Below are 57,671 nucleotides of genomic sequence, written 5' to 3' on the forward strand. Positions count from 1 at the left end.
TGGGATGAATCAAAACTGCCTTTGCTGTGGCTGGCTCCTTCGCAGTTCAGGTGCAAGGTTGCAGGAAATACAATTGTTGAAGGCGATTGCAAAATTCCGGGTGGAAGATTTGAAAAAACGACGCTTAATAAAGTGCCTTTCGACGGAAGTATTCCTGTTTCTTCGGCTACCAGCAATGCAGAAAGAATCCCGGAATTGCCGGAATATTTATCCAGACTGAAATTTGAGGATGTCATTAGTCATTTGCCTGCAGATTGTATAATGAATAATGCCCAGCCTTTTGATGGATACAGGTCATTTGCGGAACCTTGTCTGGTAACATATTTTTCTGGCAACACTCTTATTGAGGAAGGAAATATTTCCGGAAATCAAATTCTGATTTGCGATGGAACTCTGGCTCTTTCAGAAAATGTTCATCTGAAAGATGTTATTATAATTGCTCAGAGCGTTCTTTTTGAAAATAATTTTAAAGGATCGTTGCAGTCGTTTGCCCGCGACAGCATTATCACCGGCGAAAAATGTAGTTTTAGTTTTCCAAGTTCTTTTGTGATTTTTTCAGAGAACAATGATAATGCTCCAGCTAAAATTTCGCTGGGAGCAGATAGTGATTTTTCGGGTACAATTCTATGCTGGAGCATTCGTCCGACCATTCGTAATCATTTTCTAACTGAACTTTCCTCAAACACTCATATCATAGGAAACATTTTTTGCAACGGATATACTGAAATTAGTGGGGTTGTCGAAGGACATGTTGTCACGCGAAGCACGTTGCTCCACCTGGCCGGAGGCACACACGAAAACACACTATACAACTGCAGTATTATCGAAAGCGAGGATCCTAAAAACCTGTCCGGTCTAAATTTATTTATGGATTCGAAAAAAATGAAAACAGTGAAATTGTTGAAATGAAAAAAGTTGCCGGAACTACATTGATTGAATCATTGGTTGCAACTGTCATTATTATGACCGTTGTCGGTATATCGTCAATGATCATTGCAGGTTCGTTCCGATCACACACGAATCTGCCCCGGCTTCAAGCCATCAGTGTCTCCGACAGCCTCTGCGAAAGTATAATCAGTGAAGGCTCTTTCTCTGACAGAGAGTTTAGCAAAAACGGATTGAGGTATTCTGTTACATTCTCAGTGTTTCCTTCAGCAAAAAACATTTTGGTAATGACGGTTGATGCAAAAAACAACCTTGATCAGAATATAGGTTCCTTTCATTACTTAATTCCGGATTACTGATGAAAAACAAAGTTGCCGGATTTACAATTGCTGAGCTGCTCACTGCCATGATCATTTCCGGCATTCTCATCGCCGGTGCCTACAATGCTTTTCTTGCTTTTCGGCGGCAGTTCATTACTATATCTGAATCATCCGTCCAGACAACTTCGTTTTTTACGCTCTATAATTACGCCGATGATCAGTTCTGGGCGTCGGATTCTGTTTTGTACTCGTGTTGTGACACTTTATTGTTTTATTCAAATGACACTGTTTCTTCTACGCTGTGCTGTGACACCGTCGGAATAATTCTACTGCTGCCTTCGGCACGAGATACATTCAGAATGGATGATCCGGAATTTGTTCCACATTCTTACTCGGAAACACAACAATCACGATTTAAAATTCATTCCGCTGCCATTCGCGGAAAAATTGACAAGGATGAAGTGATGATTTGGATCGGATGGTGAGAAAATTGACACACTTTTTTGAATACTCCCAAAGATCGATAAGCAATTCTTCAATTGTGTTTTAGAAAAATCCAACTTTTCTTCTGAAAAAACACTTTGATGAAAAATATTTCTGAATTCGCGAACAATTCGCCATAATTTATATCGAATATTTTTGGAATCATTCAGAATTCGCCACAAAACATTCAATTTCAAAACAATTTTCGCCAGAAATTTTCAGGAATTACCAAAAATCGCCCAAAAATCGCCTCAAAATCGCCCGAATTTACCCAAAATTGCCCGATTTTCGTCCATTTTCGTCCGAAATTGTCTGAAATTGCCCGAATTTTGACCATTTTCTACCGGAATTGCCTGAAAATTGCCCGGGATTGCCTGGGATTGTTAAATCAAATCAAAAATATTCCGAAATTTAAATCGGGATTCTCTAAAAATCCGATTTGGAATCGATTTAGACTGTTTTTGGAAATGAAGAGTTTCGATATTTATGTTTATCTGGCTTTTAGGTGTTTTTTGATGTGATTTTCCAGAACTTATCAATAGGCTAGGGGATACTAGCGTTGATTTCTTACCAGGATGGTCTTCAATCGAAACAAATAATGAAGATTTGGATCCAAGTTTATTTCACCTGAAATTATCGTAGAAGGAAAGTAATTCCGCACATCAAAATGTAATCTTACTTACTGAGAATAGCTTATTAAATGAAAGAATCATATCTCTTATTTATAGGATACTTTTTTAAACATCACTCAGATAGAATAATACCGTTTTCATGCTGATTCTAGATTGGACATGTTCGGTTTTTTACAATTCGAAAATCTGAAGCCATATTGTTGAAATACGAGCTATTACTTATGGTATTCTTAATTGTCGGGATGAAGGAAATGGAGTCATTTTTATTCGAACCCCCGGTCCCAAAATTTCATTATTCCATAAATAGTTGTATATTTGCATTATAATGAAATCGTTCTTTAGACATCGTGAAGTGAAGTTTTTCAGCTGGTTTTTTCGTTGGACTGCATTTTAGAACATCAGAATAATAAGATTCAGAGGGCACTCCGTGCATTATTTCAAGGAGCCTCCCTCTCCGCAACCTTTCATAAAAAGCCCTGCCACGCAGGGCTTTTTCCATTAATGGCGTATGCCGCGCAAACTTGTTTGCAAGCGGCATACGCCATTAATGGAAACCTCTTTTGGAACAAAAGAGGTTTATGAAAGGTTGACGCCCCCCCAAACGGGATCACGGCGGAGCGAAGCGGAGCCGTAATCCTGCATCACTGCAGCCATGATGTATTTGCGTGAGGCTGCAGTGAAGCAGCAATACCGCTTTCGTATGCCGCGCAAACTTGTTTGCAAGCGGCATACGCCATTAATGGAAACCTCTTTTGGAACAAAAGAGGTTTATGAAAGGTTGACCCACCCCCAAACGGGATCACGGCGGAGCGCAGCGGAGCCGTAATCCCGCATCACTGCAGCCATACTGTATTTGCGATGAGGCTGCAGAGGAGCCGTAGTCGAGTTTTCCTATGCCGCGCAAACTTGTTTGCATGCGGCATACGCCATTAATGGAAACCTCTTTTGGAACAAAAGAGGTTTATGAAAGGTTGACGCCCCCCCAAACGGGATCACGGCGGAGCGAAGCGGAGCCGTAATCCTGCATCACTGCAGCCATGATGTATTTGCGTGAGGCTGCAGTGAAGCCGCACATTTTCAAATTTGCACACTATCACATTTTCAAATCAAGGCATCAGCAAATTAGCAAATCAGCACATTAAATCGTACTTTTGCACCCGAAATGGGAAGAATAATGGCCATCGATTACGGTTCGAAACGCTGTGGTATCGCAGTGACGGATGAATTACGCCTGATCGCGTCGCCACTCGAAACGGTTCCAGCAACGGGTTTGCTTGAGTTTCTGAAAAAGTATTGCGCACAAAACAAAGTCGACATTCTTGTTTTCGGAAAGCCAACCGATATGTCGGGAAAGCCGTCGGACAGCGAAAAGCAGATCACTCCATTTATTAATCAGCTCAAAAAGGCTATGCCCGACATGCAGATTGATCGCTGGGATGAACGTTTTACGAGCAAAATGGCGTTGCAGGCTATGATTGATGCCGGCTCGAAAAAATCGGACCGCCGCGAGAAAGGAAATATCGATAAAGTGAGCGCTGCTATTATTCTTCAGGATTATCTGACCTATAAAAAACTGTAGTTATGTTGTTGCCGATTGTTGCATACGGACACCCGACGCTGCGGAAGCGTTCCGAAGATATCACCCCGGATTACCCCGATCTGGAAAAATTCATGGCAGATCTTACTGAGACCATGTATGTTGCCGATGGAGTTGGTCTGGCCGCTCCACAGGTGAATCGAAATATCCGGATGTTTGTTGTCGATTGCAATCCTTTTAAAGAAAAATATCCTGAAGCTTCAGGCGTGAAGGGCATTTTTATCAACCCTGTGATGCTCGATGAAACGGGCGAAAGCTGGTTCTACAATGAGGGTTGTTTGAGTGTCCCTGGCATTCATGAAGATGTCTCAAGAAAAAAAACGATTAAGATCAGGTATCTGGACGAAAAATGGGTGGAACATACAAAGACCTACACAGGCATCGTTGCTCGCGTCATTCAGCACGAATACGACCATTTGGAAGGGAAAGTATTCACCGATCATTTGTCGCCCATGCGTAAGTTATTATTGAAAGGGAAACTCAACGATATCTCTTGTGGAAATGTTGATGTTGATTACAAAATGATTTTTCCGGCTAAAACAAAGAAACGATAATGAAAAACAAAATTCTGATTATTTTCCTGATTGCGCTCTCTGCCTGTTCTGGAGGCCGTCAGAACCGTCTTGACGAAATCAAAGAGAAAGAAGCTATTCTGACAAAGTCGTACGAAGAGGTTTTCGACAGATCGACAGCTGAATCACTCAGGCAGGATTATCTTGATTTTGCTGACCAATATCCCGAAGACAGCCTTGCTCCAAAGTTTTTGCATAAAGCAGCCGAACTTTCTCTTGCTATTGAAATGCCTAAGGATGCTGTAAGTACACTCGATACGCTGATTTCAAGGTATCCGGATTATGCATTTCTGCCCGATGCTTTGTTTTTCAAAGGATTCATACTCGAAAACCACATAAAGGATATTCCTGCGGCAAAAAAGGCCTATGTTGATTTTCTAAAACGCTTCCCAAATCACGAACTGGCCATTCAGGTTTCGCAAACCATTGAGAATCTTGGAAAATCACCCGAGGAACTGGTGAAGGAATTCATGGCTCGTACCGATCAACCCGATTCAACCGCTTCGGATTCAGTCAATTAAAAATATTTGATCATTTATTTGGTCGTTTCAAAAAAAAATCGGACTTTTGCAGTCCCAAAAAAAGTATCGCTATGTCACGTGTATGCCAATTAACAGGAAAATCGAGAATGTCGGGAAACCATGTTTCTCACTCCAATATTAAAACCAAACGTAGATTCTATCCTAATCTGCAGACTAAGAGATTTTTTCTTCCGGAAGAAAATCAGTGGATTACGTTGAAGCTTTCTACCTCAGCATTGCGTACAATCGACAAAAAAGGTATTACCGCTGTGATGAAAGAACTCATTGCAAACGGATATATCAAATAAATGAATTTTACTTTGTACATTTGAAGCTGCTTTCGGCAGCTTTTTTTGTTTCCGGTACTGCTGCATACTAAAGCCTGATGTAATCCGTTATTAACCCTGCATGAGCCGAATTCTGATTTTTCTACTGATTGCCACTTTGTTTTCTGCAGCTTCTCTCAAAGCTCAGGACACTGAAACAAACAATCTTGTGCAGTTTTCCGGGGTGGTTGTTTCGGCAGACAGTCTTAAGCCCCTTCCATTCACTCATATAATTATTAAAAACTCCCATCGCGGCACCATGGCCGATTTTTTCGGTTTTTTCTCCTTTGTTGCTGAAAAGGGTGATATTATTGAATTCACTTCGGTAGGATATAAAAAATCATTCTACAAAATCCCTGACTCCTTGTCTGGTAGCCGATACTCACTCATTCAAATGATGCAAACCGACACGCTTTTGCTCACCGAAACCGTGATTTATCCGTGGCCAACACCCGATCAGTTCAAGCAGGCTTTCCTGCAAACCAGACCTCCGGAGGATGATTATGACCGGGCTTTGAAAAACCTGACACTGGCTGAATTGAAAGAGAGAGCTGCCGAAATGCCCTCTTCAGGCAGCATGAATTTCAAAAATCAAATCGATCTTACTACCAGCCGCTTGTATTATGCGGGCCAGCTGCCACCTAATAATCTGCTTAACCCGCTTGCCTGGTCTCAGTTTATCAAAGCGTGGAAAAATGGAGATTTCAAACGTAAGGACTCTCGCGATAACGATTATTTTTACAATGAGCCGCTTAAGTAAATCACATTTTTCGTTTGTTTTTGTAATAGTCCTGGCTCTTGGACTCATTGCTCCTGTACTCTCAGTGGCTCAAAACACTGCGGTGGTTTATGGCAAAGTATCCGACGAAAAAGGCCGGCCGCTGGAATTGGTCAATATTTCTATTATGGGCGTGCCCGGTGGCACTTCTTCTGATGCCGGTGGTAAATATCAACTAACCATTCCTGCAGGTAAGGATGTGATTGTAGCTTTTTCAATCCTGAGCTATTCGGTCGAGTTCGATACCGTACAACTGGCTCCGGGTCAGCGTTTAGAACTCAATGTCGCTCTCACCGATAAAGCCACGATTCTTAGACCAATTGATGTTACCGCGCATTACGACATGGCGGGGGGCATCATTCGTCTCGATCCCCGTACTTCAGCACTTCTTCCCACCTATGGTGGAATCGAAACCTTGGTTAAACTGATCGGAATGGGCGTTTCCTCCGGAAATGAATTGTCTTCAACTTATTCAGTTCGTGGTGGAAATTTTGATGAAAATATTGTCTACGCCAATGATATTGAGATTTACCGTCCATTCCTTGTCCGAAGCGGGCAGCAGGAAGGACTCAGTTTTCTCAATTCAAGTCTGGTGAATTCCGTTTCATTCTCCTCGGGCGGATTTGAGGCCCGCTATGGCGACAAAATGTCCTCGGTGCTTGATGTTCAATACAAACGTCCTGATTCGCTCCGCGGCGACGCTCACGTGAGTCTACTCGGTGCCAATATTCATATAGAAGGAAAAGGTCCCAAAGGACTCATGACTTTTCTTTCCGGCTTTCGGTACAAAAGCACGCAATATGTTCTGAATGCCATGGAAACCAAAGGCGATTACAAGCCTTCCTTTCTCGACTGGCAGAATTATTTCACCTGGCAATTATCTGAAACTTCGGAACTCAGCATTCTGGGATACATGAGCTCAAACCGATACAATCTGATTCCCGAAACCCGCGAAACCACCTATGGAACGGTTAATCAGGCATATCGTCTCACCATCTATTTTGATGGAATGGAGTCGGATCGTTTTACTACATTTCTGGGTGGCGCGCGTTTTCAGCATTATCCAAACAAAGATCTGCTGCTGAAATACATCGTTTCAGGTTATTCATCGCTCGAAGATGAAACTTACGACATCCAGGGACAGTATTGGATCGGGCTTTTGGAATCGGACATGGGCAGCGACCAGTTTGGCGAAGTGGCAGAGAATATGGGTGTAGGCACATTTCTCGACCATGCCAGAAATTATCTTGATGTAAACGTTTTTTCAGCCGAACACAAAGGAATGCTGGAGAAAGAAAAGTTTTATCTGCAGTGGGGAGCCAAAGCGCAGCATGAGAGAATTTATGATGAGATTTTGCAATGGAATTATATTGATTCATCAGGATATTCACTGCCTCATTTATCAGATTCTGTTGGCTACACCGGCCCGCAGCCCTATCAGAATCTTACCATGAATGATTTGCTGATTTCAAACCTGCAGCTAACGTCCATGCGCTATTCCGGCTACATTCAAAATGGCTGGGAGTGGAATATCGACAGCGTCAGATACAATGTGATTGCTGGTGTCCGCAGTTCATTCTGGGATGTGAATCAGCAACTGATTGTGAGTCCTCGGGCTGCTTTCAGCATGAAGCCAAACTGGGACCGAAGTTATCTATTCCGTTTTGCAACCGGCATGTATCAGCAACCGCCCTTCTACCGAGAGCTGCGCGATATGCGCGGAAATCTTCATACCGATGTGAAGGCACAGCAATCCATCCATTTTGTTGCTGGATTTGAGCACACAGATTCGCTGTGGGATCGCCCCTTCAGGGTTGTAGGCGAGGTCTATTATAAAGCGCTGAGCAACATGATTCCTTATGTAATCGACAATGTACGTATTCGCTACTTGCCTGAATACCGCTCGCATGGCTACGCTACAGGAATCGACCTGAAAATGAACGGTCAATTTGTTGCCGATGCTGAGTCTTGGGTTAGTATCAGCATCATGCAGACCCGCGAAGATATTGAAGGTGACTTCTATCATATATTTCTGAATTCAGAAGGCGATACTATAAACTCCGCTTCCATCAACAATGTTGCTGTTGACAGCATTCGCATTGAGCCTGGGTTTATTCCGCGTCCTGCCGATCAGCGGGTGAATGTCAGTCTTTTCTTTCAGGATTATTTACCCAACAATCCGAGCTACAAAATGCATTTGAGTCTTGTTTTTGGCACCGGACTTCCGTTTGGGCCACCCGACAGCGACAAATACAAACAGACTTTACGCATGCCGCCCTACAGGCGCGTTGACATCGGTTTTTCAAAACAACTGGCTGGGTATCATAATCCCGATAAGCCCGCAAAAGCAGCGCGCAACCTGAAATTTATCCGTAACGCATGGATCAGTCTCGAAGTTTTCAATCTGCTGAATATTAATAATACCGTTTCGTACATCTGGGTCACCGATGTCGAAAACAACCGATACGCTGTTCCAAATTATCTTACAAAAAGGCAATTGAATCTCAAGCTGCTGGTGGAGTTCTGAGCATTCAGCTGAAACGGATGTTAGATGCTTTGCTTTTTGTTCTTTTACGAAATCTCCATTTTCTTCATTAACCACTTTCCTGTCAGGACAGACTCTATCCAACAATCACTTCCCGGGATTGATTCAATCACCATTTCGAAGTCCCCCGAAAAACAATCCGATAACGAATTATATACTCCCGTATATACTATTTCCGGATGTTCTTTCGTCCTGTCTATAACTAATTCACCATTCTCGTCAATATAGTAAGAGAAAGGATATTGTTTAGTAAAACTAATTAACTCTTCATTCCAGAATCCAGAAATGATAATAGGTTCAACAAGTTGTTCGGACATCTCTCTTTCTATGCATTTTCCGACAAATGTTCCGTTTTCAGCTATAAGGTCAAGGATGAATTCGAATGTTTTTCCTTCATCGGATTCATATTCAGGGCCAAGTGTATATTCCCCTTCCCATTTTCCTGTCAGCGATTTCAATTTATTCATGGTAATTCAAGTAATATAGAACGTTATCCGTTAATAAGCTCATTAACAATGTGTATCATAAAAGTAATGAGATTGCTACAACACTTCTTATTTGATAATTTATCCTAAGCTCCCTGTCTTTAATAGATGGTAAAGTTTTTTTTTCAAAGTTTAATTTTGGGTAGAAACACAATTAGTCCGATTATAAACGCTGTCATTGCGCTTATAAGCACGGCGGCAGCAGATAAATCTTTAATTTTTTTAATTTTCTCATTTTTATCGGTTGTCAAATAATCTGCAATATTTTCAATGGCTGTGTTAATTATTTCAGCTGTTATTACCAACCCAATTGAAAGGATTATGGCAATCCATTCATAAGTATTTACATCAAATATTATTGCTGCTGTTAGTACAATGATTGTCGCAAATAAATGTATTCTCGAATTATGTTCTTCTTTGAATAAAATTCTTAGACCATTAAATGCAAATACAAAACTCTTTATCCTTTTTGCTATTGAAAATCTTTTTTCTTCCATTTAGTTATGTTGTCAGGTTGTCAAACATAATACTTTTTGTTGTCATTTAGCCCTTCCCATACAGCCCCAGCATCCGCCCAACAAATATAGCAATAACGCCTCTCCATTTTCAAATTTTCAAATCAGCAAAAAACAACTTCTCTCGTATTCTCACATATGCGAAGCATCACATCGCCGACTGTGTCATCACGTGAAACGTGACAAGCTGTTTTACGTGAAGGCGCACATTTCCACATAATTTCATTTCATCCCTTGTTCGGTGTTCCTTATTCGATTTTCAAATCGCACATCACTTCAAAAATCACATATCTCAAATCTTATATCGAAAATCCTTATTCTTCTTTCTTAAAAATATTCCCAATCTCTTTTCCGATTTTCTGAACAGCTTCGAGACCAATATTCAGCGGCTCATGCGTGATATCACCATAGCTGTCAATAATACTACGGCTGCTGATTTGTTTTGGGTAGAAGAGAATGCGGGTGTTGCGCGAAAAATATTTTTCAAGCTTTGCCGGAATAGATTCCAGCTGTTGATTAAAAGAGAACGATCCCTTCCTGGAACCAATAAATAGAACTATGTCATCTTCGCGGATAAAGCGCGATAAAATGAGAAAATCATCCCAGTTCTCAAATGGTCGTAACTCGTTTGAAACGTGATTTTTCAGCAAGATTAGCGCGTTTGCAATGGCACCTCGCGTAGTTCCGTTTGAAAAGAAGACCATCTCAATTTTTAATTCACTGGCAAGCTGAATTGTTTTCCCCATCCAGAAGCCAAAATCGCTTTCCTTTTCACTGTAGGGTGGAGCAATAATTATTAGTCTTTTATAGGAGGACGCTGGCTTATTTATATGACAGATGAAAACCGTTTTTTCGATTTGCTCCAGAATGTTTTCAAGACGAATGTCTGATTTTCTGTCAGACAGGATCCCGCTGTCAGGCCATGGAAACACGATGGTTTCAGCCATAATTTCTCGCGACTTCCTGACAATTCCACTTAAAAAATGATGATCAATTGTTACAGCTATATTCAGTCTTGTTTCCGTGGCAGCTGCATATTTTACACATACTTCAAGATCTTGCCGGACCTTGATAATGCGACTTTCAGAATCTTCATCGTTGGGCACCACCGCAAGCAAAGAAACTGGATGAACAGATTTTTTATCTTTTATCAGTGCAACAAAATCAATGAGTTTTTCCATTTTTTGAATGGATGTAACAGGAATCAGGATATGCTCTGAATGCCGTCCGTTTTCTGCTTTTAAAGGCTGATCACCGGTTTCGAGAATGATTTTTTTAGAAGCACGTTCAGTCACAAACGATGAAACAACACAGGTTATTAAAATCAAAATAATGATCCCATTCAAAATAGTGTCATCAACGAGCCCTGCCTCTTTTCCTACAAGTGCTACAGCCAGAATGGCCGCTGCATGAGCACTGCTGAGCCCAAAAATCAGTCTGCGCTGTGCCCGGCTGAATTTGAAAATCACCTGTGTCAGAAATGCTGCAACCCATTTGCCTGTAATGGCTACAATTGAAAGCACAACTGCAATTACAATTGCGGTATATCCAGAGAACAGAACGCTTACATTCACCAGCATTCCTACCGATATAAGAAAAAACGGAATAAACAATGAGTTCCCGATGAATTCAATCCTGTTCATCAAACTTGATGATGGCGGTATGAGCTTATTTAGCGACAGTCCGGCTGCAAATGCACCGATGATTGGTTCAAGCCCTGCTGCTTCTGCAAGAAATGCCGCAAAAAAGACAACTGCTAATACAAAAATATAATGCGAGTATTTTTCACTCTCCAGTTTTCTGAAAAACCATTTGGCAATGAGCGGTACAACCAGCATCATGAAAAGGGTAAACAAAGTAATCGAAATCCCCAACTGCATCCAGAAATCACTCCCGGTATTGCCTTCTCCGGCTCCTGTCAACACAGCCAGGGCAATCAGAACTCCTGTATCTGTTAAAATTGTCCCGCCAACAGTAACCGCCACTGCTCTGTTTTTGGCCAAGCCAAGTTTACTTACAATTGGATATGCGACCAGCGTGTGTGTTGCAAACATACTTGAAATCAGCATCGAAGGGAGCAAGTCATAGTCAAACCAAAAGTAGATCACCGGAAACCCTATTGCGATGGGGATTACAAATGTGAAAACTCCAAATAGAATACTCTTGAACCGATTTGACTTGAATTCGTTAAGATCGAGCTCCAGTCCCGCAATAAACATGATATACAAAAGTCCGATGGTAGAAAACAGATCAACAGCCGAGCTTTTTTCTAAAATATTGAGACCATAAGGCCCGATGATTACACCGGATATAATAAGACCGATTATACTGGGGATATTGAGCTTGCGTAGTAATATCGGCGCCAGCAGAATAATGGCCAGAATCAACGAGAAAATCAGCACCGGATTTTGGAGCGGAATATGAAAACCGGATGTTAGTTGGTGGATAATTCTGTCCATGTTTGAATGACTGGGAAAAGGTTTTGCTTTTATACGCAAATTATGCGTAAAAGTATACATTATTCGAAAAATTTTGACTATTAGAATATAATCATTATATTTGCCGAAAATCACATCAATGAATCCGTATTTTGCATCCAACCTGAAATTTCTGCGCAAAAGAAAGAACCTGACTCAGGACGAGTTGGCCATTGCGCTCGACATGAAACGTTCGACGCTCAGTGGATACGAAAATCAAGTGGCAGAGCCAAGTCTCGACGATATTGTGCGCTTCGCTTCCTTTTTTCATATCTCTATCGACAGCTTGCTGACAACAGATTTCAGCATTGTTAGCGAGTTTCAGATACGTCAGATGGAAATGGGCTCTGATCCTTATGTGCGCGGCAGCAACCTCCGGGTGTTGGCCACTACAGTTGATGCAGGAAACAATGAAAACATCGAGCTGGTGGAAGAAAAAGCCAAAGCCGGCTACAAATCAGGGTTTGCCGATCCCGAATACATCAAGGTTTTACCAACTTTCTCACTGCCGTTTCTGAGCGCCAGCAAAAAATACAGAACATTTCAGATCAGTGGCGACAGTATGCTGCCAATCCCGGATAAAGCTTTTGTCACCGGCGAATTTATTCAGAACTGGAATCTGATCCGCGACCGGCAGGCATACATCGTACTAACACTCGATGATGGTATCGTTTTTAAAGTGGTCGAAAACCGCATCAAAGCTGAAGGCAAGCTGGTTATGTACTCCCTCAACCCAATGTATCAGCCCTACGAACTGAATGTGGCTGAGATAAAAGAAGTCTGGAAATTTGTGCATTATATCAGTCCTGAACTTCCTGAACCAGTTCTGCCACGCAATGAATTACAAAGCACAGTTGCAGAGATGAAGCGCGATCTCGACAAGATAAAACGGCAACTTGGATCAGGTCGTCAATAACCGAATATGATTGTAGAAAAATTGTTCGAAACGCTGAACGCGCAGAAGCCATTTCCAGATTATATTATTCATCGGGGCTCTGTCTTTTCTGCCGTCGAAGATGCCGAAGGAGGCATTGGCATTGTTGCTGCGCCGGACATACCGGATGACATTGCCGAAGCGGATGAATATTTCAACCGTGTTACAATGCAGGCACGAATCAATGCCCGAGTAAACCGTATGAAGCCAGGTCTGACAGAAACCAGTTTAGTTGACCTTGTCTCTTCAAAAGCGCCGGGGAAAATTGTTATGGCAGGCTTCATCAGGCCGGTGTATGAGCAGTTATTGGCGGCTGGTTTTAACTGCCATGTATTTGACTTTAAAAAAGAAGCATCTGAATTGTTGCCATTACATTTAATGGACTCTTATCTCAGTGAAGCAGATGTTTTAATTACCACCGGAACTGTTTTCTCCAATGGCAGTATCGATACGATGTCAAAATTGCTGAAGAAAAGTGCAGATTTATATGTGATAGGTCCATCTTCTCCTTTATCACCTGAATTATTTGACTGGCTGCCGTCGCTTCAGGGAATCTTTGGCAGTGTTGTAAAGACAAAAAAAATACTCCCGAAAATCGATTCGGGAGCAGGGACAAGACAGTTGCACGAAGAACTGAAAAAAGTAGCGCTGCTGCGAATTGCTACATCTCAGGATAGGTCCTGATGGGAATAGTCAGCATCACATTCTGACGAACCTTGATTCCGTTCATCACAGCGGCATCAAACTTTAGCGTTTTAATGGCAGCAATAATTTGCTCATCAATGCCGTAACCAACTCCATGAACAATGGTGAATTCCTGCAGCTTACTATCGAAATTAACATCAAAGCTGACCAGGACTTCGTCTTTTATATTGGCTTTTTTTGCTTCTTCGCTGTAGTTAATGCCGGCATAGATGGTTTTGTACATCAAATCTTCGCCAACAGTACATTTAGCTTCAGCGGTGTAAACAACATCCATGTTCTGGGGGTCAGAATACTTGCTGCTGTCGCGGGTGGGATTGATTTGTGCCTGAGAAATCAGACCTGCACTTAAAAAAATAATTGCAAAAATTGTTCTCATGGTTGGGGGATTTATTATATTTGAATACTATTTCTCAACAACTCTGCCAGCTTCTACGAATGAAATCTGAAAATGTTTCTTTTAATAAGGCTTTATTGGCCTCTATTGCACTGATTTGCCTGCTTTTGGGTTCTGCAAAAGCTCAGAATTACAATGATTCACTACTTGATGGTGCATGGTCAGGCAATGCCGAAAAGGTGAAAAGGGCCATGCTCAACAAAGCTGATTTGAATTACACATTGCTGGACGGTGCAACTGCGCTGCATTATGCGTGCGGAAACAATAATTTGCTCATTGTAAAAACATTGGTGTCTGGCGGAGCTGCGGTAAACCTTCAGGACAAAAGCGGGCGCACGCCGTTGCATGTGGCTGCCGAAAACGGTAATGACAGCATCGGTGAGTTTTTAATTGTCAATGGAGGACTACTTAATGAAAAAAACAACGCGGGTTACACGCCTCTGATGATTGCTGTTGCAAGGGGGTTTTTCATTTTTTCAGACCTGTGTTTATATTATGGCAGCGACATTCGGATCAAAGCAAATGATTCGTCAACTGTTTGCCACTTGTCGGTGCATAATGGCAATTCACTTATTCTGCAATTACTCATCGACAATGGCGCTGAAGTAAATTCTTGTGACAAATCGGGCAAAACGCCGCTAGCCCTGGCGGTTTTATACAACGACACAGCCTGTACCGGAATTCTACTGCGGGCAGGAGCAGATATGTCACAGAAATGTTCAGCATTCACAGAAGAAAGTCTGATATCTGAGGCAATCAATAACGGATGTGATGCAACAGCGCAATATCTTTTAAAGCACGCAGCGTTCCGACAGAAATGCAACCTGCCACGAATGCGCGATAATGTGATTCGCCTCGACCACCGCGAAATGGTTCTGGCATTTAGAAATGACAGCATCCCATTGAGCTGGCGGCCTGTTTTTCAGGGAGTTCTTTTTAAGCCCGAATTATTCATTAATTTCCGCGACCATTTTATGGGCTTCAGCATGGGAACCATGGAAATGAAATCGAAGATTGGCTTTGAGTTTGGCCTGGCAACGCGTTTATGGAAGAAAAGAGTTTTGTATGACTATGAACCGGAAGGGGAGTTGCTCCAATTGCAGGAAAAGCGCGGGTTTGTCTATTTCGGACAATATAAAGCAATACGCCTTTTTCAAAAACGATATTCCGGATTGCAGATAGAACCCGGGATTCAGGAAACATTCACCTGGGCTCATTTTGACGGTATGGCAGCGCGTCCGTGGCGCGGCTGGACCATTTCCCCAGCGTTGGATGTTGTCTGGTTTGGTCATCACTGGAATGTTTCGCTTGGCGCAAGATACTTTGATTTCAATAACACACTGCCAGCTTTTTATTTTTCTCTCAGTGGTGGCTGGGTTATCCCTTTTAAAAACTAGAAAAATGAAACTATTCAAATATCTGGCATTGCTTCTTGTCGCTTTGTTTCCAGCATCTTGTGTTGATGACAATTATGATGACTGCGAAACGCAGGATTGTGTTTCTGTCTATCCGACAACTGGTACACTGACCGTGAAAGTAACGCCTAATTCATTGAATTCATCGGTCCCCATTCAAATATTTGCGGGTCATTACGATGACGGGGAATTGATACGCGAAGACACTTTATATTCTGACCGGCAAAACTATGTTTTTGCGCCGGGGATCTATTACTCGGTTGCAGCGAAATATCAGACTGAAAGTGGAGAAATAATAGTTGTTGATGGTGATAAAATAGAAGTGGTCACCAATACTGATTGTGATTCGGTTTGTTATTCAGTCAATGATGCCACCGTAAATTGCAAGTTGCATTATTAACCAGCAGTGGTATTTGACTAAAATGTTGTTTTCTGAACGCCGTACCGGGCTTGTATTTCCTTTGATTTGCAACCCTGCATCATCAGCACTACGCTAATGCATAATGCTGCAATAAGCAAAACAACACGCACTGCAGGTTTGTGCAGTCGATCCGGTTTGTTCATATAAAAATCACCTTTTGGTATTGTGATTTATAATAACTTCGAAATTGTCAGGGTTCCAGAAATTTGAGAATTTCATATGATCCTGCTGTTCATTCATTTTGTCCTTGAAAATATCAACGCCGAATTCATTTTTAAATATCATCCATGGCAATTCGGAGCAATAAAATGTAGATGAATCGGCAATATCAAAAGCGTGGTCAAAGGTGACCCGCTGACTCATATAATCAAGTGCTTTTTCGCTGATTCTGCTTCTTGTGGAGTCGTTGGCGTCTTTAAAACGAACTACCATGATTGAGTTGCGCTGACTGTCGCGGATAAATCGCGGGAAAGTCTGCTCCTGGACTCCATCCCAGGGCGACAATGACTGCGAAACACAGTGAATTATCCGGAAACCATGAGAAGCTGTGTCGCTTTTTACCAGTACTGCGACATGCGACACATGATTTTCTTCGTTCATTGAATTGGCAATTGCATCGCTGACGAGCCCATAGCCATGACGTAAAATCAAATCACCGTCTTTCAGCATCGCGTATTCGTCAGGAGTCAGGTCGTATGATTCATATTGCTGCTTTTGTTCGCTTCGCAGGTCATAGGTAGACAGAAACAAAACAAAAGCAGCAATGAATATCAGGATTGTTAGAAGTCCCTTCTTCATTGCTGCTATATGTAAAAGAGCTAAAACTTATTCAGCAACTTCTTCAGTTACATCATCAGTAGCTGTGCTGTCGCTTTCCATGTCAACTTCTTCGGTATCATCACCACCAGTGGTTTCTTTTGGGAAACTGGCAACTTTCCATGCGCCGTCAACTTTTTTCAGATCGATGTTGCCATCTTTACCATCTTGTTTGTAAGTACAAGAAGCTGCATCTTCTTTAGTGTCGCATTTCATGTTTTCGATTTTTACTTCTTTAGCTTCGGGTTTTTCGCCGCCCATTTCGCTCATTGAAGCAAAGCTTTCGAGAGTTTCGATAGTTTTTACTGCATCGCCAGTAGCAAGTTCTTTAGCATCTTTGAATTCGCTTTTTGCAATGTGGGTAAGGAATTTTTCGGCCACTTTTTCAGGAGTGTCGGCTCCACCACCACAACTTGTGAATGCGAAAGCAATAACTGCTGCTGCGAGAACGCTGAAAATCTTTTTCATTGTTTTTGGTTTTTGGTTAGTAATTGAAATTTGGTTTTCATTGCAAAAATATACAAAAATCCTGATGTGACAAAAAATATTTTACTTTTAGGCATGTTTTACTTGGATTTAATTGCTAAATTACTTCAAAATAAGGAGTTGCCAGGAAGCGAAGCTCATGCTGGCATGATGCCTAAAGGTCGCTCTCTGACTATGTTTGCTAAAGAAGAGCCCGTTGTCCACAGTGCTGTTCTTCTTCTTTTATTTAATGAGGGGGATTCAACTCGGATCATTTTTATCAAACGGGCTGAATATGAGGGTATCCACAGCGGACAAATTGCATTCCCCGGTGGAAGAGCCGAACCTGAAGATGCTAACTTCTGGCAGACTGCGGTAAGAGAAACAATGGAAGAAACGGGTATAAAACAGCCAGTTACGTATTTGGGGCACTTGTCAGATCTGTATGTCCCTCTGTCGGGTTATTTGATTCATCCATTTGTGGGATACATTGCAGAACGACCTGTTTATGAACCAGACATTCATGAGGTTAGTGAGGTATTTGATGAGGATTTGGCCTGGTTTGGCAATACCAACGCAAAAGGCGTATTTCGCTATAAATCAGGTATTTTGCCAGGTGTTGCGCCCTGTTTTTATTCGAATCAGCATATCATTTGGGGTGCTACTGCAATGATTTTCAACGAATTTTTAATACTTTTGCGAAATAACGGGGACTTATAATTATTATTCGGATGAAATTTTTTACTCTTGCTGCTGCTGCTGTAATCAGCACCGGAATTTTTGTATCATGTTTCGACAAAGGTGATCATCCGGCCGATTTCAGCTATGAAGAAATCGAACTGATCAATTCCGGCCAAAGCGGCGAAATGATGCGGGTTCTCAATTTTTTCGTCTATGAGGATTCCACTATTTTGCGCGAAAACAGCGGGAACGTAAATGAATTCGGCTCGTTTTACCTGAGATTATTAATGGACCGAATGTATAAAACCGTTACCAATCCGGCCAATGCTGGCGTAGGCATTGCTGCTCCGCAAGTGGGGGTGAGTAAAAGAGTCATTTGGGTGAAGCGATACGATAAATCAGGTGCTCCATTCGAATGTTACCTGAATTCTTATATCACTGCATATTCCGATACCTTCAAATTGCGTGCTGATGGATGTCTGAGTATCCCCGGGGTTTCGCAATCTTCGTGGAGGGCAATCTGGGTCGATGTTTCGTACGATTTATCAGATGGGACGCATCATTCAGAGCGCATCACGCATCAGTACACATCTCATATATTCCAGCATGAAATTGATCATCTGGATGGGGTTGTTTTTTTGGATCGAACGGAGTTGCCGTAGCAGTTGTTAAAGTAAGAAAAACGAGTTGTTATTTTGAAGATTTATGCATCATTCGAGCAGAGATTTTATTGATTGTTACTATCGGTTAATTAATTTGTTCCCAGGTGAAAAAAAACGATTAACTACTGAGTATTTAAAATATTCATTACTTGAAAAAAAAAGTATTCGCATTTCAATCCTGATTTTCACTGGAATAATTGCACTTGCATTTCTTGCACCATTAGTACCGCCAAGGTCTTCTTTTATTCCAACACCTGGTGAAATTTCGTGGCATCCGGTAGAAAGTGCTGAGGAATATTGGTCATTTGTACGAATTTCAGTTGTGTCTGGAATAATTCTTTTTTCCCTTGTTTTTATTCCTGTATATTTAAGAAATACAATTGACATATCTTCAAAAAGAAAGCTTACTGGCACATTCTTAATAACCGGCTATTATCGTTTGTTTTGTTGCGGATTAATATTTATAAATGGGTGGCGATTGTTTTCCATTAGTAAACATCACCGAAAGTATTTTTCCATCAAGCCAGGACACATTATCACAATCAATAGGACAATTACATTTCGGGTAATTGATTACTACATCAGAGATGAGAATCAATTCAAAAATGAAATTTAATCGTTATTTCAGCTTTTTCAGCGCGTCAACTCTTTTTGTAATTCCATCCAGATGCTGTTCCTCCGTATATGACGGGTCGCGCATATCGGAATAGGTTTTGCATGGCAGCTGATCGCACTGGCCACAATGAGCGTAGTTATGTTCATCGGTGCAGCATTTGTGCAGCGGACATTTATCCATGTTGTAATGAACAGCCCAGAAAATTTTTCCTTTGCTTGCAACGCAACCCTGACATTGTTTTTTATATTCGGGACAAGTGCTGCAATCGATTCCGCAGATGCTGATGGTGGAGGTCATGTGTAATTGTTTTTCAAAAGTAAAGATACACTAATAATTATCCTTGTATTTCCCCTTCTTGTAATTTTTCAACATTTTTCCGAAGTCCTTGTCTTTCTTTTTTCGCTCTGCTTCGGTCGATTCGTAATGTTCTTTTTCTTTTTCGAGTTTTAGGAAATTTTCAAGCGCAGCCGGATCGATGTCCCCGTTTTCAACAGCGGCAACAACAGCACATCCGCTCTCACTGGTGTGGGTGCAATCCTTGAACCGGCATTGCTTAGCCAATTGGACAATTTCATCAAAAGTGGCTTCCAGTCCGGCCGACGCGTTGGCTATGCCTACTTCCTTCATGCCCGGATTATCAATCATCAATGCCCCATTTGGCAGCACAAACATTTCGCGGTGCGTGGTGGTATGGCGGCCTTTATTTGTACTGTCGCTCAGGGTACTTGTTTTCATTGTTTCAACGCCAGTGAGATGATTAAGTAAAGTCGATTTTCCGGCGCCCGACGAGCCCAGCATGCAATAGGTTTTGCCTTTTTGCAAAAACTTTTTTAGCTCATCATAACCTTGTTGAGTATCGCTGCTGACCGCGCAAACTGGAATATCCCCGATGCGTTGAACAATGTTCTTGGTCAGTTCTGAAATATGGTTTTCATCAAAGAGATCAGTTTTAGTAATCACCACAATTGGCTTTATCGCTGAGTTGTAGCAGATGGTAAGATACCGTTCGAGTCTATTAATATTGAAATCACGATCGGCGCCCTGAACCAGCAATGCATAATCAACATTGGCGGCAATAATCTGAATGTCGCCTTCAGAGCCAATAGCCTGACGTTGAATGACTGAAGAGCGTGGAAATATTTTATGAATCAGCGCTGAGCCCGAATCGTAAAGGGTGGCTGCAACCCAGTCTCCAACTGCAGGGAAGTCTTCGCGGCCACAGGCCGAAAAGCGCATATTGCCTGTGATTTCGGCTTCGCATTCACCTTGGTCAGATACAATAATATATCTTTCCTTATGTTCCGCAATCACGCGCGCCACGCTGAATTCCATCAGGTTGTTGTCTTTTCTGAATTGCTCCAGTGTTTCGTTATAACCGTAATCTTCCGGTTTCATTTTGAACATATTTTATTCAGAGCAAAAGTACGGAGAAATTGAAATTTAAAATTATTCAAATGAAATTGACACATGCTGGGCGTAGTCTGAATTGAAAAATCTGTTGATGATTTCTCGAAATTCAAACTTCAGAGCAAAAACAACATTCCACCGTCCGATGCGACGAAGGAGCTGAAGGACATGGAACCGTTGTTTTTGCAATTGTTACGACGGTTCCATGTTCCGGCTCAAAAGCATGGAAGAATTCCATATTACTGGCCGGAACGGTGGAATGTCGTAACAAACCGCTATTTCGAGACTGCCTTGTCAATTAATACTTTAAAGACTACGCCCAGCCTCGATTCAGCCATTTATATAGCATTTTTAATTACGTTTGCATCTTCAATTATAAGCAAATGACCTCCAACGAAACAATCAATGGCAGCACGCAATTCTACGACAACGATTATGTAAACTGTATCTTTCGAGACTGCGGTTTTGCCGGGCACGATTTAAGTAAATTCAATTTTGAGTCCTGTGAATTTGTTGGCTGCGATCTGACCATGTGCAAAATGGAAAACACTGTATATTCCGAAGTGGTCTTTACTGATTGCAAGCTGCAGGGCGTTGAGTTTGGTAAATGCTCGAAGTATGTTTTTTCAGTGACTTTTGAAAAATGTCATTTGAATTACGTGGTATTTATGAAACACAATCTGAAGAAAATTAAATTCAGTCATTGCTCAATACGCGAAGCATTTTTTGCTGAAAGCGATCTGACTCAGGCGGTGTTTGACAATTGCGATCTCGATATGACCAATTTTGAGCGCTGCAATTTGTCTGGATGCGACTTCCGCACCTCCTGGAATTATATTATTTTCCCTTCGCAAAATAAATTGAAGAAAGCGAAATTCGCCTATCCCGGCGTGCTTGGGCTGCTGGCTGATTTGGATATTGTTGTGGAGTAACGAACTCTGAACAAGGAACAAGGACTCGAGAAGGGCGAAATGAAAGAGGTCAAGGTTAAGGTTAAGCGGCGACGCCGTCAGAGAAGCTACGAAGTTCAAATTGCGCCAACGGCGCTGTCGATATTCGCCCGAGGCGTAGTCCCGGGCATACAATAAAAGCGCGAAGCGCCAGAAAAGGAGCATGGTCCAGCGTCGCGCTGACGCAAGATCCTTCATCAGCACAGGTGAGACGCGCGCTTATTTGCAAGGTGGGCTTATTGAGCTCTTGAATATTTATTATATTCTTTCTCCAAAAGCTCTCTGCTGATGGCGCGGCCATGGCCCGGAAGAAAAGTGGCGCAGCCTGTATCCAGTAATTTACGCCAGCTGCGGAGCATTTCGGGAATGTCGTCGGCAAAAGGTGGAAAAATATTTCCGCGGAAAATCCCGAACATCGCATCGCCCACAATGGCTACTTCATCATCGACTATAAGACTGATGGAATCGGCTGAATGGCCTGGCGTTAAAATGATTTTTATTCCGGGAAAATCCGATGAGATAATGCAGTCTTCTGAAATAATTGTGTCAGCGCGAAAAGGGTTGTAACTGAAATTATTTTTGAAAAATGCATGTGCAGTTGCTGTAAGAAAACGGGTTAAATTATTTGTTCCGCGCGGAAGTTTTGTATAGCCTGCAGCAATGGAAGAAACAGCTTTATCAGAAACAATGATATTGCATGAATACCGCTCCAAAAGCTCTTTTGCCGACTGGCAGTGATCGTAGTGCGTATGCGTAAGAAATAAATATTGAAGTGAGTTTCCATTGTTCAAAACCGAACTCAAATTTTCAAGGAGTTGGTTTCTGGATTTCTTTTTTCCTGAATCAACCAACAACGAGAAATCATCTTTCATTACAAGCCAGGCGTTGCTGCGACTTGGTATTGCCTGTAAAATCCGAAAGCCGTTTTTTGTTGTCAGGTTGTACATGATTGTGATAATAAAGAAATTTGTGATTATTTCAAGCGTTGCACAATGACGGATTGAAATTCCGAATTGCCTGTTTCCATGCGGCTTACATTGAATGATTCTTCATCCAGAAATTCTTCAATAAATGGCAGATCGGGTGCATAATGAAAGCATCCACCGATTTTCAACGAGGCGAGAATTTGCATATACGTTTTTGCGTATTCAATAAAATTTCCATCCTGCCTGAAATGATGATGTCGGAAATGATTTGAAAATCCAAGATGGCTTGTTATGGTACCCCATTTATTGACCCCATAATCAAATAAAAGCCAGTCGGATTCTGCTATCGAGACTTCGGTCGAAGGGAATCGGTCAATTCCATAAGCATCAATGCCGTTTTTACGCAGGTGTTTCACAAGCGAATAGTCTTTGCCACATCCGATATCGAGTAGGGGTTGCATTAGCGTAGCAGCATCGATTCGAAGTACATTCAACTGAAAGGCCTCGCTGTATTCGGAACACGCAACCGCCTCGATGGTTTCTTCATTTGGAATATTTATTTTCGCAGCAAATGGATTTGTTTTTGTCAGCCAGTTTCGCAGATTGTTATAATGGGCGTCAGAGATTGCGTTTACTGATTGGCTGGAATTCCGGATTTCGGAAAATAACTTTTTATAAAGCTGGCGCAGCTCTTCAACGGCCTGATTGCTGAATGTGTAATACTGGTTTATTCTGTAAAACTCGTTCAGCACTTTGTTTACGGTATATTCAACGAGAACATCTTCTGCTTCGGCTGAAATTTTATTCGGTTTGCTGCAAAACAAAATCGTTTCCTGAATAAAGCGCAGCGAAGAGTTTTGCCCGTTTGCAAAGAGGTTTTTCCCTTCGTTGAATTGAATTTGCTGATCAATATTTTTGAAGATGTCTTTCATAGATGTTTGCGGGCATTTTGAAACAGATGAAAAACAGTGTTTCTTTATTAGAAAATGTCTGTTTCAGATCAGTAACGGCAAAAGTACAACTTTCAGTTGCGCAGGGCTGATTTCCCAGGTTATTTTATTACTTGTTTCTATTAGAAAAACGCAGATCAAATGATGATATAATTCCTTCTTTGCCAGAACCTACTGTTATTTCACATTTCAAACTCCTTGCGTGTGAATATTTTGACTACCTTTGCACCCCCGAAATTGATGTGTTTTACAGCGGATTATAGAGTGAATGGTCCCAACGAGCGCAAGAGAGAGGGACTTATTTAACAAAATTGTATGGAATTTATCGAAACAAACCTGAGTCAGCCCCTGCTGTTAGCAGTAGAGGAATTGGGTTTTAAAACACTGACTCCAATTCAGGAAAAAACAATTAAACTGATTCTTGAAAACAGCCATGATATGATCGGGCTGGCCGAGACCGGAACCGGAAAAACGGCAGCATTCGGATTACCATTACTCGAAAAAACCGATATTGCTGATAAATCAGTTCAAACCATCATCCTGAGCCCGACTCGTGAGCTTTGTATGCAGATAGCCAAAGACCTTGAGAACTATGCGAAGTTTATGCAAGGTGTTCACATCACTGCGGTGTATGGTGGTGCAAGCATTGACACACAGATTTCTAAACTGAAAAGAGGCTCCCACATTATCGTTGGTACGCCTGGAAGAACTGTCGACCTGATAAAAAGAAGAGCGCTAAAACTCAACAATGTCCGCTATCTCGTTCTCGACGAGGCCGATGAAATGCTGAACATGGGCTTCAAGGAAGATCTCGATTTCATTCTGGAACAAACACCCGCTGAAAAGCAAACCTTATTGTTTTCGGCAACCATGCCACGCGAAATCCGCAATATTGCTGAGACCTACATGAACAGTCCGGAGGAAGTTTCGGTGGGAAAAAGAAATATGGGCGCTGAAAATGTATCGCATCAGTTTTATGTAACACATGCCAAAGACAGATATGTAGCGCTTAAGCGTATAGTTGACATCAATCCAAAAATTTACGGAATCATTTTCTGCCGCACCCGTACCGAAACGAAAGAAGTGGCCGATAAACTGATTCAGGATGGATATAATGCGGATGCTCTGCACGGTGATCTTTCACAGTCGCAGCGCGATTTTGTAATGAACCGTTTCAGAATAAAACATCTTCAGTTGCTCATTGCTACTGACGTTGCTGCACGCGGACTCGATGTGGACAATCTGACACACGTAATCAACTACAATCTTCCGGATGAGCTCGAAGCTTACATTCACCGCAGCGGCCGTACCGGACGTGCAGGTCGTAAAGGGGTTTCCATATCATTGCTTCACACACGCGAAACCCGCAAGGTGAGAGATCTTGAGCGTATGGTTGGAAAGCAGTTTGAACGCAAAATGGTTCCCAGTGGATTTGATGTCTGCGAAAAACAGCTGTTCAATTTTGTTGACCGTGTTGAAAATATTGAAGTAGATGAAAAACAGATTGAGCAATATCTGGCCCCGATTTACAAAAAACTCGACTGGCTCCAAAGAGATGATTTGATCAAGCATTTTGTTTCAGTTGAATTTAACCGCTTTCTTGAATATTACAAAAACGCACCGGATCTCAATGCCAATGTTGACATGTCGAGAGACGGAAAATTCGGACGCGATAGCCGCGATAGCCGCGACGGACGTGACCGCAGAGATAGCCGTGACAGCCGCGATGGCCGCGATCGCAGAGACAGCCGCGATGACAGAGGTCCACGCGACGACAGAGGTCCCCGTGATGACAGAGGTCCGCGTGAAGACAGGCCTAAAAGAGATCGTTCAATGGCGTATAGCCGTTTCTTTATAAATGTCGGCGAGAAAGACGGACTCTCAGTTCCACGCATGATTGGTCTTATCAATGATTATTGCCGTCGTCGTGATATTCCCATCGGGAAAATTGACGTTCTGCGAAAATTCTCATTCTTCGAAGTTGACACACAATTCGAAAGTCATGTGTTGAGTTCATTTGCCAGTTCCGATTTCAATGGAACACCCCTTGAGGTGACCCTTTCGAAACCTGACACACATGGTTCAACTGACAGTGCCAAGCCAGCTTACAGTGGAAAGAAAAAATCTTTCGGCGACGATAAGCCATGGACGAAAGACAAGAAAGCGAGCACCACAAAAAGGCGCCGGGTTTAAATCCTTACAGCTTGTCGAAGATTATACTTCGGCAAGCTGATTATTTTACCCAGAAGCTAGCATCAGTCACATCTGCATAACGGAATACAAAACCATCCTGCTGCAGGTTTGCAGGGATTGCTTTTTGGCCTTCGAGTACCAACGACGATCTTTTGCCGAGCATAAATTTTAATATGAAAGCTGGCACAGCAAGGATTGCAGGCCGGTGTAATGCTTTTGCAAATGCGTTTGTGAATTGCTTATTGCTAATCATTTTTGGTGATACCAGATTGTATATTTTGGATGGCATTTCTTGCGAGAGTATATGAAGAATGGCGCTACAAACATCACAAATATGAATGAATGGAAATGGCTGTTTGCCGCTTCCCATATGACTTCCAAGACATAGCGCAAATAATGGTTTCAGCTTTTTCAGCAAGCCTCCATTCATTCCAAGTACCACCGCTAATCTTATAATAGTACGTTTTGTAGTCGCTGGAACATTGCCTGCAGCAGCTTCCCAGCTTGAGCAGACCTCTGCAAGAAAATCGTTTGCGAAGAAAACACTTTGCTCATTGTGTACATGAACGGTATCGTAAATTCCTATAGCTGAAGTGCTGATAAAGCGCTCAGGTGGCAGTTTGCAGAGTGATATGGCTTTAGCAATTGTTATGGCTGAAAGTACTCGGCTATTCACAATTTCGGCTTTGTATTTTGCGGTCCACCGCTTGTTGATTGTAGCTCCGGCCAGATTGATTACGGCAAAACCCCCTTCAATTATTTTCGAAAGTTCAGTCGGATTATTTTGATATTGCGAGCGCGAAAGCACGGTAACGTGATAGCCAGCCGATTGCAATTCTTTTGAGAGTGCTTGACCAATAAACCCGTTGCCACCGGCAATAAAGATTTTTTTATTGAACGAGGTATCCATCGCGCATATGAATCTGACGGTCGGAAAGCTGCGCCAAATCTGGATTGTGAGTAATTATCACAAAAGTCTGATTCATTTCATTTCGCAGTTTCAGAAACAACTCGTGCAATTCGCGGGCATGGTCTGAATCGAGGTTGCCGCTGGGCTCATCGGCCAGTATTACATCTGGATCATTGATTAGAGCGCGTGCTACGGCTACTCTTTGCTGCTCACCGCCTGACAATGCGGATGGTTTATGTGTCATCCGATCCTGAAGTCCCAGTGTAATTAAAAGTTTTTCAGCTTTTTCAGCCGCCACATTTTTATTCATTCCTCCAATATATGCAGGAATACAAACATTTTCGAGTGCTGTAAATTCAGGTAACAAATGATGAAACTGAAAAACAAAACCAATATGTTTATTGCGAAAGTTATTGAGTTTGCGCTCTCCCAGCGAGAATACATCGATGCCATCGTAAAGAATCTGGCCACTGTCGGGTTTATCGAGTGTTCCCATGATGTGCAGCAATGTCGTTTTTCCGGCTCCGGATGCGCCGAGAATGGAAATGATTTCATTTTTCTGAATGGTCAAGTCAATGCCTTTCAGCACCTGCAAATGTCCAAATGATTTCCGGATATCTTTTATTTCTATCGACATCAGTTTATTTTTTCAAGTCCGTATTTGTCGTGTATCACTTTATTGTCAACCAGATCGCGCATTTCAACAAAAAGTTTTCCGCGTTTAAAACTGTAACAAATATAAACTGAATTCATCTGGTTCATGTTGCCAAAAACTGCTCTTCGAGCAGTGCAACGAGTTAATGGCAATGTCTTCAGTTCTTCAATAATATATTTGCCCATCGTGGATTTATACATCATCTTGCCATCCACTTCGCTGACTTTAATATTTTCCTGAAAAGCGGTATCTCCTTTCAGGATAAGCAAACTTGTTCCACTCATGGCTCCTGGTGCGGAATTCCATTTCTCAATAACATGCACTCCCTGATCTTCGTATTGCCAGTTTCCTTGCAAAAACTCCAGTTTTTTAAGGGCCTTGGATGGATTTTTAGCAACATTGCAAGAGGAGAGAAGGCCGATTAATAGTAAAGGTAGAAGCGCCTTTTTCATTGTAATTTTTTTCAAACTTACGAAAAAGTATTGAATCGGATAAATTCCGTTCAGTAACCCTCACCTGACTTCGCTACCAGGGCACCTGAATTTGTTTTTCAAATTTGTTTTAGACAAAAGCAATAGATTAATTAATTGCATGTAAAAATCCCGACCTGCAGCGCAGGTCAAATAATAATAGCCCGACCGTAGGTCGGGTTATATGCAAACGCCAAAGCCGACCCTGAAGGGGTCGAATCCAGATTAAATGAAGTCAGATTAAATCAAATACCGCTCATCAAAATCAATTTCATTTTCAATCAGGAGATTTTTCAGCTCCTCATAAAAGCTAATTTTCTTATGGTGTTCCTGTTGATTTGAAACATATCTGATTAGATTTTCTTTTGCTGAATATGTATAAGTAAATGCACCATACCCTTCCTGCCATCCATCAAACATGGGGAACAATTTTTTTGTGCGGATAAATGATGATGTTGACAATTTCATATCCTTTATCAAGTCCGATAAAGAGACCGATGGATGCAACGAAAATAAAACGTGCACATGATCTGCTGTACCGTTGATTGCATACACAAAACATTTTTTATTTCGCAATACCGTAGCGAGATATTTATGAAAAACCTCCCGGTTTGGAGCTGTTATGACCGGCACTCTTAGTCTGGGTCCAAATACGACCTGATAGAGAATTTGAGAAAATCTGTCCATATGATTTTAACTTGATATGCAAATATAGATTACAGAAATTGCTTTATTCGGTTATTAAACGTTTATTGTCGAATATAAATGTTTGTAATTATTTGTTGTCGTTTTCGTTGTATTCGGCCCCTGCAGGGCCGTTTATTATTATTTCTATTCACATCCGGCTTACGCCGGACGCTATTACTATTCGACTTCCTCCGGAAGTCAGAGTTGCATAAAAACAATTGCCATGACCTTTTTTACAAAAATAATAATGCAATTTTGAGCTGGGACACCCATTTCGATGTGTTTGAGCACTCATAATTCTATTTCTGTTGTTTGCCAAACAAGAGAATTTCAATTGGCGAAGTTGGAAAAAAGTATTGAATCGGATAAATTCCAATCAGTATCTCTTGCAGTGTTTTAAACCCTGCGAGGTGTTTTTAATCCCTTACAATTTTGATCGTTTTCGAGTGCACATCAGATGAAATATGCAGGAAGTAGAATCCTGCTGCGTACTGCGATAAATCAAATTCTTTCAGTTCAGCACTGCCACTCAGATTTTGCAGAAGTCCCTGATAAATGATCCTGCCGTCCGCGTGTGTGAGTGTGATTTGTACATCATTGTACATGCCGTTTGTACTCAGGTAAACCAGTCCTTCTGTTGGATTCGGATACAACGATAAAAGAATGTTTCCGCTTTCGTCAATTATATCACACAATTGTATATTGATATTGATTGTGTCGCTTGCAGTACAGCCATTGTCAACGGCTACCCATATTGGATATACGCCGGGATTGCATCCTGTGCAAGTGAATTGAATTGATTGAGTAGTGGCTCCATTTTCGCTCCAAATGTAGGTTGCGCCTGTATTTCCAGCATCGAGTGTTATTGTTTCCTCATCTGCGCAAATAGTTGTGTCATTTCCGAGTGAAACCACAGGAAGTTGATTCACACTTAGATTCAGCGTATAAGTACTGTCGCAACCATGTATTGTTGAATATGGTTTTGTGTAGGTGCCTGCTGTTGAATAGGCCGCTCCATGCCACATGTAGGATTCTCCTGCACAAATTGAATGGTTTTCAGCAAATGCGTATTCCTGACCAATGCTGAGATTCAGCGCGTAAACACTATCGCAGCCAAGTGCGGAAGTATAGTTATCGTAATATGTACCTGCGCTGGAATAGGTGTTCCCATGCCAGGTGTAGCTCGATCCCGGACAAATTGTGTGATTTTCAGTATAACTGAACTCAGGATTAATTGTCAGGTACAGCGTGTATGTTGAATCACAGCCATGTATTGAAGGATGATTTACGGTATAAGTGCCCGATGCTGAATATGTGTTTCCATGCCAGGTGTAGCTGTTTCCACTGCAGATGCTGTGAGATTCAGAAAAAGAGTATTCAGGATTCACGGTGATGCTCAAAGTGGCATTGGTAGCGCATTGCCCGGGGTTTGGTGTAAAAGTGTAAATCGTTGTTCCGACCACGGAGGTGTTTATGATTGCTGGATTCCAGCTTCCACTGACGCCATTCAGAGCCGTAGTTGGTAGTGTCCCGGGTGTGCTGCCGAGGCAATATGGCCCAAGGATACTGAAGGGCGGCGTGGTCCCGGATGTGATTGTAACATTCATTGTGAAAGATCCGGCACATTGGCCTGCATCTGGAGTAAAGGTGTACGTTACAGTGCCGACAATGGCAGTATTAATCGAAGACGGGCTCCAGGTGCCGGTTATTCCATTATTTGAAATCGTGGGCAAAGTTGCAGGTGTTTCTCCTGTGCAGTAGGGCCCAAAAGTATTAAACGTTGCATTGATACTGTTGTCCACAACAATGTTTGTCGAATACGATTCCGCGCACTGTCCTGCATTTGGAGTAAAAGTATAACTTGTTGTTCCGGTGCTTGCAGTGCTGATTGTAGATGGACTCCATGTACCTGTGATTCCGGTTGTTGATGTGGGCGAGAGTGATGCAGGCGTGGCTCCGACACAATAGAAATTCGTCATTGTAAATGCAGGAACAATATTTTCATCGACTTCAATGCTGATGTTTGTGTTGGTGGCACATTGTCCTGCGGTTGGTGTGAAATAATAAGTTGTTGTTCCGCCAGAAGCAGTACTTATTGAAGATGGGCTCCAGGAGCCATTTACGCCATTCCCGGATGTTGTTGCTAGCGTGGCTGGTGTTGCGCCAACGCAGTAGGGTCCAGGTGTTGTGAATGTTGGTGTAATATTGTCGTTAACCGAAATGCTCATATTTACAGCAATAGCGCATTGTCCTCCAGTTGGAGTAAACGTGTATATTGTCGTTCCGGCGCTTGCAGTGCTGATTGTAGCGGGACTCCATGTTCCGGTAATTCCATTGGTCGATAACAACGGCAATGTTGCAGGTGATGCATCGACGCAGTATGGGCCGACTGCAGCAAATAATGGTGTAATTTCTGTCGCAACAGTTATATCGGTTGTATAAATTCCGGCACATTGTCCACCATCAGGTGTAAAAGTGTATGTTGTTGTTCCCTCGCTTGCAGTGCTGATCGTAGCGGGGCTCCATACTCCCGTAATTCCGTTTATTGAATTTGTCGGAAGAACAGAAGGCGTGGCTCCAACGCAATAAGGTCCAAATGAATTAAAAGTCGCATTGATGTTGGTGCCTGTTTCAACGCTCATAGTGGCTATTGTTCCACATTGGCCTGCATTGGGTGTGAAAGTGTAAGTGTTCGTTCCGGCACTCACAGTGCTGATTGTAGCAGGACTCCAAGTTCCGGAAATACCATTGACCGATGTTGATGGCATGGATCCGGGCGTGGCGCCAACGCAATAAGGTCCCAGTTGTGTGAAGGTTGGTTCAACTCCTTCTGTAACATCGATATTCATGCTTGTGTTGGAAGCGCACTGTCCGGCTGTTGGTGTGAAATGATACGCAGATGTTCCAACCGTTGCAGTGCTGATAACAGCTGGGCTCCAGGTTCCGGTGATCCCGTTGCCCGATGTGGTGGATAATATACCCGGTGTGTCCCCTTCGCAATAAGGTCCAAGTGCAGTAAAGGATGGTATTGTAAAATCATTGGTGACAATCTCCAAACTGGCAGTTGTGGCACATTGGCCTGCCGAAGGAGTAAAGGTGTAAGTTGTCGTTCCGGCGCTTGCAGTGCTGATTGTAGCGGGACTCCAGGTTCCGGCAATTCCATTGGTCGATGATAACGGCAATGTTGCAGGTGTTGCATCGACGCAGTAGGGGCCGATCGCAGCAAATGTTGGAGTAATATTATCGGTGACAACAATATTTAAATTTGCTGTAGTAGCGCATTGTCCGGCTGTGGGCGTAAATGTGTAAGTATTTGTTCCGGCGCTTGCAGTGCTGATTGTAGCAGGCGACCATGTTCCTGAGATGCTATTCGTCGATGTTGTCGCCAAAGTCGCCGGCGTCCCACCTACGCAATAGGGCCCCAGGGCTGTAAATGTTGGTGTAGATTCAGTCTGCACAGTAGCTGTAACCGGAATTCTTGCACTGCTGCATCCGGCGCCTTTCACGGTCCAGTTAAACCATGAATAAAAGTAATCGGAACCGATGTCGCAACCTGTGATTGCACACAATCCAGCTGCTGTGTATGGATAGGCTGTTCCTGTATAAATCCGGTACAGTGTTGAATTGGCCGGGGTCAGCAGCTGATATCCGGTACCGGGCTGTATAAGCCAGTTGAGTGTAACAGTTGTGGTGGTTGTATTGACGTTTACGTTTGAAGTGTAAACCGTAGCACCGGTATTGTCAAGCAATGTAATGGTTTTCGACCCTGCAGTTGCAGCCATAGCCTGCACCGAAATCAGTGTCATGGGTTCGTACACATCAAAATATTCAATGGCTGCAACATTACGCGAAGCGCCGCCCACTGCGGGTCCTACGTTGGTGGGCGTTGCCGGAATATTGTTTTCAACATAATAGGTTGTCGTACTGCTTATACTGGGAGTTGTATATGTGGTGCCTGTTCCCAGCAAAGTTCCACCGGTAGCCGCAGAAAACCAGTTAAGAGTATTGGTTCCCGAAGCAGTTAACGTGGCAGTTCCGCTTTCACATACTGTAGCTCCGGTAGCCACGGGTGCGGCCGGCATGTTCACGGTGATGTAAGATATTTTTATTTCACTGTCGCTGCCCGCACAAGCAGTAATGGTGAGCTGCACGGTGTAAGTTCCATTTGAAGCGTAGGTGTGATCGGGGTTTTCAAGAGTCGAAGTTTGTCCGTCTCCGAAATTCCATAGAAAAGTACTACCTGATGCGTAGGTTCCTGAGTTTGTAAATTGAACATTGCCATTACAGGTTGATGTGACGTTGGCTGAATAATTAGCCTCAGGAGCGGGCTGCACAAGGGCAACGTTGACAACTGTTGCTGTTCCGTTGGTGACCGAAATATTGTTGATCGTTTTTGAATTGTAGCCCGGAGCGGAAAAGGTGAGACTATAAGTTCCAGTGTTTACATACTTGTGATAATTTCCAACAGGCAGCGCAGAATAAACATGCGAGCTGTCGTTGGCCTGGTCATAACTGTTCGCAAAAACCCTGGCTCTGATGGGTTGTCCGGTGCACGAATCGGTTATAATGCCGCGAATTCCATAAAGAGATTCCGTCATATAATTCATCAGCGCCTGATAATTCGTATTCCACATGCCGTTCAGATTTTCGGTAGCTGTGGTTTTAATATCATCAAGTTCAATAGTTACTTCGCGGCATTGATGAAAATAATTCATGTAATCCTGCCGGCCGCCTGTAATCACATACCAGTCGCCGCCTTCGGTAACGCCATCGCTGTAGGTATCTGTCATGTATCCTGCAGTAACTGTGCGGGCGGTAGTGACATAATTGGTGCAAACGCGTTCCCACCATGCCGCATCGGCATTCGGATTGCCAGCGGTCGTCCAGGTATCCCACGGATAATTCATGACTTCTGCGCCACCGTGAAAATTGCCGGCCATGTTGAAATGATGATTGTCTGCAAAAGTCATGAAGGCCTGTGTTTCGGGCTGCCATGCATTTCCATCTGGATGATCGCCATCCAGAGGATCTTTATAATTTCTATTGAGATCGACATTGGACAGGTTGTTTCTTCTGGAGTTGGCAATTGTAGAGCCAACCGGCGATGAAAGATAATACGTCCCTTCGGGATTGGCGAGGGGACAAATCCATATTTCAGCGCCATTCACCAGGTTGCTTACCTGCGAAATTGAGCCATAATTGCTCAGCAAATAATTAATCATCCGCAACATGAGATAATATCCAGTTGTTTCATCTCCGTGCATCGACGATGAATAGAGGAATTGAGGCTCGTTTTCAGCGGTATTGACATTGTCTGAAATTCGTGCCACCAGAATTTTATAATTGCCCGAAGGGGTTGGAGCCAATATCGTATCTATGTCACAAAGTGTCGGATAAGTGCTGGCAAAATCGGCCATCATTTGTTCGTAAACACTATAGGTCGGATAGCGATCCCACGTAGCCATCTGAGCCACGGTGGTAGCCATCGTCAGTGCTTTGGGTGCGTCTTTTGGAATGATTTCATACGGAATATTTCTCGTCAGAAATGTTTGAAATTCCTGTGCATTGGCGTAGGCAATCACATCAAATCCGCCTGCAGCCGCAGGTTTCACATTGTCGATGGACATAATGCGCGTCAGGTCGTTATTAATCTGATCTTTTGTTGCCACATGAAATCTCAGGACGATTTCCCCTCTGTCCTGTAAAATCTGTGATGATTGTTGAAGCTTGATTACTGAAGAGTTTTGTGCATTTACTCCGGCAGCAAAAACTGAAATAAACAGAAATAGAAAAATATATCTGTACCCCATAATCATGTATTTTATTAACAGACAAATTTAAAAATAATTGGTTGCGAATATTTGTATTATATTAATAAATACACGAATGCTTTTATAATGTGTTTGATTTGGAATTATTTGACGGTGAAATGGATGATTTTGCAGGTTTGTGTAATTGCATCAGTTTACCTGCTGCTTTCAATTGAATAATGCAGGTTGTATTTCCTTGTGCAAATTTTCTCCACTATAAAAGAGTTTTCAGTTGCTTTTCTCAAATAATTTCCACTAAAACAACCTTTTTGGAAAATATTTTCCATTATAAAAGCAATTTTCGATGCTTTTCTTAAATATTTTCCGCTATAAAGTGTAAAACGGGAAAATAATTTCCATTATAAAGCGTGCAGCGGGAAAATATTTTCCAGTAAAATACGGATACAACCAAAGATCACTATCGTCCAGAACCGGCTACCATCATGGCCGTTTTGACGGTATAAAAATGTCGGGAATTTCCATCATTAAGTTAAAAATCAACTGTTAATGTTGGGAAAAGACAACAAATCAAAAATATCTTGCAATTATTTCTGGAATTATGAAAGGAAGTTTATGCGTTTCCGTTTTCCGAAAACCAAATACATTTTTATGTTGTCAGATAAACTTTAATTTTATAAAAGCAGCTGTTATGGGCTGCCCTTTTATTCAAATCGGTTTCTATTGTCATTTAGCCATTGTTTTTCGGTGTCCCACAAAAGTTCCCATTTAACTGTCATGAGAGTATTGTATAATTTTCTTATGCTCTCAATTTCTTTCGAATATTCAGCAAGAAAATTCATAGCTACTGTCAACTCTGTATTGTTTTTAGAAAGGATAAATTGAATTATTCGCTTTTTGGCTACAAGTTCTTTAACTCGTTTTTCAACAAATGGAACTACATTTTTGTCGCCATACTTTACTACTCCTTCAAGTCCAAGATACTTCAACTTTCCTTTTTCGAGATTTTCTATAAACAAAGTTAATAACGTCTTGTCTGATAATTTGAGAACAGCTCCAAGTGCAGTAGCTGCAACATCTTGTTTTTTATTTTCAACCAATTTCAAGAGATGTTGTATACTCTTAGATGTCCCAATAGTTCCGATAGTGGCGTTTGCATAGGTCAATTGATAATGGTCTGTGCTTGTCGTAATGATTTCTATTAATTTATCTTCGGCTTTTGAATTGTCTGCATTCTTCAAACAATTTATTGCACCGTCTCTGACTAAATGCTTTTTATAAGTCGTAAGTGCAAGAATATTATCAATGTTTATATCACTTGGAATTTTATTTTTTAAGCATTCGATGTTCCATAAAATTGTATACAACGTCCATTCTTTTTTCTCAGTTGCTAGTCTGTCTATACAATATGTCAATATTCTTGCTTCACCTGTGTTTGAGTAAATATAGAATAGGACATTGTATGCATTCTTTTTTAAATCTTCATTATTAGTTTTCTCAATAAATGCCTTTAATTGTTCAATGTATTCAAGATTGTTGATTTGTCTTGCTTCATCATTTGCTTTTTTAAAAGTAGCATCAGGGTTTGATTGCCGTCCGCCACTTGGCATATCAACCATATCGTCTGAACGGTCAGCCATTCTTTCTAATAAGTCTTGAAGATATTTATCCATTGTCGTCGTCTCTTTAGGGTTGCCCATAACGTCTTAGCGTTATATTCATCGTACCCTCACAAAAATACAAAAAAATCATAATGAATAAAATTTTGTTGGCTGTTAATCGAAGCGACTCAGGAATGATGAATAATACCGACGAGAATTATATTGTAGTCCAAATAATTCTGTCGGCATTTACCAATTAATGAAATACATAATATTCTTTTGGACTATCATGTATTTCAAATTGGTATAATCAGCCAGCCTTGTGCTGAGCCTGAAGCCTGCCCAGAGCCCGACGAATGGAAGCATGGCGGAGGACTAAGCTGCCTGCTATGGGATGAAAAGCAATATTGCAAACTCAGATTTTTCGCACCCCTCACTCCACTACATTCCGCGTCATGTCAACTTTGAGCATGATGCCGATGCCGCTTTCGCTGACTTCAGGCAAATGAACCAAATTGATAAAAACAATCACTTCTTTTTTTTGTTTTTATCCGGCAAGCCCAATGTGGATTTTGCATTTAATGCACTCACAACTTTTTTACCTGTTTTGGCTTCCAACTCCTTTTTTGCCACTTTAGCAACGTTGCCACCTTGCTTTGCCACTTCCCTGCTTTCTTCAAAATCTTTGGGCTGCACCGCTTCTGAGATGTCTTTGGTTGAAGCTTCGGCCAGCATGTTTAAAATCAATTCGGTATTGGTCATGTTGTCTCGCAGGTTTTCCTTTTTCAAACCTTTCAGAATTTTATATTCTTTGGTGGTTTTATCTGCCCATGCTTTTGTGATAATATCCGTAAGGGCAGCAAACTGAACGCCTTCTGTAAGTCCACGTTTTTTCCATTCATTGGTGAGTTCCTTACGAATCTCAATGCTTTTAAGTCGTTGGTTAATCCAGTTTTCCGAATAGCCCAAATTCAAATATTGCTCCAATGCTCTGTCAATGCTGAGCTCAGGGTCTTGCATCTCGTCCAGTCGCTCTGCAGCTATCTGAGCAAGCCACTGTTTAAAAGGTTCTGCTTTTGGTGATGGGATTGATTGTATTAACCGGAAAAGCTGTTCGGTATCAGCTACATCGGTCAATCTCATTTTGCCGTCAGGGGCCGACATTTTCAAACCGTTACAATTTGTAACGGTTTCATTTCCCTCGTCTTTGAGTCTCTTTTTTAACACACGCCAATACACCTGAGGGTTAGGGCTATCAGTCAAAACAGCAATAACATCCACAATTGACAAATACCATTTTTCATGTTCCGCATCCCAAAGGGTTCTAACCTTTTTGTCCTCAAATATTTTTATTTCGTTGCCCTTTTTCATATTGGGGTATTTTTAAAGTCAATTATCAGTTATCTTCATTTTGTTTTTTCGTATTTCCATGTCGTAATTTCACGTTCTCCCACAAAAATACAAAAAATCATAATGAATAAAATTTTGTTGGTTGTTAGTCGAAGCGACTAAGGAATGATGAATATTCCGCCAGCCTTGTGCTGAGCTGAAGCCTGCCCTGAGCCCGACGAAGGGAAGCATGGCGGAGGACTGAGCCGCCTGCTATGGGAATAATAGATGTTTCGTTTTAGTTTGTTTAGTTTATACTGTCACGGATTAAAAATTTGCGACAGCGGAAGAGATAGGACAAGTGGTCACGCGTCGGGAGACGCGCGCCCAATGTATTTAGACAGGCTGTTGCGGTTTTTCAGTAGATACCGGTTGAGTCTCAATAGCTGTATCTCTATCAGTGACCGGGAACTCAATAGTTGAAAGTTTATCAGGTTCGTAAAGTAAAAAGGCGCTTTAAGATATTTTCGCACCATGATACCTCCGTTGCATCACTTCTCTGCGTCTCTGGTCCGCCTTCGTCGGACTAAACTCTCCTCCGCGCGCCATTGTCCACTGAATGAGCCTTCCTCGCAGATGAAGGGTGATTCTCACTTGTCCGCCCATCATGTCACGGCAGTGACTGATGCTGGCGGGTTAGCGTCAATCAGACCTGCTGAGGGGAAGAAGATTATTTTAGCGTAAATAAGCGCTGATTCGCGGAAGAAAAAGCGGTCCGGATTTATCAGAAGAACGGCTTTCTGTTTTCCGGAATTTCCGGATTGTTTTCATAATGAACTTCAGAAAGAAACAAGCCATGTGCGGGAACAGATGCGCCCGCCTGACTGCGGTCAAGCGAGTGTAATATTTCACCGATGCTTTCTGAAGAAATTCGTCCTCGGCCGATGTCGAGCAGGGTGCCGGTGATGGCTCTGACCATGTTGCGTATAAATCGGTCTGCGCTGATTTCAAAAACAATCATATCATCCCTGACAATAATTTCTGCAGATTGCACATTGCAAATTCCGTTGTTCTGTCCGCCATGCAATTTTGCAAACGAAGTAAAGTCATGTGTGCCGACTAATGCTGACGCAGCTTTTTGCATTTTATCCATATCAAGCGGATAGGGGACCATGTATGCGAAGCGTGATAGAAAGGGATTCCTGCGCTTTAGCATAATGTAGCGGTATGTTCTTTTTGTTGCTGAAAAGCGTGCATTCCAATCGTCGGGAGCAGCAAACAAATTGAACACATGAATGCCTGAATTTATCATTGCATTCCAGTGATAAACAATTTCTTCGGTGTTTGCAATGGGTTCGCTATCGAAATGTGCAAAAAAATTGAATGCGTGAACACCCGTATCCGTCCGCCCGCAGCCAGTTACAGCTGTTTCAGTTTTCAAGAGAATCGAAAGTTTTTCTTCGAGTTCCTGTTGAATACTCATGGCGTTTATTTGCCGCTGCCAGCCTGCATAATCAGTACCATCGTAGCAAAGATGAACGCCGTATCGCATATGGCAGAATTATTTTACAAACTGAATCCGATGAACTGTTGATCCCGATGAAAGCTCAATCCAATACACACCTTTGGACAAATATTCAAGATTCATTATGCAACGATTTTCACCTGATGTTGCTTCGAATGTTTGTGTTGTATTCAGCTTTCCATCTGTTCCGAAAATACGGATCTGGTATGTTTCGCTTGTGTGTGTAGTAAATTCAAGTGTGATGAAATCATCCTGCACCGGATTCGGGAAAAGCTTTATGTGATTTTCTGCTTCTGAAATACCGTCGGGAATAATTACAACCTGCTGCATGATGGTGTCGCTGCCGCATCCGTTGGAGACAATCAGCGTGACCCAGTAGGTCCCATCGCCGCTGTAAACATGATCCGGATTTTGTTGCACCGATGTCGAACCATCGCCGAAATTCCAGATCCAGTTTGCTAAAGTACTTCCATTTCCATCGGATTGATCCGTAAAAGCGGTCGTTTGTGCCGGAGCTCCTGTCACTACATCAAATGCCGCTGTGGGGCGAGACTCGATATAAATTTGCTGAGAACTTGTATCGGAAAAACCAAGGTTGGAAACTACAATGAGTGTTACGTTAAACAAACCCGAATCGGCATAGGTATGCGCAGGATTCTGTGTTGTTGAAGTTGCACTGCCATCTCCGAAATCCCAGGCCCAGCTTGTGATTGATCCGGTAGCAACCGATGATTGATCGCTGAACAATGTTGTGCTTCCTACGCAGAATTGCGAAGCTGAAAAATCGGAATAAGGTGCATTACTTATAATAATCTGCTGCGTGGTGGTATCCGGCGAACAGCTGCCTGTCCCGGTTACGATCAACGTAACAATGTATGTTCCGGTCGATGCATATATGTGATCCGGGTTTTGCATTGTCGATGTTTGTCCGTCGCCGAAATTCCATGAATACGCAACTGCATTGGTTGACGTGCTTGTAAAGTCAGCTGAATTCCCGTTTACAATGGCTGAGAACGATGCAACCGGTTGTTGGTAAATGGTGGCTGTTGCTGCTGTGCGCGCGCTCGAACAGGTTTCGTTTGTCTTCACTATCCAGTCGAAGAAAAAATAGAAATAAGATTGATTCTGATTGTTACCTGTGATTGAAATAGTGTTTGCAATGGTGTATGGGTACGATGGATTGCTGCCGATGTACAAATTGTTTCCTGTTCCTGTTTTGAGGCCAAGTCTGTAACCGGTACCAACGGGAATGTCAAAATCGAGTGTAACGAGATATGGATTTTGAGCAGTTGGAATATTCACAACAACCGAGTCAAGCGTAGTGCCCGCACTGTTTTGCAAATAAATTGTCCGTGAGCCAACAGTGTTTACATACACTTTCACCGATTCGAGGCGGATGGGCTGCATGACATCAAAAATCATGTAACGATAAGCATTTGTGCTGGTAAAATACTGTCCACCGCCAGTATTATCAGTCATGCCCGTATGCTGGGCCGCACCAATTGTCACAGATTCCGAAGCTACATAATAAGTTGTGGTGGTACTGATTGATGGAGTATTGAAAGTGGTTCCTGTGCCAACAGCAGTTCCGCCGATGGCTGAGGTGTACCAATTCAGTGTGCTGCCGCCAGCAGCTGATAATGCAACCGATCCACTTCCGCAACGCGTAGCACCGGTGGCAGTAGGTGCTGTTGGCATATTTACGGAAACGTACGATGACTTTGTTTCGCTGTCACTGCCTGCACAGGCGTTAATTGTGAGCTGTACAGTAAAGGTGCCATTTGAAGCATAGGCGTGTTGCGGATTTTCGAGTGTCGAGGTTTGTCCGTCACCGAAACTCCAAAGGAATGAACAACCAGCAGGATAGGTTCCTGTATTGGAAAACTGAACCATCCCTGTGCAGGTTGAAGTAACATCAGCTGCGAAATTGGCTACAGGTGTAAGTGGCACCAGTACAACGTTGCGTGTTGTTGCAGTTCCATTGGTTACCGCTATATTCGTAATTGTTTTGGAAGTATAGCCTGGTGCCGAATAAGTGATACTGTAGGTTCCGGTATTTACGTATTTGTGATAATTGCCGACTGGCAGCGCGGAATATACATGAGAACTATCGTTGGCCTGATCGTAACTGTTGGCGAAAACTTTTGCGCGAATGGGCATACCGGAGCATGAATCAGTTATCAGGCCGCGAATTCCGTACAAACTTTCTTCCATATAATCGAGAAGTGACTGGTAATTGGTGTTCCACATGCCATTCAGGTTCTCAGTTTCCGTCGTTTTTACACCATCGAGTTCAATGGTAGCTTCGCGACATTGATGGAAGTAATTCATATAGTCCTGTCGGCCACCGGCAACCAGATACCAGTCGCCGCCTTCGGTAACGCCATCACCAAAAGTGTCGGTCATGTATCCGGATGTAATGGCCCGTGCAGTGGTAACATAATCGGTGCAAACTCTTTCCCACCATGGGGCATCAGCATTTGGATTGCTTGCTGTCGTCCAGTTGTCCCACGGGTAATTCATTACTTCAGCGCCACCGTGAAAATTGCCGCCCATATTGAAATGATGATTGTCGGCAAAGGTCATGAATGCTTGTGTTTCGGGTTGCCATGCATTTCCATCGGGATGATCGCCGTCAACCGGATCTTTATAATTACGGTTAAGGTCAACGCCGGATAAGTTTCCCCGAATGGAATTGGCGATGGTTGATCCTACAGGCGATGAATTATAATAAGTTCCTTCGGGATTGGCCATTGGACAAATCCAGATTTCGGCACCACTCACCAGACTTGTAACCTGTGAAACAGAGCCATAATTGGAGAGCAGATATTCAATCATGCGAAGCATGAGGTAAAATCCTGTTGTCTCATCGCCGTGCATCGATGATGAATAGAGGAACTGAGGCTCGTTTTCAGCGGTATTGACATTATCTGAAATTCTTGCAACAAGAATTTTATAATTACCCGAAGGCGTTGAAGCCATTATTGTATCAATGTTGCAAAGCGTCGGATAAGTGCTGGCAAAACTGGCCATCATTTGTTCGTAAACGCTGTAGGTTGGATATTTATCCCAGGTAGCCATCTGAGCCACTGTTGTTGCCATAGTCAGCGCTTTGGAAGCGTCTTTTGGTATAATTTGATACGGAATATTTCTTGTCAGAAAAGTCTGAAACTCTCGAGCATTCGCATACGCGATCACGTCAAAACCGCCATCGTGAGACGGTTTCACGTTGTCGATGGACATGATTTTTGTCAGGTCATTGTTGATCTGATCTTTTGTTGCGACATTGAATCTGATAACGATCTCACCTCTGTCCTGTAAAATCTGCGTTGCCTGCTGTATCTGCGTCTGAGAGAAAATTGAAATAGACAGCGATAGCAGTAAAATTGAAAATACCAATTTCATGGGGGTAATGTTTTTCTAAAGACATCGATTTCTCTACAAAGTTGCCTGCCTGCAGTTTTTTTCTGTCTGCTCAACAACTTTGGAAATCTCTGCAAATTTGGCTTCATTCACCGGATGAACGGGGAGTCTGAAAACATGCTGAATCAATCCTTTAATATGCAGAACCGCTTTAATGCCGCTCGGGTTGCCCATTTTCAGCAAAGTGTGCATGATTGGAAGAATCAGATAATGATATTTTCTGGCTTCTTCCATATTGCCATTCATGGTTGCATGCACCATTTTCGAAAATTCTTTCGGATATGCATTTGCAATTACAGAAATTACTCCACATGCGCCCATTGAAATAATAGGCAGGGCGAGTGCATCGTCTCCTGCAACCACTTCGAGCGATGCGGGTTTTTCGTATAGCAGATCCATCACCTGGTCCATATTGTCTGTGGCCTCTTTGATTGCCATAACGTTCGGACAATCTCTGGCAATACGCAGGGTTGTTTCAGGTTCCATGTTCACCACCGTGCGGCCCGGAACATTGTACAGAACAACAGGAATGGGTGCATGTTCTGCAATCATTTTGTAATGCATGTACATCCCGTCCTGATTTGGCTTGTTGTAATACGGCATTACCGAAAGCAAAGCCGATGCCCCGGTGAAATCGAAGAGGTTCATTTCTTCGATGAGCTTTGTTGTGTTGTTGCTCCCAAAGCCAATTACAATGGGTACTTTGCCGTTCAGATGTTTGGAAACCAACTGCAAGGCTTCTTGTTTTTCCTGCAGCGAAACAGTTGGAGACTCGCCGGTAGTGCCGAAAAGCACAATGTAATCCACACCGCCATCAACCACATGATCAACAAGTCTGATCATGCTTTTGAAATCTATAGCTCCCTGTTCATCAAACGGTGTGACGAGCGCCACTCCACATCCTTGTACTGAAAATTTCATATTTGCTTTTTTTGAAACATATTCTGGAAATGAATTGCCAGCGAAAACATCTCTTCCTGCGAGTGTCCTGGCAAGACTTCAATCGCTAAATCAAAAATTTGTTGATTTTTTTTCTCGCAGGCACCAATTTTTAGCCTGGCTGCCGAAAGCACAATGATCCAATGAAAAACCGGTTGCATGCAATACGTCAGGTCAATCAAAGTGTCAACCGGAATACTCAGAAATTCATCAACAAGCGCATCGGAAGGAATACCTGATTTACTCATATCGTTCTTCCCGACGAAAGCCACATGCAGCGATTTATTGCACCATGCTGGTGTTGCAGGCATTCCGTGAAACCCGATGGCATGCACCTTTTTTTTCTGCAACTGCAACATCGATTGAATGCGTGTGAATTCGTTGTATTTTTCTTCAGTTGTACAATCGAACAACAAAAGAAAAGTTCCGGATTCCTCAAAACTTTTGTTGGCAACAATCCTCTTCACAGCCGCCTTGCGACGACTTAGTGCCTTATGGAATATATTATCCCGGAATTTTTTTAGCATTGCTTTCAGATTTTTGTTGCTACTATAACGTAAAAGCTGCCAGCTTATTTTGATTTATCGGGCCCTTCGGGAATTTCAGGAATTGGTTTGTAATTTTTCAATTCTTCTTTAATGACTTCAATAGCTTTCAGAAGCTGTGTGTCGGTGCCGGAAAATTCCTGATACGGATCGTTGTCAATAATTATATCCGGCTCTACGCCATAGCCTTCAATGATCCATTTGCTTTCATCGATGGAGTAGCTTGCAAATTCGGGCTTGTTCAGCACAGTGCCATCTATAAATGGCAATGAACCGCGAATACCCACAACACCGCCCCAGCTGCGGACTCCAATGGTTTTACCCAACTGATGTTTTTTAAACGCATAAGGAAATAAGTCTCCGTCGGATGCTGAATACTGATTGAGTAAAAGCACTTTTGGGCCCAGCATGATTTTGGTTGGAGTCTGTCCGGGGATGGTCACGTTGCGGGCCATATTGGCGCGTGTCGGAACACGCATTAGTCGTTCCATAATCATTGGAGAAACATTGCCGCCGCCGTTTCCACGATCATCAATGATCAGTGCTTTTTTGTTCAGCTGCGGGTAAAAATATTTCACAAATTCATTCAGCCCTTCAACGCTCATGTCTGGAACGTGGATGTATCCTACTTCTCCGTTGGTTGCTTTATCAACAAGTTCCACATTGTGCTGCACCCAGTTGTAGTAATAGAGTGATGCTTCAGATGCCAGCGGAACAACAATAACTTTTCGGGCACCATCAGCTGATGGCTTGCTGTTTACAAGCATTTCGACCTGTATATCGGCTTTGCCTGCAAGCAGCGCGTATACATTATTTACAGTATTTGTTCTTACACCATCAATGGCGATAATATATTCTCCTTCTTTCACATTCACACCGTGCTCGGTGAGTGGGCTGCGCAATTGTTTGCTCCAGTTTGCCCCTTTCAATACAGACGATATTTTGAAAAAACCGGAGGGATCCGAAGCGATTACAGCGCCCAGAAGCCCAGTGTTTACGCGCGTTGGCATTGGCCGGTCTCCACCGCTGATGTAAGCATGTCCTACATTCAGTTCGCCGATTAATTCACCAATAATATAATTCAGGTCGTGACGATTATTAACATAAGGCAGCAATGCAGCGTATTTATCGCGCATGGCATCCCAGTTTACGCCCTGCATGTTTTCAACATAAAAGAAATCCCGCATCTGGCGGTAGACCTCAAAATAAATCTGAGACCATTCTTCCTGACGGTTGACCGTGGTTTTCAACTGATCGAACGACACGCTCTTTTCCGGCTTCACTTCAGCTTTTGGCAGATCGATGATATAATAAACTCTATCCCTGCGAACCAACATTTTCTTGCTGTTGCCAGTAATCTGAAAACCATTGAATTCGCCAATAGTAGTTTCTTTTGAATCTTCTATACTGTAAAGCATGAGTTGACTTTTCTCATCGCCTGTTGCACTTTTCACGTAGTAAACGTCGTCGCCGGTCATTTCTACTCCGTAATAATTGCATGACTCAATAGGTAATGAAACAATGCGATCCTGAATGCCCTCGGTTGTTACAACAATATTTGGAATAGCTCCATCAGCGGGTTTCGGGTCATCTTTCTTTTCAGGTTCCAATGCAACTTCATCATTCTTTGGCGCAAGCGGGTTCAGTGTTTTAGCGTCCAATGGCACAAGATAAATGCGCCCCATATTTGTATAGGCCGTATTCCATTCCGTCTGACTATAAATAGGATTGAAATCACGATCGCTGATGAAAACGAGAAATTTCCCGTCACGACTGAATTGCGCATTGTATGATTCGTACCAGGTATCGGTGACTGCAGTTTTCTTACCTGAAGCCAGCTCATAGAGCATAATTTGGTTCATGCCCGATTTTTGGGGCTCAGTAAAAACGATCCACTTACTGTCAGGACTCCATGCAAAATCAGTGTATTCCCACACGCCTGTTGATGCGACTTCTGTAATTTTTTTTGTTTCAACATCTACATAACGAAGACGCAGTTTTTTGTCGCTGAAAAGTATTTTTTTGCTATCCGGTGACCACTCAAGAGAGAAATAATATGTGTCGGCTTTTTTTGTAATCTGCACTGGGTCTGAACTTCCATCCTGTGCAATCGTCCAGATTTCAAACTCACCGCTGCGATCGCTTATATATGCAATGGTCTTTCCATCGGGCGACCAGACGGCGTTGCGGTCATGCGATGAAGATTTTTTTGTGAGATTTCGGGTAACTCCGCTTTTCACAGGAACGGAAAATACTTCGCCGCGGGCACTCACCACGAGCCGTTCTCCGCCTGGAGCAGGACTTACCATCTGAATATTTTTCGAAGCATCGGCCAGAAAGTCGCGACTGTAGGCCATGTCGTTTGAAATCAGAATTTTTACTTTTTCGGCTTTCTTGGTTGAAGCACTGAAAAGATAGATATAGCCTCCGTTTTCAAAAACGATTTCACCATTGTTGTGCGAAGGAAATTTGATGTCAAATTCAGAGTATGTTGTAACCTTAGATGTAGTCTTGCTTTCAGTATTGTAGCAGAAAAGATTCATGGTGCGGTCACGATCCGAAATAAAATAAATTTCATTGCCAATCCACATGGGCATGATATCCTGTGCCTGTGTATCGGTTATTTTTTCGATTGATTTTGTTTTATAATCGAAGATGCGTATATCATCGGCCATCCCACCTTTGTAATATTTCCATGTGCGGAATTCACGAAAAACGCGATTGAAAGCGAGCTTGCTGCCATCGCTATTGTAGCTGCAGAATCCGCCGGTGGAGAGGGGGAGTTCTTCTGATAGTCCGCCGTCAACAGATACTGCATATAGTTTTCCGACAAAATCGTTGAAGGAAGTTCCGCGTGAACGATATATGATTTTCTTTCCGTCGGGAGTCCAGCCCATTACAATATTATTGGGACCCATGCGATCCGAAATATCGTCCCTTCCAAGTGTGGCTGTGTGTGTCAGGCGTTTTGGAATTCCACCGTCGGCAGGAATCAGATAAACTTCAGTGTTGCCATCATACTGGCCGGTAAATGCAATCCATTTTCCATCTGGAGAAAATCTGGGGAACATTTCGTAGCCGTCGCCCGAAGTGATGCGACGCGCGACGCCGCCAGTTTTACCGACAGCGTAAAGATCACCGGCATAGGTGAAAACGATGGAGCTGCTGCTGACTGCAGGGAAACGAAGAAGACGGGCTTCCTGCTGGCTTTTGGCTGTATGAGTCATCATGATCATGATAGCAATAAGGAGTGAATATTTCATTTTGAATGGCATTTATAATGGCAGCCCAAAATTACGGATTTTTGCTGAGAACGAACCGTATCAGCAGGTGATTATTATCAGCTGTTATGAAGGAGCCGTTTCTTGATGTCACAACGATTCCATATTCTTTGTGGAATTTATACTGCTTTGCAGTACTTCGAACGATGGAATATTGTGACAAGCGCAACGATATCCCATCGTCCGACCGCAGAGAGGATATGGGATCGTCGTTGGTGCTGAAAAGCTGATTTAATATCGGAAACTAAACCATCCTGCGTTGATGCGACGGATTGGTATGCGCGATATCAGCGCTGCTATTGCGAGAACTGTAAAAAACACATAAACGAAATCGGTCCATATTATTTTAACCGGATAAATATCACTGATAAAGGTATCTCCTCCTGCAAACCGCACCAGGCCAAAGTTTTGCTGCAGTACAATAACGATTATACTGATTCCAAATCCAACGAGCATTCCGGTCAGACAAATGATAAAGCCATGCGCAACTATAACACGTCTGATTTTCGGAACTCCTGCGCCCAATGCATAAAGCGTTGAGAGGTCTTTTTGCTTGCTCAGAATTTCAAGTGTCAGTGTTGAGATGATGGTGAATGACGTGATTAGCAGAATGAGCGCAAGGATAAGAAACACAATAAGCTTTTCGCTTTTCATGATTTTGTACAATGCTTCTTCCTGTTCCATTCTGTTTTTAACATTGTATCTGTCACCTACCATATCCTGCACCTCGTCTTCGATTCCGGGAATCAGACTTTCATCGCTGATGCTAATTTCAATGGCTGTGGAAATGGTTTCGTACTCCAGCAGGTCACGTGCGAGTGAAAGCGGAACAATTATATATTTTTCGTCAAACTCCTGCTGAACCGAAAACATGCCTCCTGCAATGGCGCTTCTGGAGCGGAACGACGACGAAATATCGGCCGATGCAGCCGACGTTCTTTTCGGGCTGTAGAATGTCAGCGGCGTTGTGAAATCATTGATGTTGATTCCAAGAGAATAAAATATTCCTGCACCAACAATAGCGTAGGGCACACTGTCTGTCCCGAGATTGCTGCTGCCATTGAGCATGAGCGGCTTGAATTTCTCTTCGAATCCCTTACCCGGCTCCACTCCTTTGATATAAACCACTTGTTGACGGTCGCCGTAACGAACCATGCAGATATCTTCGACAACGTAACTGATGTCATCAACACCATTCAGCGAGACGATTCTGGAAGCATCAAATTCTTTGTTTTGAAAATATTTTCCGTTGACCGGTTCAATGCGCAGCTCGCTGTGAAAGTTGTTGAACATGGTGCTTATCATCCCTTCCAGACCATTGAATGCTGAAAGAACAATGATTAGAGCAGCTGTTCCTACAGCAATGCCCCAGAATGAAATACCAGAAATAATGTTGATGATACTGAACGATTTCTTCGATCGCCAGAAGCGAAACGCCATCCATGGTATCCATTGTTTGCCGGCCACAGCTATGATTTTAGCGCCTTGTCAATTTTCTCCATATAATCCAGACTGTCGTCGATAAAAAACTTCAGCTCTGGAATTATGCGTACCTGTTTGCCAATGCGCAACCCGAGCAGTTTCCGGAGTTCTGAGGTGTAAATCTGAATGGTCTGAAACAAAGAATCCTTGTCTTTCACGGCAAACAAACTCAGGTAAACCCGGGCAATACTCATGTCGGGACTCAGCCTGACAACGGTAACGGTGATCATGGCATTGCCAAACATATTTTTTCCTTCGTGAAGAAATATTTCAGCTAAATCTTTTTGAATCAGCCGCGCGGCTTTTTGTTGTCTGATGCTATCCATGTTGCAAAGGTAATACTTTTTTGCAGGGGTTATCGCTTTGTACTAAGCTCAATCACCTCCCGATATTCTATAATAAGATTTTCAAGAAATTTCTCTGAAGAAAAGTCGAGTGCTCGTTTTCTGGCTTCCAGAGCCAGTTGTGTTGACAGCGTGTTATTGTTCAGCAGCTTTTGAACGGAAGAAAAAATTTCGTCGGGGTGTTGCGGCCGCACGCAGAGCGCGTTGTCGCCACTGGTGATCATGTCTGTTACTCCACCGGCATTTACAGATACAATGGGCAACTGCATGGCCATGGCTTCCAGCAACACATTCCCGAAGGACTCCCGGTGCGAAGGGAACACATAAACATCCAGGGTCGAAAGCAATCCTGCCAGATCGGGCTGGTGGCTTATAAAAACATAGCTGTCTTCAGGCAGACAGTGCGCGGCGAGCGCATAAATTTCCTGCGCAAATCCATCTTCGCCAACACTGGCGCCACCAGCCATCACAAAAAATAGTTTTTTATTTTCCGATTTTAGCAGCATTTCAGCAGCATGAATAAAATCGGCATGTCCTTTCATGGGCGAGATGCGACCAGTCATACCAACAACCTGAGCGTCTTGCGGAATACCGTATGCGGCGCGCATTTCGGACTTATTGAATCGTTCCGGGCTGAAAATCCGGAGATCGATGCCGTTATTCATTACAAATACTTTCTCCGGCTTCATGGGTGATGTAGTCAGAAAATTATTCCGAACAAAAGAGGAAACACACCAGGCCCGGTCGATCCGGCTATAAATGATGCGGTGCAATGGTGACTTTTTTTTCAGCCGGCTCTCCATGCGGCGTGTGAACACAAGAGGCGTTTTGTTGCGTGTCGTTTTCAATGCGGCTGTTAAAACAGATAAATCATGCGACCGCTGCACATGAATGATATCGGGTTTAAATGTGTCGAGTAATTCCTTTGCTTTGCGCAATGAATAAAACCAGTTTTTTCCCGGATCGAAAATTCCGGATTCAACATGAAGTTTTCTTTCAGTTGCGGTTGTAAATGTTTTGCCATCGAGAGAGCAGAATACACAGGACTCGTGTCCCGCATGTTGCAGTATCTGAGCCAGTTTCACTGTCTGCATCTCAATGCCGCCCCACGAAGGGCCACCGCAAACCTGAAGAATTTTCATAATGCAAATATATAAATATTAAGGTGTCGGATTTTTTTTCGTTAGGCGTTACATGCGTTACAAGGTCACGCGTCGGGAGACGCGCGCCCAGTTCAAGGTCGAGATTAAGATGTTACATCATAGTTGTCAGCATTCAGAAAGGTTGAGATTCTGGAGCCGACCTTGTCACGTTTTACGTGAAGGCACAAAAGAAGCTGCGAAGCACAAATTGCGCTGGAGGCGCTGCATATGTTGGCCCGGGACAAAGTCCCGGAAGATTGAAACAAACGCATTGCAATCACGCACCAGCCAAAAGCTTTAATTATCTTTGCAAAAAAACAGTATGCTCCCGGAGGCGATGACGAAATTTTTAAAGAAGCACCACGTAATGTCGCTCGCAGTAAGTGATTCAGAAGGGATATGGAGCGCACACTGCTTCTACGCCTACGATTCAGCGCGGAGCTGTTTTGTTTTCACAAGCGATGAAGAAACACGTCATGTTAAAATGTTGACAGCAAATAGCCGGGTTGCAGTATCAATAGCTTTGGAAACACGGATTATAGGCAAAATTCAGGGGCTGCAGATGTCGGGAACCGTATATAAACCTGCTGATTCCGAGTACGAGTGGGCTAAAAACAGTTATCTGAAGCGGTTTCCGTATGCAATAGTAATGAAGACCTCATTTTGGATTTTTTTACCGGATTATGCCAAAATGACCGATAACGCATTTGGCTTCGGAAAGAAGCTTATCTGGGACGGAAAAGGCTGACTGTGAACGTAACAAAACGTATCGCATTCATCTAGATAATTAATAAAATTCGGCTATTCAGCTGATTAACCTTGTCAGTTGAAAAGTATGCCTTATTGTTAATAATTTGGGCTTTGCCTAACAAACATATGTTTTTACTTTAGCCATCCAAATAAGCGACTATTGAGAAATTTCTTAATGGTTGAATTACATCGGATTAACTTAATAAGTAGAGAGCATGGACAACAGTTTGTTAGGACAGACACAGGTAAAAACAGAAAACGACTCTAAATCAGGCGGATATGATCAGCTCCTGAATAAACGGACTCGTCCGAATATTTTTGATGGTCAGGAAAGCAAATTAAATGAACCTGAAAGACGCGTTTATTTGTATGAAGATGCCCTCAAACAATCAACAGCGTATTTTAACGGAGACACTTTGGCTGCAAGCGTATGGGTGAGTAAATATGCCCTCAAGGATAGCCAGGGAAATATTTACGAAGCTACTCCCGATGATATGCATCGCCGCATTGCCCGCGAAGTTGCCCGCATCGAGAAGAATTATAAAAACCCGATGTCGGAGGATGAAGTATTTGAAGTACTGAGAAATTTCCGCTACATTATTCCGCAGGGAAGTCCTATGGCTGGCATTGGAAACAATTTCCAGATAGCAAGTTTGTCCAATTGCTTTGTTATTGGTTCCAATAAAGCCGATTCTTATGGTGGCATTCTGAAAGTTGATGAAGAGCAGGTTCAGTTGATGAAACGCCGCGGTGGCGTAGGTCACGACCTTAGTCATATACGTCCGAAAGGATCACCGGTGAAAAACAGCGCTTTGACCTCAACCGGCATTGTGCCTTTTATGGAACGATACAGCAATTCAACCCGCGAAGTAGCGCAGGATGGTCGTCGTGGCGCTCTCATGCTCAGCATTTCTGTTAATCATCCTGATTCGGAAAGTTTTATCGATGCAAAAATGGAGCAGGGTAAAATAACCGGCGCCAATGTCTCGGTTCGTATTGATGATGATTTTATGAATGCTGTTACAAGCCGGAAAGAATACACTCAGAAATACCCGATTCATTCCGATAAACCCATTTTTTCAAAGACAATCAACGCACAGGATCTGTGGGGAAAACTGGTTCACAACGCTTGGAAATCTGCTGAGCCCGGAATACTTTTCTGGGATACCATCAAACGCGAATCGGTTCCGGATTGCTATGCTGACCTTGGATTCGAAACGGTTTCTACAAATCCATGTGGCGAAATTCCGCTCTGTCCCTACGATAGCTGCCGTTTACTTGCGATAAATCTTCATAGCTATGTTGAGAATCCTTTTACAAGTGAAGCCAGTTTCAATATGCCCCTTTTCCGCGAACATATCTGGTATGCGCAGCGAATGATGGACGATATTATTGATATGGAACTGGAAAAGGTTGATGCCATAATCGAAAAAATTGACAATGATCCTGAATCCAGTGATATAAAAAATACCGAACGTCAGCTCTGGATTAAAATAAAAGACAAAGCTATTCAGGGTCGTCGCACGGGTATTGGTATAACCGCTGAAGGCGATATGCTTGCAGCTCTCAATATGCGCTACGGCTCGGATGAAGCAATTGATTTCAGTGTGAACATTCATAAAACGCTGGCTGTTGAAGCATATAAATCCTCTGTAAATCTTGCATCTGAGCGTGGTCCTTTCCAGGTGTTTGATTTTGAACGTGAAATGAACAATCCTTTCATTAACCGTCTTTTTAACGAAGAGCCTCAGCTGCGCGAATCAATGAAAAAGTTCGGACGCCGCAATATTGCTTTGCTCACTATTGCTCCAACCGGGAGTGTAAGCATTATGACGCAGACTTCCTCGGGAATTGAACCTGTGTTTATGACAGCCTACAAGCGCAGAAAAAAAGTCAATCCGAATGATAAAAATACCAACGCTACTTTTGTTGATGAATCAGGCGACAGTTGGGAAGAATTCAATGTGTTTCACCCAAAATTCCTGACCTGGGCCGGACTGAATGGGTACGATGTTGATCAGGTGAAATATCATTATACCGAGGAGCAATTGAATGAACTGATTGCTAAATCTCCTTATTACAAAGCAACAAGCAACGATGTTGACTGGATCAGCAAAGTGAAGATGCAGGGCGCAATTCAGAAATGGGTTGATCACAGCATCAGCGTCACAGTAAATGTTCCGGAGCATGTTGATGAATCGATGATTGACACTGTGCTGCGTGCTGCCTGGGAAAGTGGTTGCAAAGGCGTAACAGTGTATCGCGAAGGCTCACGCTCTGGTGTGCTTGTCGCCGACAATAAAAAGAAGGAAGAACCAAGCACTCTTTTTTCTGAAACAAGTGCGCCTGCCAGACCATTAAAAATTGATGCAAGTGTATTGCGTTTTAATAATGGCGCAGAAAAATGGATCGCTGTCGTTGGCTTGCTTAATGATCGTCCGTATGAAATATTCACAGGTCGCGCCGATAATTTTGTGTTGCCCGAATTTGTTCATCGTGGCTGGGTAATCCGCGAAAAGAATCGCGACGAGCGGGCACGCTATGATTTCGAATTTCTCGATAAAGACGGATATGCGGTAACTATTCGCGGCCTCTCCAGAACATTCAGCCCGGAATACTGGAATTACGCGAAACTGATTTCAGGCGTTTTACGTCATGGAATGCCGATTCCATATGTTGTTCAGCTGGTCGATAATCTGCAGTTCGACAATGACGATATCAACTCATGGAGAACTGGTGTAGTGCGGGCACTCAAACTTTTCATTCCCGATGGAACAAAAGCTCAGGGTGAATGTCCTGAATGTCATACGGATTCCCTTCAATTCAAAGAAGGTTGTGTAACCTGCAACAACTGCGGTTATTCAAAGTGCGGTTAATTCTGCTTACACATATATAGTATGAACGGGACTTTAGGGTCCCGTTTTTCATTGTAGAAATATCAGGCTGTCCCAGACACAGCAAAAACAACATTCCACCGTCCGGTTGCGACGCAGGAGCTTGAGGACATGGAACCGTTGTTTTTGCTGTAGTTACGACGGTTCCATGTTCCGGCTTATTTGTCTGAAAAAATACCAGTTCACCAGCCAGAACGGTGGAATGGTGCAACAATGAGTTTTTCAGCCAGTCTCTAAATCAATAATTTGCTTTAGATAAAGGCAGCTTCTATTGATTTATGAACTTCACAAAACATGCAGCAAAAAAAAAGCTGTCCGGAAATCCAGACAGCTTTTTACTAATAATTGGAATTCTCTACAGCCCATCCACAAACTGTGCTGCATAGTATTTCGCAGTCAGTTCTTCGCCTGTGGCGTTTTTGATCATTTCATTCCAGGTGTATTTTGATCCCGGCGCAAAAACTTTGTCCATCAGATATTTTCCGACTTCTTTGTTATTGAAATAGCTGGCTCCATTGATATCTTCCTGTTTCAAAATATTCACAACGATATAATGATTCAGCTGGCTTGCCAGTAATTCACCAAGATGATAGTTGTGATAATAACAAGGTGAAGTAGCAATGTGAATCTTCGATGCCCAGTCCGGTTCATTGCGGCCTTCAGGCTTTTTCATCAATTGATATTTTTCAACAAGATCCCACCACAATTTATTCAAATCCTGATCGGGGTTTTCGTACAGACCTTTTTCGAAACGGTACATCACCTGCGACCAGCGGCTGAAAACGAGTTGTTCGAGACGTGTGTATTTGAATGCTTCATCTTTGATTTTCATTTTTTCAGCATCGCTGATACCAAGCATATCCTGCATCCATTGGGCATTGCTGGCCATGCGACCAAAAAGCATAGCAATTGCCTCGGTTGTGAATGTGTGTGCAGGATCACGCAGTGTGAACGGAAGATCTCGGCTGATATACTTATCATATGAGGCATGGCCGAATTCGTGCAGCATAGTGTTCATCCATTTGTAATTTGATTTTACATTACAAAGAACGCGTACATCACCTTCATTGTCCATGTCTATGCAAAATGCGTGTTGATTTTTGCCTTTCTTTTCAAACAAATCTGAACGCTCAATAATGTCTTTCACGTCCATCCCAAGGCTTGCGTAATAATCCGAAGTCAGTTTCACCAGATCTTTATCCTTATAATACTTATCAAGATCGAGGGTGTAAATTTTCGGAGCTTCCTGGAAGAAACGCCCTTGAAAATGCCAGGGCATTAAGTTTGCCTCAGGCACATTGTATCGCTTTGACATGAAAGAATCTATCTGACCTTTGAGTTTTGTGAAACCATCGCGGGTGAGATCGTCCAGTTCGTTAAATAATTTTTCGATTTCTGCCGGATCCTGTTCGCTAAGCTTCAGACTCATTTCATGATAGTTGTTGTATCCAAGGTCTTTGGCAACTTCGTTGCGTTTTTTCACCAAAGCAATGATATCAGCTGCTACAACTTTTCCTACATTTTTGTGTGCCTTCCAGGTTTCCTCAAGTTTCTTGTTATCGGTGCTGCTGCTAAGGATTTCTTCAACCTCATTATCGGTCAGTGAATCACCTTTTTCGGTGGTAGCACGATAAGTATTCATCTTTTTGGCAATCTTTGTTTCCATGCCGATGATTTCTTCCAGTTTCTTTTCATCAACCTGATTGCGCTGATAAGCGTTGAAAAGCACATTGAGTTCGCGATCGAGCAGACTATCTTTTACACCACCGGCATCCTTGATTTTTTTCAGCAATGCGAAGTCTTCCTTATTGGTGAATATCTTGGTGTATTTGATACCAAATTCTTCAACCTTTGCATAATCCTCTTCCGATCCGCTGACTTCAGAATTCCACATAGCGGTGGTATATTCTTTCATAATGGGACGGATGGTATCTTCATACTTCTGAATAAAAGCCTGAAGTTCACTTTTCATATCTCCTCCTTTGTCTTTTTTATTACCACAGCCGGTTATTCCTGTAACCGCAATTGCTACGATAAGTGTCATTAAATAAATGTTTTTCATGTTTCTGGTTTTAGTCCGTTTTGAGGGCGCAAATTACAGATATTTTCATTCGAAATGTTAGCAATTGTTTTTTTCTGATTAAATATTTTTTTCAGGAAATATATAAGTGACCTTCAGTACATTTATGATCCAATAAAGTCCAATCGCTGATAGTTTTCAGATTCATTTATCGTTTTTTTGTGCAAGAGTTAAATGATTTAGTCTATATTTGCAAATATCAAAAACCGACTTATGAAAAATTCAACATTTATATTAATCGCTGCGCTGCTCATTTTAAGCAGCTGTTCCGTATTCGATTTTCAGAGCAGGGCAAAGCATGCTCATTTAAATAAAGTACCTGTAAATGAATCTGTTACAGCAATCGATATTGATGAGCCGGATGTCAATCTGAACGTCGAAAATGTCGTTCTTGCTGATGTTTTACCTGAGCAAGATATGTTGGAAATGCCTGATTATAAGGAGTCTGAGCCGATCGTTAAAGCAGAACCACAGCGATTTGCCAAACCATTCAAAACGCCTTCTGTTATTAGAGATTTCAAAAAGGCATTCAAAGCTCAGGCAAAAGCCAATTCTGCTTCCGAAAATCAGAGTATTGACATTGTCACCTTGTTGATCTGGGTGCTTGTAATAGCTGTAATTCTGGCATTGCTGGGGTTTCTGTTGCCTAATCTTTGGAGCGTTTTTATCGGCTTGTTGCTGGTGGTTCTGATTGTCATGGCTATTATTTATCTGGCTGGGGCAGTGTAAATTATTCAATTTAAGCTTCTTACATTACTGATTACTTCAATTGTGAAGTTGATAGCAATGTTGCGTTGCTATTCTGACGGGCCATCGTTACAGTCGACACAAAAATCACGACATTGATTGTTGCAACTTTTCACCATAGAAATGTGCAACGTTGACTCAGGCTGTTAATGGTCTGTTTTATTTTTTCAAGACCGGCACGTTTCAATGGTGTATGCGAAAACCGGCTCGAAAACTCAACTTCACTCATTTCAAACCATTCTTTTTTGTCAGCTGGAACCTGCCAGTTGCCTTTCATTTTTTGCGAACCAACAGACAAAATATGTGATTGATTGTAGGGACAAGCTGCCTGGCAAATGTCGCATCCGAATATCCATCCGGGATTATTTTGTTCAATAATTTCCGGCAATTTTTCCTTAGATTCGATATTGTAGCAGGCAATGCATTTTCGTGCGTCAATGGTTCCGTCGCCATTGAAGGCCTGCGTCGGGCAACTGTCAACACATTTTGAGCAATTTCCACATTCGTTTTCAAGCGGAATTGCGGTTGAATCAAATTCAAGTGACGTAAAAATGTGGGCAATGAGTACGCGACTGCCTATTGTGGGCTGTATCAGAAATCCGTTTCGTCCGATAAACCCCAATCCGGCCTTCCATGCCCAATAGCGATCAAAAACAGCCGCGCTGTCTGCAATAAACTTCGGCTGAAAATCCGGATCAGCTGCAGCAATGAGTTGCATGGCGGGTTCGGCCTGTTTTCTCAGATAATCATGATAATCGAAACCGTGAGCATAAGCTGCTATTTTCAGCGGCCCTGTATCAAACTGCGTTTCAGGCCATGGATGCAGCATCGAAATGATTGTCCTTGTGCCAGGATAGAGCAGGGTAGGGTCATTGCGTTTTTCAATGTTTCTTTCAAGCCACTGCAGCCCGTTGTGATGGCCCGATTCGAGCCACTGCCGGAACTTTCCCTGCCAGGATTGACTGACAGGGCCTGCCGGAGAAAAACCAACAGCTGAAAAGCCATGTCGCAGCAAAAGATCGGTAATATCCTTTTTAAGATTCCGGGTCAATCTTTTTGTTTCAAATGTACATATTTCTGACAGAAAAAGAGTATTGATTGTTTACATAAAAGCAGATAAAAATCATAGGTGCTTGTGTATTTCGGAAAATTCATGTAGGTTTGCCGAAACAATTTACAGGTATGAAAAGAAAGTATTTCTCAGTATTTATGGTTGTTGCGGCTTTCCTGCTGAATTCGCCAGCAATGGCCTGCACAAATTATATTGTGACCAAAGGTGCTTCGACCGATGGCTCGGTAATGATAACCTATGCTGCCGACAGTCATGTGCTTTTTGGCGAATTGTATCATTGGGCGCCAGCGGTTTATCCTGAAGGCGCTATGATGGATATTTATGAGTGGGATACCGGAAAATTCCTGGGACAGATC

The 57,671-nt window shown here is 42.6% G+C and carries 50 protein-coding genes and 1 pseudogene (1 of these 51 running past the window's edge); 22 read left to right on the forward strand and 29 right to left on the reverse strand.

All coding sequences use genetic code 11. From position 1 onward, the window contains the following. The 4 genes and pseudogenes from A2W93_12270 to A2W93_12285 all read left to right on the forward strand — a co-directional run bounded on the left by A2W93_12270 (position 1) and on the right by A2W93_12285 (position 2,209). Positions 1-909: pseudogene (locus A2W93_12270) on the forward strand (hypothetical protein). After that, complete coding sequence (locus A2W93_12275) at positions 906-1,244, forward strand: hypothetical protein (protein ID OFY56443.1); 339 nt, start codon at positions 906-908, stop codon at positions 1,242-1,244. Before A2W93_12270 ends, A2W93_12275 begins: the two are co-directional and overlap by 4 nt. Further along, positions 1,244-1,690: a hypothetical protein gene (locus A2W93_12280; protein OFY56444.1), complete on the forward strand. Its 447-nt coding sequence runs from the start codon at positions 1,244-1,246 to the stop codon at positions 1,688-1,690. Before A2W93_12275 ends, A2W93_12280 begins: the two co-directional genes overlap by 1 nt. A 327-nt stretch (positions 1,691-2,017) precedes the next feature. Continuing rightward, positions 2,018-2,209 carry a hypothetical protein gene (locus A2W93_12285; GenBank protein OFY56445.1) on the forward strand — a complete coding sequence of 64 codons (192 nt, stop codon included), beginning with the start codon at positions 2,018-2,020 and terminating at the stop codon, positions 2,207-2,209. Between the two features lie 403 nt (positions 2,210-2,612). On the opposite strand, the gene A2W93_12290 is transcribed toward A2W93_12285, so the two are convergent. Continuing rightward, complete coding sequence (locus tag A2W93_12290; protein OFY56446.1) at positions 2,613-2,858, reverse strand: hypothetical protein; 246 nt, start codon at positions 2,856-2,858, stop codon at positions 2,613-2,615. Positions 2,859-3,482: 624 nt separating this feature from the next. Between A2W93_12290 and A2W93_12295 the strand changes: the two genes are divergently transcribed. The 6 genes from A2W93_12295 to A2W93_12320 all read left to right on the forward strand — a co-directional run bounded on the left by A2W93_12295 (position 3,483) and on the right by A2W93_12320 (position 8,641). Continuing rightward, complete coding sequence (locus tag A2W93_12295; protein OFY56447.1) at positions 3,483-3,899, forward strand: Holliday junction DNA helicase RuvA; 417 nt, start codon at positions 3,483-3,485, stop codon at positions 3,897-3,899. Between the two features lie 2 nt (positions 3,900-3,901). Then, positions 3,902-4,471 carry a peptide deformylase gene (locus A2W93_12300; protein ID OFY56448.1) on the forward strand — a complete coding sequence of 190 codons (570 nt, stop codon included), beginning with the start codon at positions 3,902-3,904 and terminating at the stop codon, positions 4,469-4,471. Next, on the forward strand, positions 4,471-5,010 hold the full coding sequence (locus A2W93_12305; GenBank protein ID OFY56449.1) for a hypothetical protein: 540 nt from the start codon (positions 4,471-4,473) through the stop codon (positions 5,008-5,010). The genes A2W93_12300 and A2W93_12305 overlap by 1 nt, the downstream gene beginning before the upstream one ends. A gap of 71 nt (positions 5,011-5,081) precedes the next feature. Then, positions 5,082-5,318 (forward strand): 50S ribosomal protein L28, encoded by a 237-nt coding sequence (locus A2W93_12310; GenBank protein OFY56450.1) that lies wholly within the window; start codon positions 5,082-5,084, stop codon positions 5,316-5,318. A 100-nt stretch (positions 5,319-5,418) separates the two neighbouring features. Next, the gene (locus A2W93_12315; protein ID OFY56451.1) at positions 5,419-6,096 is read left to right on the forward strand and encodes a hypothetical protein; all 678 of its coding nucleotides are present in this window, start codon (positions 5,419-5,421) and stop codon (positions 6,094-6,096) included. Then, complete coding sequence (locus tag A2W93_12320; GenBank protein ID OFY56452.1) at positions 6,080-8,641, forward strand: hypothetical protein; 2,562 nt, start codon at positions 6,080-6,082, stop codon at positions 8,639-8,641. Before A2W93_12315 ends, A2W93_12320 begins: the two co-directional genes overlap by 17 nt. A gap of 44 nt (positions 8,642-8,685) precedes the next feature. Here A2W93_12320 and A2W93_12325 read toward each other — a convergent pair whose 3' ends face one another. The 3 genes from A2W93_12325 to A2W93_12335 all read right to left on the reverse strand — a co-directional run bounded on the left by A2W93_12325 (position 8,686) and on the right by A2W93_12335 (position 12,118). Next, entirely contained in the window at positions 8,686-9,126 is a 441-nt protein-coding gene (locus tag A2W93_12325; GenBank protein ID OFY56453.1) for a hypothetical protein, read from the reverse strand. Positions 9,127-9,269: 143 nt separating this feature from the next. Continuing rightward, on the reverse strand, positions 9,270-9,641 hold the full coding sequence (locus A2W93_12330) for a diacylglycerol kinase (GenBank protein OFY56454.1): 372 nt from the start codon (positions 9,639-9,641) through the stop codon (positions 9,270-9,272). 332 nt (positions 9,642-9,973) lie between these two features. Beyond that, entirely contained in the window at positions 9,974-12,118 is a 2,145-nt protein-coding gene (locus tag A2W93_12335) for a sodium:proton antiporter (protein OFY56490.1), read from the reverse strand. Positions 12,119-12,236: 118 nt separating this feature from the next. On the opposite strand from A2W93_12335, the gene A2W93_12340 reads away from it, so the two are divergent. Together A2W93_12340 and A2W93_12345 are read left to right on the forward strand one after the other, a co-directional pair. Next, entirely contained in the window at positions 12,237-13,052 is an 816-nt protein-coding gene (locus A2W93_12340) for a DNA-binding protein (protein OFY56455.1), read from the forward strand. A gap of 6 nt (positions 13,053-13,058) precedes the next feature. After that, positions 13,059-13,754 carry a hypothetical protein gene (locus A2W93_12345; GenBank protein OFY56456.1) on the forward strand — a complete coding sequence of 232 codons (696 nt, stop codon included), beginning with the start codon at positions 13,059-13,061 and terminating at the stop codon, positions 13,752-13,754. Here the strand turns inward: A2W93_12345 and A2W93_12350 are convergent. Next, positions 13,732-14,151: a hypothetical protein gene (locus A2W93_12350; protein OFY56457.1), complete on the reverse strand. Its 420-nt coding sequence runs from the start codon at positions 14,149-14,151 to the stop codon at positions 13,732-13,734. The genes A2W93_12345 and A2W93_12350 overlap by 23 nt on opposite strands. Positions 14,152-14,210: 59 nt before the next feature. On the opposite strand from A2W93_12350, the gene A2W93_12355 reads away from it, so the two are divergent. Both A2W93_12355 and A2W93_12360 read left to right on the forward strand, forming a co-directional pair. After that, positions 14,211-15,566, forward strand: coding sequence for a hypothetical protein (locus A2W93_12355; GenBank protein OFY56458.1), 1,356 nt, complete (start codon positions 14,211-14,213; stop codon positions 15,564-15,566). Positions 15,567-15,570: 4 nt separating this feature from the next. Further along, positions 15,571-15,984, forward strand: a complete 414-nt coding sequence (locus A2W93_12360) for a hypothetical protein (GenBank protein OFY56459.1) — start codon at positions 15,571-15,573, stop codon at positions 15,982-15,984. Positions 15,985-16,155: 171 nt separating this feature from the next. Here the strand turns inward: A2W93_12360 and A2W93_12365 are convergent, their stop codons facing one another. Both A2W93_12365 and A2W93_12370 read right to left on the reverse strand, forming a co-directional pair. After that, entirely contained in the window at positions 16,156-16,803 is a 648-nt protein-coding gene (locus tag A2W93_12365; protein OFY56460.1) for a hypothetical protein, read from the reverse strand. Between the two features lie 27 nt (positions 16,804-16,830). Next, positions 16,831-17,289 carry a hypothetical protein gene (locus A2W93_12370; GenBank protein OFY56461.1) on the reverse strand — a complete coding sequence of 153 codons (459 nt, stop codon included), beginning with the start codon at positions 17,287-17,289 and terminating at the stop codon, positions 16,831-16,833. Positions 17,290-17,319: 30 nt separating this feature from the next. Here A2W93_12370 and A2W93_12375 point away from each other — a divergent pair, with 30 nt between their 5' ends. After that, positions 17,320-18,006 carry a hypothetical protein gene (locus tag A2W93_12375; GenBank protein ID OFY56462.1) on the forward strand — a complete coding sequence of 229 codons (687 nt, stop codon included), beginning with the start codon at positions 17,320-17,322 and terminating at the stop codon, positions 18,004-18,006. An 11-nt stretch (positions 18,007-18,017) separates the two neighbouring features. Continuing rightward, the gene (locus A2W93_12380; GenBank protein ID OFY56463.1) at positions 18,018-18,629 is read left to right on the forward strand and encodes a hypothetical protein; all 612 of its coding nucleotides are present in this window, start codon (positions 18,018-18,020) and stop codon (positions 18,627-18,629) included. A gap of 78 nt (positions 18,630-18,707) precedes the next feature. Here A2W93_12380 and A2W93_12385 read toward each other — a convergent pair whose 3' ends face one another. From A2W93_12385 to A2W93_12395, 3 genes are all read right to left on the reverse strand, one after another. Then, on the reverse strand, positions 18,708-19,016 hold the full coding sequence (locus tag A2W93_12385) for a hypothetical protein (GenBank protein ID OFY56464.1): 309 nt from the start codon (positions 19,014-19,016) through the stop codon (positions 18,708-18,710). 232 nt (positions 19,017-19,248) lie between these two features. Beyond that, complete coding sequence (locus A2W93_12390; protein OFY56465.1) at positions 19,249-19,542, reverse strand: hypothetical protein; 294 nt, start codon at positions 19,540-19,542, stop codon at positions 19,249-19,251. Positions 19,543-19,572: 30 nt separating this feature from the next. Then, positions 19,573-20,640, reverse strand: coding sequence for a ribosome small subunit-dependent GTPase A (locus tag A2W93_12395; GenBank protein ID OFY56491.1), 1,068 nt, complete (start codon positions 20,638-20,640; stop codon positions 19,573-19,575). 395 nt (positions 20,641-21,035) lie between these two features. Between A2W93_12395 and A2W93_12400 the strand changes: the two genes are divergently transcribed. Further along, entirely contained in the window at positions 21,036-21,584 is a 549-nt protein-coding gene (locus A2W93_12400) for a hypothetical protein (protein OFY56466.1), read from the forward strand. Positions 21,585-21,838: 254 nt separating this feature from the next. Here the strand turns inward: A2W93_12400 and A2W93_12405 are convergent, their stop codons facing one another. Beyond that, complete coding sequence (locus A2W93_12405) at positions 21,839-22,549, reverse strand: hypothetical protein (protein OFY56467.1); 711 nt, start codon at positions 22,547-22,549, stop codon at positions 21,839-21,841. A 26-nt stretch (positions 22,550-22,575) separates the two neighbouring features. Continuing rightward, on the reverse strand, positions 22,576-23,460 hold the full coding sequence (locus A2W93_12410) for a hypothetical protein (GenBank protein OFY56468.1): 885 nt from the start codon (positions 23,458-23,460) through the stop codon (positions 22,576-22,578). A gap of 333 nt (positions 23,461-23,793) precedes the next feature. On the opposite strand from A2W93_12410, the gene A2W93_12415 reads away from it, so the two are divergent. Next, on the forward strand, positions 23,794-25,671 hold the full coding sequence (locus A2W93_12415; protein OFY56469.1) for a DEAD/DEAH box helicase: 1,878 nt from the start codon (positions 23,794-23,796) through the stop codon (positions 25,669-25,671). A gap of 40 nt (positions 25,672-25,711) precedes the next feature. Here the strand turns inward: A2W93_12415 and A2W93_12420 are convergent, their stop codons facing one another. From A2W93_12420 to A2W93_12490, 15 genes are all read right to left on the reverse strand, one after another. Then, positions 25,712-26,581, reverse strand: coding sequence for a TIGR01777 family protein (locus A2W93_12420; GenBank protein ID OFY56470.1), 870 nt, complete (start codon positions 26,579-26,581; stop codon positions 25,712-25,714). Continuing rightward, positions 26,562-27,218 carry a lipoprotein ABC transporter ATP-binding protein gene (locus tag A2W93_12425; protein ID OFY56471.1) on the reverse strand — a complete coding sequence of 219 codons (657 nt, stop codon included), beginning with the start codon at positions 27,216-27,218 and terminating at the stop codon, positions 26,562-26,564. The genes A2W93_12420 and A2W93_12425 overlap by 20 nt, the downstream gene beginning before the upstream one ends. Then, a complete protein-coding gene (locus A2W93_12430; protein OFY56472.1) occupies positions 27,218-27,688 on the reverse strand; it encodes a hypothetical protein in 471 nt (156 codons plus the stop codon). Before A2W93_12430 ends, A2W93_12425 begins: the two co-directional genes overlap by 1 nt. 258 nt (positions 27,689-27,946) lie before the next feature. Further along, a complete protein-coding gene (locus A2W93_12435; GenBank protein ID OFY56473.1) occupies positions 27,947-28,393 on the reverse strand; it encodes a transposase in 447 nt (148 codons plus the stop codon). 416 nt (positions 28,394-28,809) lie between these two features. After that, entirely contained in the window at positions 28,810-34,209 is a 5,400-nt protein-coding gene (locus A2W93_12440) for a hypothetical protein (protein ID OFY56474.1), read from the reverse strand. Positions 34,210-34,865: 656 nt separating this feature from the next. Beyond that, complete coding sequence (locus tag A2W93_12445) at positions 34,866-35,861, reverse strand: hypothetical protein (protein OFY56475.1); 996 nt, start codon at positions 35,859-35,861, stop codon at positions 34,866-34,868. Between the two features lie 429 nt (positions 35,862-36,290). Next, positions 36,291-37,133, reverse strand: coding sequence for an antirepressor (locus A2W93_12450; GenBank protein OFY56476.1), 843 nt, complete (start codon positions 37,131-37,133; stop codon positions 36,291-36,293). Positions 37,134-37,875: 742 nt separating this feature from the next. Next, positions 37,876-38,643 carry a tRNA pseudouridine(38-40) synthase TruA gene (locus A2W93_12455; GenBank protein OFY56477.1) on the reverse strand — a complete coding sequence of 256 codons (768 nt, stop codon included), beginning with the start codon at positions 38,641-38,643 and terminating at the stop codon, positions 37,876-37,878. A gap of 9 nt (positions 38,644-38,652) precedes the next feature. After that, positions 38,653-42,021, reverse strand: coding sequence for a hypothetical protein (locus tag A2W93_12460; protein OFY56478.1), 3,369 nt, complete (start codon positions 42,019-42,021; stop codon positions 38,653-38,655). A gap of 33 nt (positions 42,022-42,054) precedes the next feature. Continuing rightward, entirely contained in the window at positions 42,055-42,960 is a 906-nt protein-coding gene (locus tag A2W93_12465) for a 4-hydroxy-tetrahydrodipicolinate synthase (GenBank protein OFY56479.1), read from the reverse strand. Then, a complete protein-coding gene (locus A2W93_12470; protein ID OFY56480.1) occupies positions 42,957-43,505 on the reverse strand; it encodes a hypothetical protein in 549 nt (182 codons plus the stop codon). The genes A2W93_12465 and A2W93_12470 overlap by 4 nt, the downstream gene beginning before the upstream one ends. 44 nt (positions 43,506-43,549) lie before the next feature. After that, positions 43,550-46,786 carry a protease gene (locus tag A2W93_12475; protein ID OFY56492.1) on the reverse strand — a complete coding sequence of 1,079 codons (3,237 nt, stop codon included), beginning with the start codon at positions 46,784-46,786 and terminating at the stop codon, positions 43,550-43,552. 249 nt (positions 46,787-47,035) lie between these two features. Continuing rightward, positions 47,036-48,271 carry a hypothetical protein gene (locus A2W93_12480; GenBank protein ID OFY56481.1) on the reverse strand — a complete coding sequence of 412 codons (1,236 nt, stop codon included), beginning with the start codon at positions 48,269-48,271 and terminating at the stop codon, positions 47,036-47,038. Between the two features lie 2 nt (positions 48,272-48,273). Beyond that, complete coding sequence (locus tag A2W93_12485) at positions 48,274-48,612, reverse strand: ribosome-binding factor A (protein ID OFY56482.1); 339 nt, start codon at positions 48,610-48,612, stop codon at positions 48,274-48,276. 29 nt (positions 48,613-48,641) lie between these two features. Then, entirely contained in the window at positions 48,642-49,772 is a 1,131-nt protein-coding gene (locus tag A2W93_12490; GenBank protein ID OFY56483.1) for a hypothetical protein, read from the reverse strand. Between the two features lie 322 nt (positions 49,773-50,094). On the opposite strand from A2W93_12490, the gene A2W93_12495 reads away from it, so the two are divergent. Both A2W93_12495 and A2W93_12500 read left to right on the forward strand, forming a co-directional pair. Continuing rightward, positions 50,095-50,520, forward strand: coding sequence for a hypothetical protein (locus tag A2W93_12495; GenBank protein ID OFY56484.1), 426 nt, complete (start codon positions 50,095-50,097; stop codon positions 50,518-50,520). Positions 50,521-50,836: 316 nt separating this feature from the next. Then, entirely contained in the window at positions 50,837-53,398 is a 2,562-nt protein-coding gene (locus A2W93_12500) for a ribonucleoside-diphosphate reductase, adenosylcobalamin-dependent (protein OFY56493.1), read from the forward strand. A gap of 373 nt (positions 53,399-53,771) precedes the next feature. On the opposite strand, the gene A2W93_12505 is transcribed toward A2W93_12500, so the two are convergent. Further along, a complete protein-coding gene (locus A2W93_12505) occupies positions 53,772-55,388 on the reverse strand; it encodes a hypothetical protein (GenBank protein OFY56494.1) in 1,617 nt (538 codons plus the stop codon). 321 nt (positions 55,389-55,709) lie between these two features. Between A2W93_12505 and A2W93_12510 the strand changes: the two genes are divergently transcribed. Beyond that, positions 55,710-56,225, forward strand: a complete 516-nt coding sequence (locus tag A2W93_12510) for a hypothetical protein (protein ID OFY56485.1) — start codon at positions 55,710-55,712, stop codon at positions 56,223-56,225. Between the two features lie 130 nt (positions 56,226-56,355). On the opposite strand, the gene A2W93_12515 is transcribed toward A2W93_12510, so the two are convergent. Further along, positions 56,356-57,294 carry a tRNA epoxyqueuosine(34) reductase QueG gene (locus tag A2W93_12515; GenBank protein ID OFY56486.1) on the reverse strand — a complete coding sequence of 313 codons (939 nt, stop codon included), beginning with the start codon at positions 57,292-57,294 and terminating at the stop codon, positions 56,356-56,358. A 131-nt stretch (positions 57,295-57,425) separates the two neighbouring features. Between A2W93_12515 and A2W93_12520 the strand changes: the two genes are divergently transcribed. After that, positions 57,426-57,671, forward strand: the beginning of a protein-coding gene (locus A2W93_12520) for a peptidase C69 (GenBank protein OFY56487.1). 1,443 nt of this gene lie beyond the right edge of the window; the window shows 246 of its 1,689 coding nt (coding positions 1-246); its start codon is at positions 57,426-57,428; its stop codon lies beyond the right edge, outside the window.

The organism is Bacteroidetes bacterium GWF2_43_63, assembly GCA_001769275.1.
In the GTDB taxonomy this organism is placed as follows: domain Bacteria; phylum Bacteroidota; class Bacteroidia; order Bacteroidales; family DTU049; genus GWF2-43-63.

Bases quoted from the DNA above. Each gene is read 5' to 3' on its own strand.
- A2W93_12470 (OFY56480.1), bottom strand. From the start codon at position 43,505: ATGCTAAAAAAATTCCGGGATAATATATTCCATAAGGCACTAAGTCGT.
- A2W93_12335 (OFY56490.1), bottom strand. From the start codon at position 12,118: ATGGACAGAATTATCCACCAACTAACATCCGGTTTTCATATTCCGCTC.
- A2W93_12300 (OFY56448.1), top strand. From the start codon at position 3,902: ATGTTGTTGCCGATTGTTGCATACGGACACCCGACGCTGCGGAAGCGT.
- A2W93_12275 (OFY56443.1), top strand. From the start codon at position 906: ATGAAAAAAGTTGCCGGAACTACATTGATTGAATCATTGGTTGCAACT.
- A2W93_12400 (OFY56466.1), top strand. From the start codon at position 21,036: ATGACCTCCAACGAAACAATCAATGGCAGCACGCAATTCTACGACAAC.
- A2W93_12410 (OFY56468.1), bottom strand. From the start codon at position 23,460: ATGAAAGACATCTTCAAAAATATTGATCAGCAAATTCAATTCAACGAA.
- A2W93_12405 (OFY56467.1), bottom strand. From the start codon at position 22,549: ATGTACAACCTGACAACAAAAAACGGCTTTCGGATTTTACAGGCAATA.
- A2W93_12355 (OFY56458.1), top strand. From the start codon at position 14,211: ATGAAATCTGAAAATGTTTCTTTTAATAAGGCTTTATTGGCCTCTATT.
- A2W93_12495 (OFY56484.1), top strand. From the start codon at position 50,095: ATGCTCCCGGAGGCGATGACGAAATTTTTAAAGAAGCACCACGTAATG.
- A2W93_12280 (OFY56444.1), top strand. From the start codon at position 1,244: ATGAAAAACAAAGTTGCCGGATTTACAATTGCTGAGCTGCTCACTGCC.
- A2W93_12390 (OFY56465.1), bottom strand. From the start codon at position 19,542: ATGACCTCCACCATCAGCATCTGCGGAATCGATTGCAGCACTTGTCCC.
- A2W93_12325 (OFY56453.1), bottom strand. From the start codon at position 9,126: ATGAATAAATTGAAATCGCTGACAGGAAAATGGGAAGGGGAATATACA.
- A2W93_12395 (OFY56491.1), bottom strand. From the start codon at position 20,640: ATGAAACCGGAAGATTACGGTTATAACGAAACACTGGAGCAATTCAGA.
- A2W93_12430 (OFY56472.1), bottom strand. From the start codon at position 27,688: ATGAAAAAGGCGCTTCTACCTTTACTATTAATCGGCCTTCTCTCCTCT.
- A2W93_12365 (OFY56460.1), bottom strand. From the start codon at position 16,803: ATGAAGAAGGGACTTCTAACAATCCTGATATTCATTGCTGCTTTTGTT.
- A2W93_12370 (OFY56461.1), bottom strand. From the start codon at position 17,289: ATGAAAAAGATTTTCAGCGTTCTCGCAGCAGCAGTTATTGCTTTCGCA.
- A2W93_12380 (OFY56463.1), top strand. From the start codon at position 18,018: ATGAAATTTTTTACTCTTGCTGCTGCTGCTGTAATCAGCACCGGAATT.
- A2W93_12455 (OFY56477.1), bottom strand. From the start codon at position 38,643: ATGCGATACGGCGTTCATCTTTGCTACGATGGTACTGATTATGCAGGC.
- A2W93_12290 (OFY56446.1), bottom strand. From the start codon at position 2,858: ATGCCGCTTGCAAACAAGTTTGCGCGGCATACGCCATTAATGGAAAAA.
- A2W93_12435 (OFY56473.1), bottom strand. From the start codon at position 28,393: ATGGACAGATTTTCTCAAATTCTCTATCAGGTCGTATTTGGACCCAGA.
- A2W93_12305 (OFY56449.1), top strand. From the start codon at position 4,471: ATGAAAAACAAAATTCTGATTATTTTCCTGATTGCGCTCTCTGCCTGT.
- A2W93_12475 (OFY56492.1), bottom strand. From the start codon at position 46,786: ATGAAATATTCACTCCTTATTGCTATCATGATCATGATGACTCATACA.
- A2W93_12310 (OFY56450.1), top strand. From the start codon at position 5,082: ATGTCACGTGTATGCCAATTAACAGGAAAATCGAGAATGTCGGGAAAC.
- A2W93_12445 (OFY56475.1), bottom strand. From the start codon at position 35,861: ATGGGCAACCCTAAAGAGACGACGACAATGGATAAATATCTTCAAGAC.
- A2W93_12465 (OFY56479.1), bottom strand. From the start codon at position 42,960: ATGAAATTTTCAGTACAAGGATGTGGAGTGGCGCTCGTCACACCGTTT.
- A2W93_12320 (OFY56452.1), top strand. From the start codon at position 6,080: ATGAGCCGCTTAAGTAAATCACATTTTTCGTTTGTTTTTGTAATAGTC.
- A2W93_12425 (OFY56471.1), bottom strand. From the start codon at position 27,218: ATGTCGATAGAAATAAAAGATATCCGGAAATCATTTGGACATTTGCAG.
- A2W93_12510 (OFY56485.1), top strand. From the start codon at position 55,710: ATGAAAAATTCAACATTTATATTAATCGCTGCGCTGCTCATTTTAAGC.
- A2W93_12360 (OFY56459.1), top strand. From the start codon at position 15,571: ATGAAACTATTCAAATATCTGGCATTGCTTCTTGTCGCTTTGTTTCCA.
- A2W93_12385 (OFY56464.1), bottom strand. From the start codon at position 19,016: ATGTCAATTGTATTTCTTAAATATACAGGAATAAAAACAAGGGAAAAA.
- A2W93_12330 (OFY56454.1), bottom strand. From the start codon at position 9,641: ATGGAAGAAAAAAGATTTTCAATAGCAAAAAGGATAAAGAGTTTTGTA.
- A2W93_12345 (OFY56456.1), top strand. From the start codon at position 13,059: ATGATTGTAGAAAAATTGTTCGAAACGCTGAACGCGCAGAAGCCATTT.
- A2W93_12295 (OFY56447.1), top strand. From the start codon at position 3,483: ATGGGAAGAATAATGGCCATCGATTACGGTTCGAAACGCTGTGGTATC.
- A2W93_12450 (OFY56476.1), bottom strand. From the start codon at position 37,133: ATGAAAAAGGGCAACGAAATAAAAATATTTGAGGACAAAAAGGTTAGA.
- A2W93_12490 (OFY56483.1), bottom strand. From the start codon at position 49,772: ATGAAAATTCTTCAGGTTTGCGGTGGCCCTTCGTGGGGCGGCATTGAG.
- A2W93_12315 (OFY56451.1), top strand. From the start codon at position 5,419: ATGAGCCGAATTCTGATTTTTCTACTGATTGCCACTTTGTTTTCTGCA.
- A2W93_12340 (OFY56455.1), top strand. From the start codon at position 12,237: ATGAATCCGTATTTTGCATCCAACCTGAAATTTCTGCGCAAAAGAAAG.
- A2W93_12420 (OFY56470.1), bottom strand. From the start codon at position 26,581: ATGGATACCTCGTTCAATAAAAAAATCTTTATTGCCGGTGGCAACGGG.
- A2W93_12415 (OFY56469.1), top strand. From the start codon at position 23,794: ATGGAATTTATCGAAACAAACCTGAGTCAGCCCCTGCTGTTAGCAGTA.
- A2W93_12350 (OFY56457.1), bottom strand. From the start codon at position 14,151: ATGAGAACAATTTTTGCAATTATTTTTTTAAGTGCAGGTCTGATTTCT.
- A2W93_12485 (OFY56482.1), bottom strand. From the start codon at position 48,612: ATGGATAGCATCAGACAACAAAAAGCCGCGCGGCTGATTCAAAAAGAT.
- A2W93_12440 (OFY56474.1), bottom strand. From the start codon at position 34,209: ATGATTATGGGGTACAGATATATTTTTCTATTTCTGTTTATTTCAGTT.
- A2W93_12460 (OFY56478.1), bottom strand. From the start codon at position 42,021: ATGAAATTGGTATTTTCAATTTTACTGCTATCGCTGTCTATTTCAATT.
- A2W93_12505 (OFY56494.1), bottom strand. From the start codon at position 55,388: ATGAAAAGTGAACTTCAGGCTTTTATTCAGAAGTATGAAGATACCATC.